The following is a 46,145-nucleotide window of genomic DNA, read 5'->3' as shown; positions in this document are numbered from 1 at the left end:
AGCTGTAACGCACCTCGTTCTTCAGGAAGGCCTGATAATCGCCGGTGGGGGTCTTGCTGTCCATCTGGAAGGGGTTCTGTCCGGCGGCCTTGCGGCGGGGGTCATAGCGGAACAGGTTCCAGTAGCCGCATTCCACAGCCTTCTTCATCTCAGCCTGGCAGTTGGTCATGCCGCCCTTGATGGAGTGCATCTCGCAGGGGGCGTAGCCGATGATCAGGGAAGGACCGTTGTAGGCTTCCGCCTCGGTGATGGCCTTGATGGTCTGAGCGGGGTTGGCGCCCATGGCCACCTGAGCGACGTAAACATAGCCGTAGCTCATGGCGATCTCGGACAGGGACTTCTTCTTGGTCTCCTTACCGGAGGCAGCGAACTGAGCAACCTGGCCGATGTTGGAAGCCTTGGAGGCCTGTCCGCCGGTGTTGGAGTAAACCTCGGTATCGAAGACAAAGACATTCACGTCCTTGTTGGAAGCCAGCACATGGTCAACGCCGCCGAAGCCGATGTCGTAGGCCCAGCCGTCGCCGCCGAAGATCCACACGGACTTCTTGGACAGGTATTCCTTCTTGGACAGGATGTCGGCAACGGTGTCGCAGCAGACCTTGGCTTCCAGGTTGGCAATCAAAGCCTTGGTAGCAGCCTTGTTGGCCTCGCCGTCGTTGTAGGTGTCCAGCCAAGCCTGGCAGGCGGCCTTCCGCTCGTCGCAGGTGGTGTTCTCCATGACGGATCTAACCTTGTTGGCCAGGGACTCACGGATGACCGCCTGAGCGGTGTACATACCCAGGCCGTGCTCGGCGTTGTCCTCGAACAGGGAGTTTGCCCAGGCGGGGCCGTGGCCTTCCTTGTTCATGCAGTAGGGAGAGGTAGCGGCGGGACCGCCCCAGATGGAGGAGCAGCCGGTGGCGTTGGAGATGTACATCCGGTCGCCGAACAGCTGGGTCACCAGACGGGCGTAGGAAGTCTCGGCGCAGCCGGCGCAGGAGCCGGAGAACTCCAGCATGGGCTGCTTGAACTGGCTGCCCTTGACGGTGTTATCCTGCATATCCTTCTTCTCGGAGACCTTGGCCACCATGTAGTTGAACACATCCTGCTCGGCCAGCTCCTGCTCCTGAGGCACCATGGTGATGGCCTGAGTGGGGCACACGCCGACACAGACACCGCAGCCCATGCAGTCCAGAGGAGACACGGCCATGGTGAAGCTGTACTTGCCCTTGCCCTTACCGGCCTTCACAGGCACAGCGCGGGTAGCGGCGGGAGCGGCAGCGGCCTCTTCCTCGGTCAGAGCGAAGGGACGGATGGTGGCGTGGGGGCAGACATAGGCGCAGTTGTTGCACTGGATGCACTTGGTCTGGTCCCAGGTGGGAACGAAGGCGGCCACGCCGCGCTTCTCGTAGGCGGCGGCGCCCAGCTCGAACTGGCCGTCCACGTGCTTGACGAAGGCGGAGACGGGCAGGCTGTCGCCGTCCATCTTGCCCACGGGGTTCAGGATGGTCTTCACCTGCTCCACCAGCTCGGGCTTGCCGGCCAGGGTGGTGGTGTCGGCGGCGTCCTGGGCGTCGGCCCAGTCGGCGGGCACGTCGAACTTCTTGTAGGCGGTGGCGCCCAGGTCGATGGCCTTGTGGTTCATGTCCACAATGTCCTGGCCCTTCTTCAGGTAGGAGTGGGTGGCGGCGTCCTTCATGTAGCCCACGGCCTCAGACTCGGGCATGACCTTGGCCAGAGAGAAGAAGGCGGACTGCAGGATGGTGTTGGTGCGCTTGCCCATGCCGATCTCCTTGGCGAGATCAATGGCGTTGATGGTGTAGACCTGGATGTTGTTCTTGGCGATGTAGCGCTTGGAGGCGGCGTCCAGATGGTGGCCCAGCTCCTCGTCGCTCCACTGGCAGTTGATCAGGAAGGTGCCGCCGGGCTTCACGTCACGGACGATGGGGAAGCCCTTGGTGATGTAGGCGGGCACGTGGCAGGCCACGAAGTCGGCCTTGTTGATGTAGTAAGAGGACTTGATGGGCTTGTCGCCGAAGCGCAGGTGGCTGATGGTGACGCCGCCGGTCTTCTTGGAGTCATACTGGAAGTACGCCTGGATGTACTTGTCGGTGTGGTCGCCGATGATCTTGATGGAGTTCTTGTTGGCGCCCACGGTGCCGTCGCCGCCCAGGCCCCAGAACTTGCACTCGATGGTGCCGGCGGGAGCGACGCCGGGAGCGGGCTCCTCATCCAGGGACAGATTGGTGACATCGTCCACGATGCCGATGGTGAACTGACGCTTCATGGCGTCCTTCTTCAGCTCGTTGAAGACAGCGAACACAGAGGAGGGCGGGGTGTCTTTGCTGCCCAGGCCGTAACGGCCGCCGATGACCTGAACGTCGTTCCGGCCGGCGTTGGCCAGGGCGGTGACCACGTCCATGTACAGGGGCTCGCCCTGGGAGCCGGGCTCCTTGGTGCGGTCCAGCACGGCCACCTTCTTCGCGGTGGCGGGCAGGGCGGCAAGCAGCCGGTCGGCGGCGAAGGGACGGTACAGGTGGACCTTGATCATACCCACCTTCTCGCCCTGGGCGGTCAGGTAGTCGATGACCTCCTCGGCCACGTTGCAGATGGAGCCCATGGCGATGATGACCCGCTCGGCGTCGGGAGCGCCGTAGTAGTTGAACAGCTTGTAGTCGGTGCCCAGCTTGGCGTTGATCTTGTCCATGTACTTCTCCACCACGGCGGGCAGGGCCTCGTAATAGGGGTTGCAGGCCTCGCGGTGCTGGAAGAAGATGTCGCCGTTCTCGTGGGAGCCGCGCATGTTGGGACGCTCGGGGTTCAGGGCGTGCTTGCGGAAGGCGGCCACGGCGTCCATGTCGCACATCTCGGCCAGGTCCTCATAGTCCCACACGGCCACCTTCTGGATCTCGTGGGAGGTCCGGAAGCCGTCGAAGAAGTTGATGAAGGGAACGCGGCCCTCAATGGCGGCCAGATGGGCCACGGGGGACAGATCCATGATCTCCTGAACGTCATTCTCGCACAGCATGGCGAAGCCGGTCTGGCGGCAGGCCATCACGTCGGAGTGGTCGCCGAAGATGTTCAGGGCGTGGGTGGAAACGGTACGGGCGGACACGTGGAACACGCAGGGCAGCAGCTCGCCGGCGATCTTGTACATGTTGGGGATCATCAGCAGCAGGCCCTGGGACGCGGTGTAGGTGGTGGTCATCGCGCCGGTGGCCAAAGAGCCGTGGACGGTGCCGGAAGCGCCGGCCTCGGACTGCATCTCGCACACCTTGACGGTGGTGCCGAAGATGTTCTTACGGCCATTGGCAGACCACTGGTCCACCATGTCGGCCATGGGAGAGGACGGGGTAATGGGATAAATACCCGCCACCTCGGTAAACGCGTAGCTGACGTGCGCAGCCGCGGTATTACCGTCCATGGACTTGAACTTTCTTGCCATAAACTTACCTCCTATTAATCGCTGCCCGGAAAGCAGCATTCTGACAGTCACATGGAACCCGCCGAAGTTGTCAGACAGATTCCAAGCAGAAGTATTATAGCACCTGCCAACCACCATGTAAATGATTAGTTCGTTATTTTTTGCGCAATTTTTGATTTTTTTGCAAAAAGCCCAAACAAGCCCGGATTTTCTGTGATTTTTGCAAATTTCCGGTTCCGTTTTCTCCCATCCTGTGGTACACTGGCAGAGGAAAAAGAGGCGGGAGCCGGGATGCCGGTTTTTGCCAAAGACATCAGACAACTCCGGAAGAGCGGGCCGCCGCGGAACCCCCTCCGGAGGCCGGGAGGGATTTTTATGGTGGTCACCGTCCGTTCGCTGGGCCTGTCGGGCCTGCAGGGCTACGAGGTGTCGGCGGAGTGTTTTCTCTCCGGCGGACTGCCGGCCTTTGACGTGGTGGGATTGCCGGACGCCGCCGTCCGGGAGGCCCGGGAGCGGGTGCGGGCGGCAGTGAAAAACTGCGGCGTCAAGTTCCCCGTCAGCCGCATCACCGTGAATCTGGCCCCGGCGGGCCGGAAAAAGGAGGGCACGGTGTACGACCTGCCCATTTTCGTGGGACTGCTGGCCGCCGCCGGGGAGATCAAGTCCCTGCCGGCGGACGCCGCCTTTCTGGGGGAGCTGTCCCTCACCGGGGCGCTGCGGGGCGTCAACGGCGTGCTGCCCATGGCCCTGGCGGCCAGGGAGGCAGGCATCCGGCAGCTGTTCGTGCCGGCGGAAAACGCCGCAGAGGCCACTCTGGCCGGCGGCCTGACGGTGTACGGCGTGACGGACGCGGCGTCCCTGACGGCCCACCTGCGGGGAGAGCAGCCTCTCTCCCCCGCCCCGGTGTGGACGCCGGAGCCGGAGGACCGGGGCGGGCCGGACTTCCGGGACGTGATGGGCCAGGAGAACGTGAAGCGGGCGCTGGAGGTGGCTGCCGCCGGCGGCCACAACATTCTGCTCATCGGCTCCCCCGGCGCCGGAAAGTCCATGCTGGCCCGGCGGCTGCCCTCCATTCTGCCGGACATGAGCCGGGAGGAGGCACTGTCGGCCTCCGCCGTGTGGTCCGTGGCGGGGCTGCTGGACCGGAAGCACCCCCTGCTGTCCGCCCGGCCCTTCCGCTCCCCCCACCACACCGCCTCCGCCGCGGCGCTGGCCGGCGGCGGGCCGGCCATGCGGCCCGGGGAGATCTCCCTGGCCCATAACGGCGTGCTGTTTCTGGACGAGCTGCCGGAGTTCCGGCGGGACGTGCTGGAGGCGCTGCGCCAGCCCCTGGAGGAGGGGGCCGTCACCGTGGCCCGGGCCGGGGGCACGCTGCACCTGCCCGCCCGGTTCCAGCTGGTGTGCGCCATGAACCCCTGCCGCTGCGGCTGGCGGGGCCATCCTTCCGGCCGCTGCACCTGCTCCGACCGGGAGGCGGCCAAGTACGTGGAGAAGATCTCCGGCCCCCTGCTGGACCGCATCGACCTCCACGTCAGCGTGCCGTCGGTGGAATACGAGGCCATGCGCCGCCGGGAGACGCCGGAGTCCTCCGCCGCCATCCGGGAGCGGGTGGAGGCCGCCCGGGCCATGCAGACCCGGCGCTTCGCCGGCACGGACACCGCCTGCAACGCCCACATGACCCCCGCCCAGCTGGCCCGGTTCTGTGTTCTGGACGGCGCCGGGGACAGGCTGATGGAAAACGCCTTCTCCCGCATGGGCCTCACCGCCCGGTCCCATGACCGCATTCTGCGGGTGGCCCGCACCATCGCGGACCTGGAGGGCAGCGACGCCATCGCCCCGGAGCACCTGGCGGAAGCCATCCAGTACCGGAACACCGACATTCTGAAAGGATAAGCGGCTCCCGCCGCCCGTTTTGAAAAAAGACCGCCGGACGGCGGTCTTTTTTCGGAAATTTTTTCGCCCCGGGGCACATTTTCCCCTCCGGCGGCGTGTTATGGGTGAAAAGCGCTTTTCAAACGAGAGAAAGGAGGCATTGCATGACGGAACAAACCCTTTGCAATGCCATGGAGCAGTACGGCCCCGCCGTGTACCGGCTGGCGCTGTGCCGCCTGCAGAGCGTTCCCGACGCGGAGGACGTATACCAGGACGTGTTTCTGCGGCTGCTGGACCAGGACGCCGGCGGCTGGGACGGGGAGCGGCTGAAGGCCTGGCTGCTGCGGACAACGGTGAACCGCTGCGCCGACCTGCACCGGTTCCGGCTGCGGCGGCCTACGGTGGCCCTGTCGGAGCTGACCGCAGCCCCGGCGCCGACGGAAACAGCGGCGGAGCTGTGGGACGCGGTGGCCCGGCTGCCGGAGAAGCTGCGGACAGCGGTGCACCTCCACTACGCCGAAGGGTACTCCACCGGGGAGATCGGGGCGCTGCTGGGCGTCCCGCCCGCCACGGTGCGCTCCCGGCTCCGCCGGGGCAGGCTGCGGCTGAAAGACCTTTTGGGAGGCAATGACGATGAAGAATGACTATCGTGATCTGATGGAGACCGTCTCCGTTCCGGAGGGGTTGGAAAACCGGGTGCTGGCGGCGGCCCGGCAGAAGCAGGCGGCAGTCCGCCCGGAAAAGCGGCGCCGGACCCATTGGCTGCGGAATGCGGCCTGCGCCGCCTGCGCCCTGGCGCTGCTGCTGGGCACGGTGACCTGGCGGCCCGGGCAGGGGGCGAGCGGCGGCCCCGCCCTGACCTGCTCCTTCGGCCTGACGGCTTACGCCGCCGACACCGGGGCTCCCCTGCTGCCCAACGCCAACGGCGGGCTGGCCTTCGCCTCCAGCAACGGCATGGGAACCGAAGAGCTGGGCCGCTGCACCGGCTGCCTGTTTCAGGTGCGGGGGGAGAACATCCGGACCCTCACCCTCTCCGTGGACCGGGGCGGGCTGTACCGCAGCGAGACCCGGACGGGGCTGACGAAGGAGGAGGTGCGGCAGCTCTTCCGGGCGGAGGAATCAGGCGATTTTGTGTGCAGCGTCTATGGGGAGGACGAGGACGGCCCCATGAGCGCCGAGGTGATGACCGTTCTGGGCGCCGATGTCACGGGGGACTATAACCCCGACTGCAGCTACGGCTTCTGGGTGCCTCCGGAGGACATGGTGACAGACCCGGAGGCAGACCTGCGGCAGGAGGCCTGGGCCAACATCGACACCTTTGACGGGGCGCGGCTGACGGTGGCCGTCACCTTTGCCGACGGCACGCGGCAGGAAAAGACCTATACCCTTTCCACCGGCCGCCTGCGGGCGGAATACGGCGCCGACGGCACCCTCTCCCTGCTGCCCCAGCTGGCGGGGGATGACGAGCCCTTCGTCTACGGCGTGTACGTGGCCGACGAGGCGGACAGCCGCTGGCTGCAGTGGCCGGTGGAGGGCAGCCGCACCGTCAGTCTCAGCAACCCCTACGGCCAGCGGCAGGTGACGGCGGAGCAGCCCACCTCCGAAGACCCGGAGCGGCTGCGGACCACGGTTCACAGCGGCATCGACATCCCCGCGGACCGGGGAACCCCGGTGCTGGCGGCGGCGGACGGCACCGTCACGGACACCGGCTTTGACCCGGTGCTGGGCAATTACCTGGTGCTGGACCACGGGGACGGGCTGGAGACGGTATACGCCTGCTGCCGGAGCGTGGACGTGAAGCAGGGAGACACGGTGAAAGCCGGGGAAATGATCGCCGCCGCAGGCTCCACCGGCCAGTCCACCGGCCCCCACCTCCACTTCGAGGTGCGGCAGGACGGGGAGGCCCAGAACCCGGTGGCCTACTTCGACAGCGCCGTCCGGGACACCCTCCGGGCGGAATAAGGAAACGGCCCGGGAGGCGGAAATACCGCCTCCCGGGCCGTTGTATTCAGTCGGTTTTTTCCACGGAAAGGACCTCTCCGGTGAAAGGGTCCACCACGGACAGCTCCCCGGTGTAGGTCACGTCTACCCGGTCGCCCACTGCGGCGTCGTCCCACCCCTCCGGCTTGTCACCGTTGATGGTGAGGGCGTACTCATCGCCGTTGTCATCGGCCACCACCAGCATGAAGTCCTTCTTCTCCTCCACAGTGCCGGAAAGGACGTGCTCCTCCTTCTCCGTCTGGCTGCCGCTTTTGCCGCCGCAGCCTGCCAAAAGAATCATGACCAGCAGCACCGCCAGCGCCAATGCTCCAAAACGTCTCACTTTTTGCCTCCTATCGCTTTCTCACCGCAGCAGGTCCTGCACCACCGATGCCGGAATGGTGAACTCCGGCATCCCCATGGAGCCGGTGGCCACGGCGTATTCGTCGAACACCAGAACGATGTTCCCTTCCTCGTCGAAATAGAAATTCTGGTCCGGGCCGATGGCGGTCAGCTCCTCCGGGAAGTAAACCGCTTCCTCACTTTGCGCCATCTGCTCCTCCATCTGCCGCAGCACCTCCGCCGTCAGCGGGGCGCTGTAGTCCGCGCCGGGGCGGAACAGCTCCGCCAGGGTCACCACCCGGTCGGTGGTTTTGTCAATGTGGTAGAACCGGCTGAACTCATAGCCGCTGGCCATGGTCTCCGTGGCGTCGATCCGGAGGGTGAACCACTCCTCCGTGTCCGTCACCACCCGGGAGGTCACGTCCAGACCGGCATAGCCCTCCGGCCCCAGCTCCGTCTCACACTTTTCCTGAAACGCCGCCAGCAGCCGCTGGGTGTACTCCCGCGCCTGATCGCTGACGGCCTGGGCCGCCGCGCCGCCGCTCAGCTCCGGCACGGAGGCTTCGGCGCTGTGGAGGCCGTCATCCCAGGTGTAATTCCGGAAGGTGAGGACCTTCACCACCGCCCCCAGCACCGGCACCTCCGTCATGGCCGCCGCCGCGGCGGGGGACACGTTGGGCACCGCAATCAGCAGCGCCAGCGCCGCCGCCACCCAGCGGCCCCAGTGCCGGCTCTGCCGCGTCCGGCGCGCCGGCCGGTCCTCCAGGCCGGCGCAGGTCTGAAACACCCGTCCGGCATAGTCCTCGGGAATGGGAAACGGCTCCCGTGCGGCCCGCTCCCGCAGTTCTTCGTCAAATCGTTCCATATCGCACCTCATTGTTCATTCAGCAGCCGCCGCAGCTTCTCCCGCCCCCGGGACAGCCGGGTCTTGACGGCGCTCTCGCTGATGTTCAGCACCGCCGCGATCTCCCGGACGGACAGCCCTTCGTAGTAAAAGAGGGTCACGGCGGAGCGCAGGTCGTCGCTGATGGACAGCACCGCCTGCCACAGTGCCAGACGCTCCGTGGGGTCCTGATCCCCGGCGGGCAGCCAGTCCGCCACCTGGTCCAGGTCCACCGTGGGCTTTCGCTTCCGGCACAGCTCGTAGCTCTGGTTCACCACGATGCGCAGCATCCAGGGCTTGAACCGGGCGGGGTCCCGCAGCTGCTCCCGGGCGGCGAAGGCGGCGCAGATGGCCTCCTGCACCGCGTCCTCCGCGTCCTGGTCGCTGCGCAGAATGGCCTTGGCGGCCCGGAACAGGGCGTCCTGATGCCGGATGACCTGCGCGCAGAATGTGTCTTTGTCCAGCATCGCTGATGCCATGCTCCCATCCGCTCCTCTCATCGTCTTCTGACCGGTCAATCATATAGATGGTCCGGCGGGGCAAAAGGTCACATCCCCGCGGAAATTTTTTCGGTCCGGCCCCGCATGGGGTATTTTATGACAGGAAAATTTGTGGTACAATACGGTTCGTAAATTTTTCAATCCCATTCTGGAGGTCATCTATGACAAATCACACCAATGACGCCCCGCCCCGGGAGATTCTGCTGCTGAAGCTGGGTGAGGTGGTTCTGAAGGGGCTGAACCGCTCCGTGTTCGAGGATAAGCTGCTGGCCAACGTCAGCCGCCACATCCGTCCCTTCGGCCGGTTCCAGATCTACACCCGCCAGAGCACCATTTACGTGGAGGCCCTGGAGGAGCGCTGCGACGTGGACGGCGCCTGCGCCGCCTGCCAGCAGGTGTTCGGCATCGCCGCGGTGGTGCGGGCGCTGCCCTGCGAGAAAACGGTGGAGGCCATTGTGGAAACCGCCCGCACCTATCTGGCGGAGGAGTTCGCCGCCGCCCGCACCTTCAAGGTGGAGAGCAAGCGGGCGGACAAGCGGTATCCCATGAACTCCATTCAGCTGTCCCAGGCGGTGGGCGGCGAGCTGGCGGACGCCTTCCCCGACGTGGCGGTGGACGTGCACAACCCGGACCTGACGGTGTGCGTGGAGATCCGGGAGAAGGCCGCCTACGTCCACGGCCCCTCCCTGGAGGGCGCCGGCGGACTGCCGGTGGGCACCGGCGGCAAGGCCATCAGCCTGCTCTCCGGCGGCATCGACAGCCCCGTGTCCTCCTGGATGATGGCACGCCGGGGCGTGTGGCTGGAGATGGTCCACTTCGAGTCGCCCCCCTACACCTCCCAGCAGGCCCAGGACAAGGTGCTGGAGCTGGCGAAGCAGCTGGTGCCCTGGTGCGGCCAGCTGGTGGTCCACATTGTGCCCTTCACGGAGATTCAGGAGGAGATCCGCCGCAGCTGCCCGGAGATGTATTTCACCCTGATCATGCGCCGCTTCATGATGCGCCTTTCGGCGGCGGTGGCAAAGCGGGTGAAGGCCGGCGCCCTGGTCACCGGCGAGTCTCTGGGCCAGGTGGCCAGCCAGACCATGCTGTCCCTGGGGGTCACCGAGGCGGTGACGGACCTGCCGGTGCTGCGGCCCCTCATCGGCATGGACAAGGTGGAGATCATCCGCCTGTCCCGGCGCATCGGCACCTATGAGACGTCCATCCTGCCCTACGAGGACTGCTGCACCGTGTTCACCCCCCGCCACCCCTGCACCCGGCCGGTGCTGGCGGAGGTGGAGGCGGCGGAGGCCGCCCTGGACGTGGAGGCTTTGGTGGCCAAGGCCCTCTCCGGCGTCAAGCAGGTGCGCATCAAGGCCGACGGCACCATGACCGTCCGGACTCCCGCCGGAACCAACGAATAACACGGGCCGAGGCCCGCAGCAAGGAGGAATCTTCCATGGCACATACCGCGGAAATCATCGCCGTGGGCACGGAGATCCTGCTGGGCAACATCGCCAACACCGACGCCCAGTTCCTCTCCCAGGCCCTCAACAGCATCGGCGTCAACGTATTTTACCACACGGTGGTGGGCGACAACCCGGAGCGGCTGCGCCAGGCGCTGAACATCGCCCGCCAGCGGGCGGACATCATCCTCACCACCGGCGGGCTGGGCCCCACCTATGACGATCTCACCAAGCAGACCATCTGCGAGGTCTTCGGCCGGCCCCTGGTGCTCCACCCGGAGCTGGAGGAGGCCATCCGGACCTACTACGAGAGCAACCTCCACCGGCGGATGCCGGCCAACAACCTGCAGCAGGCCATGCTGCCGGAGAACTGCACCATCTTCCACAACGCCGTGGGCACCGCCCCCGGCTGCGCCTTTGAGGAGGGGGGCGTCCACGTGCTGATGCTCCCCGGCCCGCCCCACGAGTGCCGCACCATGACGGAGCGGTGCGCCATCCCCTACCTCCGCGCCCTGTCCAGCGAGGTGCTGGTGTCCCATGACATCATGACCTTCGGCATCGGCGAGTCCGCCGTGGAGGAAATGCTCCACGACAAAATGGTGGTGATGACCAACCCCACCCTGGCCACCTACGCCAAACCCGCCGAGGCGCTGGTGCGGGCCACCGCCAAGGCCGCCACGCTGGAGGAGGCGGAGACCATGCTCGCCCCCGTGGTGGAGGAGGTGGTGTCCGCCCTGGGCAGCTTCGTCTACGGCGTGGACGTAGCCAGCCTGCCGGAGCGGTGCTTCCGGCTGCTGAAGGAACAGGGGCTGACCCTGGCCACCGCCGAGTCCTGCACCGGCGGCCAGCTGGGCCAGTGGATCACCGCCATTCCCGGCTCCTCCGCCGTCTACCGGGGCGGCGTGGTGTCCTACTGGACGGAGGTGAAGGCCTCCGTTCTGGGGGTGCCCCAGGAGACGCTGGATACATACGGCGCCGTGTCCGCCGAGACCGCCCGGGCCATGGCGGAGGGCGTCCGGAAGCTCACCGGAGCGGACGTGGCCCTGTCCGTCACCGGCGTGGCAGGCCCGGACAGCGATGACCGGGGCAACCCGGTGGGCACCGTGTTTGTGGGCCTTGCCGCCCCGGACGGCACCTTCTGCCGGTCGCTGCAGCTGGGGAAGCGCCGCCGGGACCTGGTGCGCCACAACGCCTGCAACCACGCCTTCGACGCCCTGCGCCGGTACCTCACCGGCCTGGACCCGGAGACGCTGTCAGCGAAATAATATAAAGGAAAACCGGCGGAACATCCGCCGGTTTTCCTTATCCCAGCGCCACGTCCAGCACCATCATGGCCAGGAAGCCCGCCACGAAGCCGCAGGTGCCGGAGCGGCCGGCGGCCTGGGGCACCAGCTCCTCCACCACCACGTACAGCATGGCTCCCGCCGCGAAGGCCAGCAGCCACGGCATGACGGCGACGAGCCGGGCGGACAGTGCCGCCGCCAGCATTGCCGCCGCAGGCTCCACCGCGCCGGACAGCACCCCTCCGGCAAAGGCGTTCAGCCGGGAGCGGCCCGACTGGCGCAGAGGCAGGGCGATGGCCATCCCCTCCGGGAAGTTCTGGATGCCGATGCCCAGCGACAGCGCCGCGGCCGCCGCCATGCTCCCCTCCTCCGCCGCCAGGGCGAAGGCCAGCCCTACCGCCAGCCCCTCCGGCACGTTATGTAGGGTAATGGCGGCGGAGAGCAGGGCCGTTCCCGCCCGGTCCCCTGCCAGACGCACAAACCAGCCGTCCATGGCGGCCAGAAACACCACGCCCGCCAGCAGCCCCGCCGCCGCGGGCAGCCAGCCCGGCAGGCCCAGGGCCTCGCTGCGCTCGATGGCCGGCAGCAGCAAACTCCACACCGACGCCGCCGTCATCACCCCTGCCGCGAAGCCCAGCGTGGTCTTCTCCGACCGGGCCCGGGGCCGGGCGAAAAACACCATGGCGGCGCCGGCGGAGGTCATACAGAAGGGGAAGGCAATGCCGCCCGCCGCGGCCCATCCAAGGGTCTGCATATTTATCTCTCCTCTCCGGGACGGACTGTTCTCCGCCCCCATCAGCATACGCCGGAGGCGCGCCGGAGGTGACGGTGCGGGGTTTGCGACGAATCTTCTGGCAGGCGTTTGCTCTTGAAATGACGGCAGATTATGGTATGATGGTATCATTATGATACAAAGGATGTGCATGATATGAAGAAGAGAGCGCTGTCTGTACTGCTGGCCCTGATTCTCTGCGCGGGACTGGTTCCCCCTGTTCACGCGGCGGATGCTTACTCCAAAACGCGGTTGGATACACTGATGAACAATTGGAACAGCAGCGCGTACGCCGCGGATATCGGGAAAGGATACGGCGGCGCCGGGCAGTGTGCAGCATTTACCAGATACCTGTTTGATAACCTTTGGGGGCATTATGACAAGGAAAGTAATAAAGAGAATTACCTGATGCCCAGCGGAACGGGCGGCATTCCCTGTACAACCGAAGCGCAGTTGATGAATTATCTGAAAAATTACGCAAAGCCGGGTGATTCCTTCCGCATCAAAAGCTCTACAGGCAATCATATCATGCATCTGTACGATATTGACGCCAAGGGAAATATTTCGATTTATGAATCCAACTTTGAGGGGAATTCAAAGAATAAAGCCCGTTTCGCAGTATTCACACTGGAAAAACTGTTGGGAAGCAACGCAACCGGCATCGCTACCGTCAAAGAAGGCGGCACTCTGAACCGCACGGTTTATCTGACGATTATCCACGCGGTAAACAATACAGATACACAACTGTCCTGTGCCACCCCTCCCTGCTCCCACACCGTCAACGGCAAGAGCGCCTATGTGTTCCAGAACGATAACAGCGTAGTCTGCTCTCAGTGCAAGACTGCCTACGTACTCCCCACCCCCACAGGCGGCGGCAAATATCTGGAGGTTGTGGATGTGAATGCCACCGGCACCGCGCCCTCCCACGCTACCCCCTACGGCGATGCCACCGTCCTCACCAGATATCAAGAGGGCGATACCGTTTATACAACGGGTTCCGTAAAAAACGCTTTCAACAACACCTGGTATCAGCTGAGCAGCGGAGAATGGCTCAGCGCGGGTTATCTCGGCACACACTCCCATTGCTACAATTCCAAGGGGTTCTGCGAGGAATGTCTGGATAGTCTGAACGTGGTCAGCATGAGCAGCACCACCATTTCCCTGAAAAGCGGAAAATCTTCCGCTCCCGTGCATTTCGCCCCCTACGGCGCCTCCCCGGGATGGACTGTCAAGGGAAACAGTGTGACGGTCAACGGCAAGGCGGTCAACTCCTACGGCAATGTGTGGTACCGCACCACCGCGGGAGCATGGATCTTCTCGGATTACCTCGACACGCCCGTGGCCGACGGCGTAGTCAAGGTCAGCGATTCGCTGAATCTGCGCATCAAGGCCAGCTCCTCCGGCACCTCGCTGGCCGAGATTCCCAATAACGCCATGGTTACGGTCTATACCAAAGAGACCAGCGGCAGTTGGTACAGTGTCTATTATAACGGCAAGGTGGGTTACGCCAGCAAGAGCTTCATCACCGTGTACAGCGGCCTGAACGCGTTGGAACCGCCTGTGTTTGAGGAAACCGGTGTGGAAATCACCAAACCCACGTCCCCGACGACACCCACCACGCCCAACACGCCCACGTCTCCGACGACACCCACAACTCCTTCCACACCTACAACTTCTGCCATCAGTGTTTCTCTGCTGACACCCACCGACAAGGAATACACCAGCAAGATCTCCGTCAGCGATCATAACGCCACCGTAGTCACCAAAATCAAAAAGACTGCCGGAGCCAGGGTTACTGCCTGCGGCCTGCGGCTGTATGATGCGGCCGGAAATCTGATCAAAGAGCACCGTGAAACTGTTTCCAACGTAAGCGACAGCACCACCACCTTCCACACCTGGTACGATATCAACAAAGAGCTGGGTGTGACGCTGGACAGCGGCACCACCTATCAGTACCGCTTCTTCACCGTGGTCAACGGCACTACCTATCAAGGCCTGCTGCGTTTCTTCACCACCACGGGAACCGCTCCCGCGGCAGCCACGGAAACCGCCCCCGTGACACCCCCGGAAACCACTCCCGTGACACCCCCGGAAGCTGAAAGCGTGGTTTATCGCCTGACTCTGAATCCCAACGGCGGAATCTGCTCTGCTGCCTATAAGGACGTCCCTTATAATACCGTTGTCGGCACCCTTCCTGTGCCGACACGCACCGGATATACTTTCGTCGGTTGGTATACAGCCGCCGAGGGCGGGGCCCACATTGGTGAAACAACCCTCTACAATGTGGAGTTCGATGTCACCCTCTACGCGCGCTGGACGGCCAATCAGGAGACAACCGCTGTTACGAATCCCTTTGCGGACGTGCCCAGCGGCAGCTATTACTTTGACGCGGTGATCTGGGCCAACCGGAACAATATCACCGGCGGCACCGACGCGTCCCACTTCAGCCCGGACAGAGCCTGCACCCGGGCCCAGGCCGTTACCTTCCTGTGGCGCGCCGCCGGTTCTCCCGCTCCCAAGAGCAGTGTGAACCCCTTCACCGACGTGTCCAAGGGCAGCTACTATTACAGTGCGGTGCTGTGGGCTGTGGAGAACGGCATCACCAACGGCACCACCGCCACCACCTTCAGCCCCAACGCCACCTGCAAACGCGCCCAGATCGTGACGTTCCTGTGGCGCGCCCAGAAGGCCCCCGCCGCCGGCACCGCCAATCCCTTTACCGACGTGGCGGCCGACGCCTACTACGCCAACGCGGTGCTGTGGGCCGCCAAAAACGGCATCACCGGCGGTACCACCGCCACCACCTTCAGCCCCAACGCCACCTGCAAACGCGCCCAGATCGTGACGTTCCTGTACCGCTGTCTGGGCTGACAGCGGCAGGAAGCGCGGCCCGATTGCCATCTCAGCTCACCCAAACCTCCCCGCATGGCGTGAAGCCATGCGGGGAGGTTGCGTCTTTGGGCTGGCCGTGGTATGCTGGTGGCATCAAAGAAAGGCGGCGGAAGCTATGACGCAGATTCTCAAGGGCAACATTGTGGCCGCTCCGGAGCTGGGGCGGCTGGACATTACGGAACACGGCTATCTGACGGCGGAGGACGGCAAAATCACGGGGGTATTCGCCGATCTGCCGGAGCGGTACCGCCAGTGCGACGTTCAGGACTGGGGGGACTGCCTGATTCTCCAGGCCCCGGCGGACATGCACGTCCACGGCCCCCAGTACGCCATGATGGGGCTGGGGCTGGACAAGCCCCTGCTGGAGTGGCTCCAGAGCTACGCCTTCCCCACGGAGCGGCGGTTCACGGACCTGGGCTTCGCCCGGGAGGTCTACCGGCGGCTGGCCCATGACCTCATCGCCAACGGCACCACCCGGGTGGCCATGTTCTCCTCCCTCCACACCGACGCCACGCTGGTGCTGATGGAGGAGCTGGAGAAGGCGGGCATTGTGGGCCTGGTGGGCAAGGTGAACATGGATCAGAACGGCGCGGAGGGCCTGCAGGAGACCACGGAAGGCTCCATGGCCGAGACGCTGCGGTGGCTGGAGGGCTGTGAGCGCTTCACCCGGGTCCGGCCCGTGCTGACGCCCCGGTTTGTGCCCTCCTGCACCGGGGAGCTGCTGGCGTTTCTGGGCAGACTGGCGGCGGAGCGGGACCTGCCCGTGCAGTCCCACCTGTCGGAGAACCATCAGGAGATAGAACTTGTGGCCCGGCTCCACCCGGACTGCCCCAACTACGGCGGTGTGTACGCCAAGTACGGCCTGTGGACGGACCGGACCCTGATGGCCCACTGCGTCCACTCCGACGGGGCGGAGCGGGCGGCCATGAAGGCCGCCGGGGTGACGGTGGTCCACTGTCCCAACTCCAACAACAGCATCTGCTCCGGCATCGCCCCCGTCCGGAAGATGCTGGACGAGGGGCTGAAGGTGGCCCTGGGCACCGACGTGGCCGGCGGGTCCCACCTGAGCATGTTCGGCGCGGTGGAGGACGCCCTGCGCTGCTCCAAGGACCGCCGGATTCTGGACAACTGGGAGACGCCCCACCTGACGGTGGCGGAGGCCTGGTATCTGGCCACCACCGCCGGAGAGCGGTTCTTCGGCGCCAAAGGCGGCTTCGCACCCGGCGATCCCCTCCACGCGGTGGTGCTGGATGACAGCCGGCTGCTGACGCCCTATCCCCTCACGGTGCGGGACCGGTTTGAGCGGTGCGTGTATCAGCGGCAGGACGGCTGGCTCCGGGCGGTGTGGAGCGAAGGGCGGCAGGTGCTGTAAATTCACCGGGGCACCGGTGGGAGTGCGCCCGTCCGGGCGCCGGGAGGTGCCGACCATCGTCGGTGGATGATGCACCGGTTTCGGTGCCGGAAATTGCCGGGCCCCCGGCGGGGATGCACCCGTCCGGGTGCCGGGAGTGCGATGAAGATCGCAGGCTTTGCACCCCCCATTTTCTTTGGGTCTTGCCCAAATAAAACGGGCCGTGCACGGTCCAAAAGAAAAGCGCTTTTTTCGCCTTTGTACACAAAGGCTGACGGGAGTTTTCTCAGACGGTGCTTCCTATGCCCGGATAGTCTCCTGCCGGCTGCGTCTGACCCTGGCAATCCCGGAGAGCTTTTCGCCGCAAAGTTGATGGCTGGGCAGTCATCGGGGTGCAGGGTCGAAAGGCCCCTGCGTGTTGGCCCCGGGCTTTCCGCTTCGCTACGCCCTACTGGGGTGGTTATCGATTATTGCCCAGGTATGCGCGTAACGCGCGGGAATAGAAGGACAGACCTTTCAGTTTTCCACCACGACGGCCTCCGGACTTCCGCGACTTGCGGCAGAAAACTTCCGACACGGGAGCGGTACTCCGCAGCTGGCAGGAGACCTGCAAGTCTCTGCCGCACCGTCTGAGAAGACCCCCGGTCTGACCTTTGCGGAGCAAAGGTCACGCTCAGCGTTTTTCTTTTCCACCGGGCGCGGCGACTTTTCTTTTGACGCGTCAAAAGAAAAGTGGGGGCGCAAAGCCGCAACCTTCGCTGCATCCCCCGCGGGGAACCCGCGATCCCCCGGTGATCACCGATATAAACGAAAAGACCGGCCTGTGGCCGGTCTTTTCGTTTATTCCAGATTCAGCCGCCGCTTCAGGCACACCACCGTGATGACATACGCCACGCTGCCGTAGAGCACCTCCAGGACCCCCGCGGTCACCATGGAGAAGTGCATGGCGACGTTCATATCCCAACCGGCAGTGAGGTTGGAGAGCAGGTAGTCCCAGCCCATGAAGTCGAACAGGTTGCAGATGCCTCCCACGGCCCACCACATGACGAACCACAGCCCGAAGAACATCACCACCGTCCACAGCTTCTTGTGGTTGGCAAAGCCGTGGCCCGCCGCCATGGCGGCGTAGAACTGCAGGCACATGACGCAGCTGCCCAGGAAGCACACCGCCAGCAGCTCCAGGCAGAAGGCCGGCACGTCAAAGGCGTAGGGGCTGCGGCTAAACTCCTCCAGCACCATCCGCAAACCCCGGACAAGCTGATGGATCAGTCCCACGTCATAGGCCATAATCAGGCAGGCCGCGAACACCACGATCAGCGTCAGGGCAAACCACACCGCCGAGACGATCAGCTTTGCCCACACCTGCTTATGGATGGACGCCGGCAGCGTCAGGGTCAGATAGCCCTCGTCTCCCAGCAGGTTCCGCTGAAACCGCTGGATCATCAGCACAAAGGCCACGATGCACACGGCGAACATGGCCACGGCAAAGGCCGTTACCAGCGCACCGCCCAGGAAATCCAGGAACCATATATCGGTTTCCAGCAGGCCCCGGGTGGACAGGTTGGCCCCCACCGCCGTGAGCAGCAGAACCGCGTACATGGGCAGCATCACCCGGCCGGTGGCCCGGAACTCATGCTTGATCAGTTTTCTCAGCATTTGAACACCTCCCGGAACAAATGGTCCACGCTCATGCCCTTTTCCTCCCGGATCTCGTCGGTGGAGGAGCGGAGCACCACCTTCCCCTGCTGCAGGAACACCACCTCGTCCAGCACCCGCTCCACGTCGGCGATCAGGTGGGTGGAGATGATCACCGCCGCCTCCGGGTTGTAATTGCGGATGATGGTGGAGAGGATGTAGTCCCGGGTGGCCGGGTCCACACCGCCGATGGGCTCATCCAGCAGATACAGCTTCGCCGCCCGGCTCATGACCATGATCAGCTGCACCTTCTCCCGGGTGCCCTTGCTCATCTGGCGGATGCGCTGCTTCGGGGAGATGTCCAGATGGGCCAGCATCTCCTCCGCCGCCTCCCGCCGGAAGTCGGCGTAAAAGTCCCCGTAAAAATCCATCAGCTGTTTCGCCGTCATCCACAGGGGAATGGCCGTCCGCTCCGGCAGATAGCTCACCAGGGCGTGGGTCTTTTCGCCGGGCTTCATGCCGCACACCGTCAGTTCCCCGCCGCCGGGGGTCAGCAGGCCGTTGGCCAGCTTGATGAGGGTGGTCTTGCCGCTGCCGTTGGGGCCCAGCAGCCCCACGATGCGGCCCGGCTCAATGGTCAGGTTCACCCCGTCCAGCGCCTTTTTGGAGCCGTAGCTCTTGATCAGGTCCTTACACTCCAGAACTGCCATGGTTCTGTTCCTCCTTTTTTGCCTCCTGACGCAGCAGCGTCAGGGCCTCCTCCCGCGCAAAGCCCAGACGCTCCATGGCGGTCAGGAAGGATTGAATATGCTCCTCCGCCAACGTGCGGCGGGCCTCGTCAATGAGGGTCTGGTCCTCCGTGACGAACCGCCCCGCCGTCCGCTGGGAGTACACCAGTCCGTCCCGCTCCAGCTCCGACAGCGCCCGCTGCATGGTGTTGGGGTTCACCCCCGCCGCCATGGCCAGGTCCCGCACCGAGGGCAGCCGTTCTCCCGGCCGGAACGCGCCGGAGACGATGCCCTGCCGGATCTGCCCGATGAGCTGGGTATAGATGGGAGAACCATCCTGAAAGTGCCAGTTCATCCCTTGCCTCCTTTCTCCGCGTCATTTGTATGATATGATTAATACAATAACACACTTCTGCCGTTTGTCAATAGGTCCGGCGAAAAAAAATTGAGGACCGGCTTTTCCGGTCCTCAATCTTTCAGTATTGCTTATCCAGAATGTCCACCACGTCCCGCAGGGCGCCCTCCCGGGCGTGGGAGACGATGACGGCGCCGCAGTCCCGCACGGCTGGGACGCAGTTGGCGGGGGCGAAGCCCTGATGGGCGGCGGTGAGCATGGAGATGTCGTTGGACTCGTCCCCCACGCAGTAGACATGCTCCCGGCTGATGCCCAGCCGCTCCGCCAGACGCAGCACCATGCCGCCCTTGTTGGCGCCCCTGCCCGTCAGCTCCAGCAGCGTCCTGCCGGAGAAAATCAGCTCGTAGTCATCCGCCCAGCCCCGCTGCCGCAGGAACTCCGCCACCTGCTCCAGCACCGGCCGCTGCTCCTCGAACAGCAGCTTGCCCAGGGGCATGGGCACCTCCGCCATGGAGCCGCACTCCACCGTGGCCACCCGGGTCAGGTGCTCGTGGTTCCGGGTGATCTCGTTGGGGTGGACGGCGTGGATCACGTTTTCGATGTGGTAGGCCTCCACCGCCACGGTGGGGAAGGCGTCCAGCACCGCCTGGGCCCGGGAGAGGACGCTCTCCTCCAGCAGGCTGAACTCCAGATACTCCTGCTGCTGCCAGTCGTAGATGGCGGCGCCGTTGCACACCACGCAGGGGGCGTTGAAGGGCACCAGCGGCGCAATGGGGGCAAAGGCCGCCAGAGCCCGGCCGGTGGCCACGGAGAACCTGCCGCCCCCGGCCATGAAATAGTCCAGCGCCGCCCGGTTTTCCGGTGACAGGGACGGCATGGGCAGCCCCTTGCGCAGACAGTCTTCGGTGTAGATCAGGGTGTTGTCAAAATCGCTGGCCAGCAGCACACCGTCAAATTTTCCCATGGGTGTCTCCTTTCGGAATCTCCCCCGTCTCCCGGGGCACGGAAACGCCCGCCGCCGGGGAGGCGGCGGGCAGACAGGTCCGGTTTATTCGCTCTTCGGCTCGGCTCCGCCGGTTCCGCCGCCCCGGTGGCGACGTCCGCCCCGGTGGTGGGGCCGGCGGCGCTTGGACTCCCCGCCCTCGGCGGCAGGGGCCGCGGGAGCGGCCTGCTGGGGCGCGGGCTTGCGGCTCCGCTCCGCCTGCTGGGGCTGCTCCGTCCGGGGCTTTTTGGGCTGGCGCCGGGACTTGTCTCCCCGGGCCTGCTTGTCCCCGGCGTTCTGGGAACGGCCCTCGCCCTTGTTCTCCTGCTTGGGGGGCTGCTTCTGCTTCTCCTGCCGGGGTGCCTCGGCGGTGACGGCCTCGCCGCTCCGGTGGCCGCGGCCCCGCTTGCGGCGGCGGTACTTCTCCCCGCTTTCCGGGCCGCCGATCTTCTCCCGGACGGGAGCGTCCTCGCCGGCGGCGGCCACGTTCTCCAGATGGTTCATATAGAAGGGGGTGGAGATCACCGGCGCGATCTCCTCCTCCGTCATAGGCTCCACGTACCGCTCCGTGCGCTCCGGAATCTCAATGCCGTCCCGGCTGCCCTTGCCGTTCCGCAGCACCTGAATCTCGCAGCGGCGGTATGTCTTCAGCGGCTCGGAGGGGGCGGCAGAGTCCAGGCTCACCTTCACCTTCTCCCGCAGCAGGTCCACGCTTTTCACGTTGCCGGGGCCGTCGGGGGTCTGGACGAAGGATTCCGCCTTGGGCATCCGCTTGGCGGCGTCCTCATAGGCGTTCTGCTCGTATTTCAGGCAGCACATCAGCCGGCCGCAGGTGCCGGAGATTTTGGTGGGGTTCAGGCTCAGGTTCTGGGTCTTGGCCATTTTGATGGACACGGGCATGAACCCGTCCAGGAACTGGGAGCAGCAGAAGGGACGGCCGCAGATGCCCAGGCCGCCGATCATCTTGGCCTCGTCCCGGACGCCGATCTGCCGCAGCTCGATGCGGGCACGGAACACGCTGGCCAGGTCCCGCACCAGCTCCCGGAAGTCCACCCGGCCGTCGGCGGTGAAGAAGAAGATGATTTTGCTGCCGTCAAAGCTGCAGCTGACGTTCACCAGCTTCATCTCCAGCCCGTGGTCGGCGATCTTCTTCTCGCAGATGTCGAAGGCCTCGCTCTCCCGCTTGCGGTTGTACTCCACGGTGCGGCGGTCACTGTCGGTAGCCATGCGCACCATGGCGCACAGAGGCTTCACCACCAGCTTGTCGTCCACGTCGTGGTTCCCCTCGGTGCAGGTGGCGAATTCCAGACCCTGGGCGGTCTCCACGATCACCTGGTCCCCCATGCGCACCTGATTGCCCTTGGGGTCAAAAAAATAGTTCTTGCACCCGCTGCGAAAGCGGACGCTGATCACTTCAGTCAAAGGATACCCTCCAATTCCACGGTCAAGGCCCCCAGGACCTGACCGGCGCTTACGTTGTACTGGCATTGACGCCGGTAATTCTGCAACATTTCTATTGTGCGCATGATTTGGGCTTTTGTCAAGTTTTTCCCTAAAAACGCGGCCATTTTCCCGGTATTTCCTCCGGTCTTGTGACCGTACTCCGTCAGCAGCGCCGCCGCCAGCACCCCCCGGACCTCCTCCAGCAGCGCCGCCAGGGTCTCCCGGTCGCACTTGGCCCGCTCCAGGGCCACCAGCACCTCCGCCGCGGCCCCCCGCTTTCCGGACCCCAACGCCCGGCACAGCGCCTCGCCGTTTTCCGACAGTTCCGCCGCTGTCTCCCCGGCGGGGCGCAGCTTCAGCTCCACGCAGCGGGACCGGAGGGTGGTCAGCACCGACGCCGGATTTTCCGCGCAGAACAGAAACGCGGCGTAGGGCGGGCCCTCCTCCACAATCTTCAGCAGGATATTCTGATCCGCCTCCGTCAGGATGCCGCAGTCGGGGAACAGATATACCTTCCGCCGCCCCTCGTTGGGCCGGATATAGGCATCGGCCCGGACGGCGCGGATCACGTCCACGGACAGGTTCTTGTGCTCCGGGTCCCGGACCGTCACCACGTCGGGGTGGATGTCCTCCCGCACCTTGCGGCAGCTCTGACACACGCCGCAGGGCCTTCCCGCCTCAGCGGTGCACTCCAGCGCCGCCGCCGCGAACCGGGCCGCCGCCATGCGGTCGCCGCTGCCGGTGAACAGCAGCGCGTGGGACAGGGCGTTCCGCTCCGCCGCCTCCCGCAGCCGCCGCGCCGCCGTTTCGTTGCCCTCCAGGCTCCACGCCGCCATGGCGCTCCCCCCTTCCGTTCTTCCGCTGCCGGAGCTGGTTTTCAGTTTATCATATCACATTTCCGGGAAAATCGGAAGCGGCGATTGCCAAAAATCCGGCCGTTTCCGCTTTCTGTGAGTTTTGCACAATTATTCGCAGGGAACTTCTCCCCGCAACCGATTTTCTTATCGGAATCATGTATTGTTTTTTTTATCACAACCATCTATAATTTATATGCTAATTTCCCGCAGAGTGCGGTTTTTTCCTGCATTTTCCGCAAAATGAATGAAGGAGTATGAACGAATGAGCAAGAAGTATTGTTACCTGTTCACCGAGGGCAACGCCAACATGCGCGAGCTGCTGGGCGGCAAGGGCGCCAACCTGGCCGAGATGACCAACATCGGCCTGCCTGTGCCCCAGGGCTTCACCATCACCACCGAGGCCTGCACCCAGTACTACGAGGACGGCCAGAAGATCAACGACGGCATCATGGCCGAGATCATGGAGTACATCGAGAAGATGGAGGCCATCACCGGCAAGAAGTTCGGCGATCTGGAGAACCCCCTGTTGGTCTCCGTCCGTTCCGGCGCCCGGGCCTCCATGCCCGGCATGATGGACACCATCCTGAACCTGGGCCTCAACGAGGACGTGGTGGAGGTGCTGGCCAAGAAGTCCGGCAACCCCCGCTGGGCCTGGGACTGCTATCGCCGCTTCATCCAGATGTACTCCGACGTGGTCATGGAAGTGGGCAAGAAGTACTTCGAGCAGCTCATTGACAAGATGAAGGAGGAGCGCGGCGTCACCCAGGACGTGGAGCTGACCGCCGAGGACCTCCACGAGCTGGCCAACCAGTTCAAGGCCGAATACAAGGCCAAGATCGGCGTGGACTTCCCCACCGATCCCAAGGAGCAGCTGATGGGCGCCATCAAGGCCGTGTTCCGTTCCTGGGACAACCCCCGCGCCAACGTGTACCGCCGCGACAATGACATCCCCTACTCCTGGGGCACCGCCGTCAACGTGCAGTCCATGGCCTTCGGCAACATGGGCGATGACTGCGGCACCGGCGTCGCCTTCACCCGCAACCCCGCCACCGGCGAGAAGAAGCTGTTCGGCGAGTTCCTGACCAACGCCCAGGGCGAGGACGTGGTGGCCGGCGTCCGGACTCCCATGCCCATCGCTGAGATGGCTGAGAAGTTCCCCGAGGCCTTCGCCCAGTTCGAGACCGTCTGCAAGACCCTGGAGAACCACTACCGCGACATGCAGGACATGGAGTTTACCGTGGAGCACGGCAAGCTGTACATGCTGCAGACCCGCAACGGCAAGCGCACCCCCGCCGCCGCTCTGAAGATTGCCTGCGACCTGGTGGACGAGGGCATGATCGACGAAAAGAAGGCCGTGGCCATGATCGAGCCCCGCTCTCTGGACACCCTGCTGCATCCCCAGTTTGACCCCACCGCCCTGAAGAAGGCCGCCGTCATGGGCAAGGCCCTGGGTGCTTCCCCCGGCGCTGCCTCCGGCAAGGTGGTGTTCACCGCCGAGGATGCCAAGGAGTGGGCCGAGCGGGGTGAGAAGGTGGTTCTGGTCCGCCTGGAGACCTCTCCCGAGGACATTGAGGGCATGAAGGCCGCTCAGGGTATCCTGACCGTCCGCGGCGGCATGACCTCCCACGCGGCCGTGGTGGCCCGCGGCATGGGCAAGTGCTGCGTCTCCGGCTGCGGCGACATCAAGATGGACGAGGAGAACAAGCAGTTCGTCCTGGCCGGCAAGACCTACCGCGAGGGCGACTGGCTGAGCCTGAACGGCTCCACCGGCGACATCTATGACGGCGCCATCCCCACGGTGGACGCCTCCATCGGCGGCGAGTTCGGCCGCGTCATGGGCTGGGCCGACCAGTATCGCCGCCTGCAGGTCCGCACCAACGCCGACACTCCCCACGATGCCGCTCAGGCCCGGAAGTTCGGCGCTCAGGGCATCGGCCTGTGCCGTACCGAGCACATGTTCTTCAACGAGGACCGTATCCCCGCCATCCGCGAGATGATCTGCTCCGACACCGTGGAGCAGCGGGAGAAGGCTCTGGCCAAGCTGGAGCCCATGCAGCAGTCTGACTTCGAGGGCATCTACGAGGCCATGGAGGGCTGCCCCGTCACCATCCGCTTCCTGGATCCCCCCCTGCACGAGTTCGTTCCCACCGAGGAGGCCGATATCGCCGCCCTGGCCGCCAACATGGGCAAGACCGTTTCCGACATCAAGGCCATCATCGCCGGCCTCCACGAGTTCAACCCCATGATGGGTCACCGCGGCTGCCGTCTGGCTGTCACCTATCCTGAGATTGCCGCCATGCAGACCCGCGCCGTCATCAAGGCCGCGCTGAACGTTCAGGCCCGTCATCCCGAGTGGACCATGGTGCCCGAGATCATGATCCCCCTGGTGGGCGAGGTCAAGGAGCTGAAGTATGTCAAGAGCGTGGTGGTGAAGACCGCCGACGAGATCATTGCCTCCGTCAAGTCCGACATGAAGTACAAGGTGGGCACCATGATCGAGATCCCCCGCGCCGCCCTCACCGCCGACGAGATTGCCAAGGAGGCCGATTTCTTCTCCTTCGGCACCAATGACCTGACCCAGATGACCTTCGGCTTCTCCCGCGACGACGCCGGCAAGTTCCTGGGCGCCTACTACGACAAGAAGATCTACGAGAACGATCCCTTCGCCAAGCTGGACCAGACCGGCGTCGGCAAGCTGGTGGAGATGGCTGCCAAGCTGGGCCGCGGCACCAACCCCGACCTGCACCTGGGCATCTGCGGCGAGCACGGCGGCGATCCCTCCTCCGTGGAGTTCTGCCACAAGGTGGGCCTGGACTATGTGTCCTGCTCTCCCTTCCGTGTGCCCATCGCCCGTCTGGCCGCCGCTCAGGCCGCCATCAAGGAAGGCTGAGCGATTTTCCGGTAAACAGGCAATTCCATGCGGACGCACCCCCGATTCTCCCGAATCGGGGGTGCGTTTTGCGCAGAGCCTGACAGACACTTTGCGGCTCCCGCGGCCGGGCAGCGGTGCCGGGGCCTCTCTTCATGAAATTATTCCACGGAAAACTTGCAATTCAGGGTGAGTTGTACTATCATATAAAAGTGCAGAATTGAAAGGAAGGATGGGAGTCTGCAGACCATCCCGAATATCTCAAATTGATTAGGAGGCACATCCATGAATTACAGTGCGCTGATCCAAAACAGAAAGTCCGTCCGCGAGTTTACGGATAAGAAGGTGCCCGCCGCCGCGCTTGCGGAAATCGAGGCCTATTACCAGAAGTCCTGCCAGCGTCTGGTTCCCGAGCTGGAGACGAAGCTGTGCGTTTTCGGCCAGGAGGCCCGGGAGGCTCTGGAGGGAGCCGCCGGTTACGAGAGTTTCCTGATCGGTGCCCCCAACTACCTGGTCCTGCTGTCCGCCAAGGGTGAGCTGGCAGGCGAGAACGCCGGCTACGTGATGGAGGACCTGGTTCTGAAGCTGACCGACATGGATCTGGGCTGCTGCTGGATCACCTTCACCGACAGCGAGAAGGTGAAGGCCGCCCTGAAGATTGACTCCCCGCTGGACGTGGCCGCCATCGTGGCCTTCGGCCAGGGCGTCAAAACCACCAAGCGCCTGCGGGTGAACATCCTGAGCATGTCCAACGTGGACATCAGCGCCAAGCGCCAGTACTTTGCCCCCAAGCGCGGCCTCCATGACATGGTGTTCATGGACACCTGGGGCAATACCCAGGGCGTTGACGAGTACATCGGCTTCTATGACGATATGCTGTGGGAGGCCCTGTACGCCGCTTCCCAGTCCCCCAGCTACCTGAACCGCCAGCCCTACGGCTTCGTCATCCACGACGGTCAGATCACCCTGGTGAAGACGCCGGACAGCTACACCGACGAGATCGACGGCAAGCTGGGCCTTGGCATCGTGCTGCTGCACTTCTCCAGCACCGCCTCCCAGTGGGCCGGCAAGATCAAGTGGAGCTTCGGTGCGGATGCCGCGAAGCTGCAGCTGCCGGAGGGCTACGAGGCGGTTGCGTCCTGCAGGCTGTGACGGGACTCGCTGCGCAATGATCAAAAAGCCCTGGAGAAGACCTTGCTCTCCAGGGCTTTTCCGTCCCCGGTCAGAAAATCCGGGGAGCGGACGCTTCCGCAGACCCCAAATCAAAACAGATAAACAGAAATTCAGAAGGAGCTGCCCATGATTTCTCAGGAGATTCGTTATGTCGGCGTCAACGACCATGCCATTGACCTGTTTGAGAGCCAGTATCACGTTCCCAACGGCATGGCCTACAATTCCTATTTGATCACCGACGAAAAAACCGCCGTCATCGACTCGGTGGATGTCCACTTCACGGAAGCCTGGCTGGACAACATCCGGAGCGTGCTGGGCGGAAAAGCCCCCGACTACATCATTGTTCAGCACATGGAGCCGGACCACTCCGGCAGCCTGCTCCGGTTCCTGGAGACCTATCCCGCCGCGCAGGTGGTGGCCTCCTCCAAGGCCTTTGGCATGATTCAGAACTTCTTCCGCGCGGACCTGGCCGGCCGGCAGGTGACGGTGGGCGAGGGAGACACCCTGTCCCTGGGCAGGCACACCCTGCGCTTCATCACCGCCCCCATGGTCCACTGGCCGGAGGTCATCATGACCTATGACAGCACGGACAAGGTGCTGTTCTCCGCCGACGCCTTCGGAAAGTTCGGTGCGCAGGACGCGGAGGAGGACTGGGACGACGAGGCCCGGCGCTATTACATCGGCATTGTGGGCAAGTACGGCACCCAGGTGCAGGCGGTGCTGAAAAAGGCAGCGGCGCTGGACATTCAGACCATCTGCCCGCTGCACGGGCCGGTGCTCCGGGAAAATCTGGGCCATTACCTGGACCTCTACGGCAAGTGGTCCTCCTACACCCCGGAGGAGGAGGGCATTCTCATCGCCTACACCTCCGTCTACGGCAACACCCGCAAGGCCGCGGAGCAGCTGGCGGAGACGCTGAAGTCCGCCGGGCAGACCGTGGTTGTCCGGGACCTGGCCCGCAGCGACATGGCTCAGGCGGTGGCCGACGCCTTCCGCTACAGCCAGCTGGTTCTGGCCACCACCACCTACAACAACGACATCTTCCCCTATATGCGGGAGTTCATTGAGCACCTGACCGCCCGCGGCTTCTGCAGCCGCACGGTGGGCATTGTGGAAAACGGCAGTTGGGCGCCCGCCGCGGCCCGGGTCATCAGGGGCCTGCTGGAAAAGAGCAAAAACCTGACCCTGCTGGAGCCGGTGGTGACCCTCCGCTCCGCTCTGAGCGAGGAGAGTTCCAGGCAGCTGGAGCTGCTGGCAAAGGCGCTGTGCGGCGAGAGCTGCGCTGCCGAAGGCGAATCCTGCGGCAAGAAAAAGTTTGTCTGCAAAATCTGCGGCTACGTGTACGAGGGCGACGCCCTTCCGGCAGACTTTGTCTGCCCCATCTGCAAGCGCGGCGCCGAAGATTTTCAGGAGGTCCAGTAAGACAACCTCCGCGGCCTTTGGATGAAGCAGGGTTTTATCATTCAGGAAGATCCCATATTTTTATATAAAAGGAGAGTTTTGTGATGAAGTACGTTTGCGAACTGTGCGGTTGGGTTTACGATGAGGCTGTTGGCGATCCCGAGCACGGCATTGCCCCCGGCACCAAGTTTGCCGATCTGCCCGAGGATTTCGAGTGCCCCCTGTGCGGCGCCGGCAAGGACCAGTTCTCCGCCGAGTAAACCGCCGGAAAGCGACAAAACACATCCCATGGCTTTTCAGCCATGGGATGTGTTTTTGTTTCAGCCAGCGCTCCCCGCGGCAGGGGAAAGACCGCCTTCCGGTCAGAGGGGCGCCTTGGGATTTTTGAAGGGGGTATCGTCCCGCAGGTGAGAATCATAGGAGATGGAGTACTTGGCCAGATACCGCAGGAAGCCGATGCCGTACTCGTCCTTGCGCATGCGGGTCAGAATCTCCTCCCGCTTGGCGGCGGCGGTTTCGCCGGTCATGTAGGCGTACTGAATCTCGCTCCACTTGGCCATGCCCTCGTAGACCTGCAGCTCCATGGCCGGGCCGTACTGGCTGCGGATGGCCTTGCGGTCCCAGTTGGTGTACTGCCAGATGTGGGTCATCTCGTGGACCATGGTCATGATGGAGGCCATGCGGGGTGCGCCGTTTTCCATGAGGATGGTGTAATTGCCCCGCCGGTCCTGAATGGCCACGCCCAGAATCCGGCCGTCGGAATTGCCGGTGGGCACAAAGGTCTTGCCCAGCTTCTTATGCAGCTTTTTGGCGTTGACCATCTGAATGTCCACAGGCACCTGAATGCGGATGCCGTAGAAGGTCTCCAGATTGCGCACCACCTCCCGGTGGATGTGCCGGAACTCCTCGGCGGTGCGGACGGCGGTGCGGCTGCAGTTGGTGCAGCGCTCCCGGCCGTCGGCCAGCACGTCATACTCCGTGCCGATCAGCTCCGTGCCGCAGAAGTCGCAGTAGTGGGCGCCGTCCCGGCCGGGGCGGAAGTTCTTCTCGATCTGCTCGGCAATGTTCTTGCCCAGCCGCGCCTGCTTCAGCGTGCCGTTGTCGCAGCCATACCCCTTCAGGAACTCCAGGGTCTCCTGCAGCGCCAGCATCTCCGGCACCTCCGTCTGCCCGTAGAGCAGGTAGAAGCGCTCATGGTAGGGGGCGCGGGTCATGGCGGGCAGCGGCCTGCGGGCCTCCGGCGCCTCGAAGCTGAGAGAGTCCTGGTCGGCGTCGGCCTCCGCGTCCGCCGCGGCCGTCTGCTCGTACAGCGCCATGCTCATGCTGGCCTGGGCATCCTCCTCCGGCGGGGCGCCGGCCCCGTCGCCGGCGGGCGGGTCGGACGGATCGTCGCCCGAAGTGTCCTCCGGGGCGGGGGCCGCCTTCTTTCTGCCGAAGAGCCGGCCGAAGAAGTCCCGGATCCGTTCCCGGATCGTCTTTTTCCTGACGGCAGGCGGCTCCATGGCAGGCACCTCCACCTTCTCCGGCTCCGCCGGGTTCCGGCTCCGGTCCAGGGCGTCAAAGTGCCAGTCCAGATAGTCGCAGGCGATGGAGAGGATGCGCTGCAGGTTGCGTTCCACAGCCACCAGCAGGCCGATGTCCAGCAGGCTGTCCTCAATGATGCAGATGCACCGGCTGTCCAGGGCGGCGCCCTCGCCGCAGCGGAGGGAGTAGGTCAGCGGGGCATCAAAGTCGCCGGGCAGCACGGCCGCGATGTAGTCCTGGTTTTCCGCGAACAGCGTCCGGAAAATCTCGTTCATCAGCACCGTCAGCGTCTGGGCAATCTCCCGGGTGAAGCCATCCACGCCGGAAAAGTCCACGCACAGCACGCTCTTGCGGAAGTAGCTCCGCTGCCGGATGCCGGAGACGCTCACCTTCCGGGCGTTTTTGAAATCGTTGTACCGGTCCATCAGCCAGTAGGCGTCGGTTTCCACGGCGATGTCCGCGAAGCGGCGGGTGAGCCGCAGGCCGCCGATGTCCCGGACGGCCCCCATCTCCGTGGAGTCGGTCATGTGGGTGAGGGTGTAGCGGCGGAGCTGGCGGTACATGGGGCGGCCGGTAATGTGGTCGGCGGCCCGCCGCAGCAGGATCTGGCCGTCGGTGCTCATGCCCATCATCTCATAGTACTTGCCGTGAATGGTGAAGAACTGGCCCGGCAGATACTTCTGGAAGATGTGGCCGCACAGCTCGCTGCCGATGAACTGGCGCTCCCCGTTTTCATCCTCGGCGATATAGCCGGCGTTCCGCAGGTCCCCCAGCAGCAGCCGGCGCAGGTGGCGGTTCTCCACGAAATAGGCGTTCTCCACGATGCCCCTGGCCATGTTGTAGCGGCGGCAGCAGCGGATGGTCTCCCGGGTGAAGGCGTACTCCTGGCCGTCGATGGTGCGGACCAGCATCTCCGCGCCCCGGTCATCCCGGCGCAGCGCGCCGGAGGGCTGGTAGCAGCGGCACAGCTCACCCCACAGCACCGCCGCGGGTTCGTCGGTCTCCTCGCCGATGAGACTCAGCTCGTTGACCAGGTCGCTCTCCATCACCTGACCCACGCACATCCGCAGGAAGCTGCGCAGGGCCACGTTGCGGCGGGTACGGGCGTAGTCCGCCACGATATAGGGGATGGCCTTGGGGTCCGCGTCGAAAATGGAGTTGTTGTCGGACATGTAGTCCCGCAGCAGATACTCCGAAGAGATGACGTTGATGAAGCTCTGCTCCGAGGTACGGGTGGAGAAGTTGCGCTTGGCCTCAAACATATTGAAGGCCTCGTCCTCTACGGTCATGTACCGGCTTTTCACCACCCCTGCCTCATAGAGGTTGGGGGAGACCCGGAAGCAGGTGTTCATCAGGTCCTGGTTGGCCGGCAGGCTGGCGTAGGACAGCAGGTCATAGTAATACTGCCGGGCAATCCACTGCATATCGCTGACGGGGAAGGCGTCGCCGCCGTACCAGTAGGCGGCGGAAATCTGGTTTTTCAGGGCCACGAAGCTCAGCTCCGTGCCCACGCCCAGATAGTGGCTGACGTTGGGCAGCATCCGGTGCTGGAGCATCTCCCGGTCCGTCTCCCAGCACATGTAAGAGCAGGTGCCGGCGTGGCGGTTGGTGGCGGACACCTCGCTGATGTCGGTCATCAGGATGTGGGACAGGGCGTCCACCAGGCCGTCGCAGTTTTTGTCCACGCTGCAGAAGGTGACCTCTCCGGCCCGCAGATGGCGCACCACGGAGTGGAGGCCGATCTGGGCGGTGGGAATCAGGCGGCTGGGCTCAATCAGCACCATGAACCCCACCTGGGACAAAAAGTCCGCCTGGATTTCATGAAGCTCCAGGTCTCCCACGCCGGAAAGGGGCAGAATGCCCACCTCCGGCTCCTCCTCCTGCTTCTCCGGCCGGGCCTTACCGCGGCTCAGAACGCCGATTTTCCACAGGTCGGGCATGTTGGTCACGGCGCCAAAGCCGGCCCGGCACCAGCGGTCGATCTCCTCCTCCATGCCGTGGCGGCCCAGCACGATCAGCACCTTTCTGCGGCGCATCAGCACCCGGTTCATGGCATAGAAGGCGCAGGGGATTAGGTCGTAGTAAAAGGGGTTGTTGAACAGGATGTTCTTCCCCTGCAGCAGCTCCATGCCGGAGGTCAGGTAGTTGGGGTTTACCTCCAGGCCGGCGCTGATGCGGCCCCGCATGAAGGCGGCATAGGCCTCCACCTTGCCGTCGCCGCTGCGCTCCATGGCGTCCAGCAATGACTCCTTGCCGGCCACGGAAAAGGCGCTGGAAACCGTGGTGTTGTCCGCGGCCAGCTTGTCGCCGAACAGGCGGCGCAGCGCCTGGCGCATGGCGGCGCTGTTGCCGGCGCTGATGCTGTCCTCTTCCTCCGCCGCCAGGCCGCCGCTGCGCTGCTCCGCCTCCGTCAGGCCGTTGAGGAAGAAGTACACCTCACCCAGCAGGATGATGGGGAAGCAGGGATAAAAGGGCGTGGCCAGCAGTCCCCCGGCGTAGAGAAAGCGGGAGACGCGGATGAGAACCGCGGAGAGGATCACCGCGGTGATATAAAAGGTTTTGACATAGGTGCGGCCCTGGCCCAGATGGGTTTTCAGGTACCACCCGCCGTTTTCCTGACTCTGCTCGTAAAAGAGTTCGCACGGCCCGCAGCCCTTCCGGAACAGAAGGCTCATCAGCGGCAGCAGCACCATCTTGCACAGCAGGTGGACGGTCAGCAGCACCAGGTTTGTCAGGTACATGACCCAGAAGGACAGGCTGGGGCTTTGCAGCAGCAGGGTAATCCAGCCGGCCACGGCGTTCAGGGGCGTTCCCGCCAGCAGCAGCCCGATGTCCGGCAGAAGCAGCAGCACAAGGCCGTTTATCCGGGGAAGGGTGACGATGGCGGCAATGCTGAACACCAACGCCAGCACCGGCATGGCAAACTGGCGGTAGCGGTTTCTCCGCCGCAGGTTCACACAGCCGACGGCAAATGTCAGGAGCAGAATGGGGGCCGCCATCAACAGCGCGTTGCGGATCTGGATCAGCAGCTCAGTCATAATACTCCTCCAATCTGACACCCACGCGCTTGAGGAAGGTGGCGCCCACCTCCACCAGGTTGCCCCGCTCCAGGAACTCAATCTCGTGGAGCTGCTCACGGTGCAGCGGGATGGGATAGTCATAGTCCCGGGGCACGTCAAAGTCGAAGGCGTAAGGCTCCACGTCGCCGAAGGGGATGTTCAGCTCAGAGGGCAGGTACCGCTCAAACAGCTCCCGCAGCTGCTGGCGCTGGCGCAGAATATCCGCCTGGTGCTTCCGGTAAATCCGGACCTGCTGGGTGTCGGCGGGGTTGTGGCGGGAGAAATAATCCACCGCGTCAAAGCCCCGCATGGCGCCGCCCAGATGGCTCAGGTAGGCGGAATACTGGTTCATGGCCTCGTAAACGCGGCTCTCCACCCCGTTCACCGCCTCGTTGTAATCGCCGATGGTGTTTTTGAGTCCCCGGCGCAGGCACACCAGTGCCGTGAAGCCCACGGCGCCCATCACGGCAAAGGTGCCGATCAGCAGCGTCAGGGCGGTCATGATCTGCCGCTGGCCGCCGGCGCGGATGTTGCCGATGAAAAAGGGCAGGAAGGCAATCATCAGCAGCACGGCAGTGAGAATGCTGAAAAACAGAATCTGCCGGCGGGTCATGCGGGTCTCGATTTTTCCGCTGACCGCCGCGGCCGCCTGTTCCAGCTCCCTGCGGCACTCGTCGGGCCGGAAGGGATTGGTGTTGGCCAGGCGCACCATCTGCATCTCCTGGTTGTGGATGTTCTCCTCGATGTCCTCCGTCTGGAAGCCGGTCAGCTCCACGTCCTCCAGATTGCCCCGGGCCGCCACGGACCGCAGGGAATCCCCGGCCCGCCGGAGGGAGCGGGGCACCTGCTTGATGAGCCTGCGCCGGGCCTTCACGGAGTTTTTGTACTCCCTGGCCCACACGCGGCTCTCCTCCTGGGGCATGTCCGTGGCAAGGCCCAGCTCGTCGGTGGAGGCGAACAGGCCCGTCAGGTCCACGGCCGGGTCCAGAGTCACCGGCACGTTCACATTGCCGCAGAAGTTCATCTCCACCTCGGCGTCGCTGAGGGGACGGGCCTTTTTGCTGAGGACCCGCTTCACCTGGGTCTCCAGGTAGGCGTCGGTGGCACACAGCTTTTCATCGTACTGGCGCAGCAGCCGGCGCAGCGCGTCGTCCTCGCTCTCTCCCTGCAGCAGGTAGACCCGATTGGGGCGCAGACTGTCCGCCGGCATCTCATTGCCGGCCAGCAGCATCAAAACCGTAAGGAATTTCAGATACTCAGAAAGATAGTCCTTATGGCCGCGGGGCAGAATGTCATACACCGCGTAGCGCATTTTGTCGAAATAGAGGTTCCAGTCATAGAAGCGACGGTACTGGTACTCATCGTACGTGGCCCACGCGGTTTCGATGGCATGGGCCTCCTCCTCGTGGGTGCGCTTGGCGAGGCAGAGAATCTCGGCGGGATAAAACACGCTGAGCTTCTCATCGCCGGTGATCTTCTGACGCAGCCGGTTTTTGTAATCGCTCTCGAACTGATACTCCTCAAACTCGGGGTCCGCCTTTGCCAGGTGGTTTTTGCCGGGCACCGCCAGCGGCGGCTCACACAGCCGGGTCACCAGGCGCACCAGGGGCTTGCCGGCCGCCTGGTCATAGGCCCGGGTCTTGATCCGGCGCACCTCCTGCAGGTACGCCTCCAGGTCCTCGGCGTAGCGGGGCCGCTCCGGCAGCTTCACGGGCACCAGGTCAAAGGGGTTGCGGTGGTGGAGGCCCTCCTCGTCGCAGACAATGACGGCCCGCCACTCCCGCTGGCGGGAGACCAGGCGCTCCAGGTCGGGCACGGTCTCCCCCAGGGTAGTCCCCTCCGGAATCCATTCGCAAAAGGCGATGTTGTCTTTCTCGTATGGCTTGAGAAAAATCCTGTAGGTTTGGATACTGCTGATATGCTCTTTTTCCGCAATCACAACAGTAAACAACGCGTTTTCCTCCGTTCTTCAGTCTGTCTGCTCCCGCCCGGGGGCCGGGCGGGAAGAGGGCGTCAGTCGTCCATCAGGCGCTCCATCTCGCCGATGATCTTCTCGAAATCGTCCGGCTCGGGGGTGGTGCACATGACGTCCTTGATCTTGCGGAAGACCGTGGAAACCACCACGTTGTTCCTGGCCCGGGTGTTGGCATTCAGCTCCGGATACTGCTTGAAGTTCTCCATCAGCACCTCGAACTGCTGGCGCAGCACGTTGCACAGGATGAACTTGGCGTCATCCTGCTGCTCCCAGCGGTGCAGCTCGTCGGAGAAGGTCTTCACCACCGCGTCCACCAGGGACATGATCTCGCTGCCGTAGCGGTTGGCGTTGGGCAGGCTGTTGTAATACACCAGGGGGATCTCGAAGAGGCTGGTCTTTCCCTCGTGGACGGTGTCCAGGCAGAAGGTCTCCAGCTCCTTGGCGAAGGTGGTGTTGACGTAGTTGGAGTTCTTCGTCTCGTCTCTGCTGCGCTTCTTGGCCTTGATGACCTCAATGTCCTCCACCACGGCGGAGTTGATGTACAGGGCGTCCAGAATCTCGTAGAACTCGTCGCACAGGGTGCCGTTGGAGACAATCAGCTCCTCGGTGCGCTTTTCGGAGTTCTCATAGCGGTAGATCTTCTTGCCGGAGACGCTGGCGGACATATCCACGTGCTTGATGGCGCCGTGGACCAGGCCGTAGATCAGGGCCTGGTAGATGTGCATGATGCACTCGTTCTGGAAGGTGAAGTCCAGCTCCGGCATGACGGCGATGGAGTCCCAGCGCTTGTCGATGTGGGTGGAGCACATCATGTTCTTGGTGGAGTCGGGGCCGATGTGCTTGCTGTAGTCATGATAGGCCTTGTGGTACAGACCGGCGGGCCGCTTGCGGGTCTCGGTGCGGCGGGGGCAGGCGAACTTGTTCAGCTTGTCCGGCGTCAGGTTGTACAGGGCGTTGAAATAGTGCAGCTCGTAGCGGGAGACGGTGTCCACCGCCACGCCGTTGCTGACCAGGCTCTCGATGCGGTACTCCCGCATATCCTTCAGACCGGCGTTGTAGGCGATGCAGTTGATCTCCCGGGGCTCCACGTTGTTCAGCCGCTGGATGCTGGGGGCGGACAGGCGGGAGCCCATGGCGATGACCTCCCGGATGTGGCGCAGGTTGTCCTCCGGCCGGACATTGTCCACCAGGTTCTTGCTGTCCTTTTCGTCGCTGTTCTCCCGGTTCTTGATGCGGGTCTGCAGGCGGTTCTCCATGGCGATGGCCTGGATGATGTTCATGTCGATCACGTCGCACTCCGAACGGACCTTCCGCTTGAAGTAGCCCAGCAGAATCTCGTCGAAGATGTCCACCCGGTTGTCCTCCAGCACCACCTCGGCGCTCTCCATCTCCCGCTCAAAGGCGGCGTTGGCCCGGACGGTGTCGAAGATCTGGCCGTTCAGGTCGCTCTCCAGCATGGCGCCCTTGGAGCTTTCGCCCTTGGTGGCGGCCAGCAGCTCGTCCAGCATGGGACGGGTGGAGCAGACGTTGAACACGGAGTCGCCCTTCTGGAAGCGCAGGGCCTCCACAATCTCGTCCTTCTTGCGGTCCAGCTTGTCCACCTTATCGCTGAAGGAGCGGTAGAACTTCTCGAAGTTCCGGTTCAGCCGGGAGATGTAGTCATAGCCGAACTTGAAGGCCTCGTACTCGGCGATGGCGTCGCACAGCTCGGAGATGCCGGTGTAGTAGCCCACGAAGTGCTCGTTCAGGGTGTCATACAGCTTCTCGTAGCCGCCGAACTTCTCCAGAATGTTGGGGTTCTGGTCGGGCGCCTTCTCCACGGCGCACAGCTCGTCCAGGTTGTGCTCCTTCTTCTTGCGGCCGTTGAACTTCACGTCGAAGGAGTCGGCGTCATCGGCGTCGGGGGCGTAGATCTCCAGCCGCTCCCGCAGGCTGCTGATCTCGCTGTGGGCCCGCTTCAGCCGCTTTTCCATCTCCTCGGCGATGAGATAGAGCATGTAGCGGATGGCGTTGGGATGGCAGATGTCCCCGAAGGCGTTGCGCAGCGGCCAGGCCAGCAGGTACTTCTCCTTGGCGTTGATGGTCTTGGTCTCGTCGGTGAAGACGGCCTCCGCGGTGCGCTGGCCCGCCTTTTCGGCGTGGGCGTTCACCGCCTCCTCATAGGCCCGCAGCAGGTCCAGGTTCTCCTTGGCGTGGCCCCGCATTTCGCTGTTGCCCTTGTAGTCGATCTCGCCGGCCAGGGCGTTGGCGCCGTTGCGGGCGTCGGCAATGGTCCGCTGCTGGCCCACCTGCTGGTGGACATGCTCCACCAGGGCGTTGATGTAGGTGGTCATGCGGGCGTTGGCGTCGGTGAGGAACTGGCCCCGCAGGTCCTTGGAGAAGTTGTCGCCGGACTTGTTCATCTTGTCCACGTAGAAGCTGCCCCGGGAGTCGATCTCCGAGGAGGCCAGGCCCTTTTTGACGCAGTCCCGCTGATAGACCTCGTAGGCGTTATCGTACTTCATCCACTTGGCGGCCTCGCCGGTGCCGCCGATGGCGCCGATGGCCCAGGAGGCGGCGATATAGTCCGCCACGTCCTCATAGGGATAGCGGACGGCGCCGGCGCCGATGCCGCCGAAGCGGTTGCGGCCGTAGTTGCCGGGGCTGGACATCTCCTTGATGATGTTGTCCTCCATGGAGAAGGCGTCCTTCTGCATGGGGCCGATGTTCTGCTCGTACAGCGCCAGGGCGGCCTGACGCTCATACTGCTTGTTGTTGATGAGGGTGGAGTCCTCCGCGTTCTGGCCGTCCATCAGGAAGCAGAAGTCGAAGGGCAGCACGCTCAGCGCCCGCAGCTCGCCGGTGCCGGGGCTGGCGAAGTCAATGTGCAGGTTGCTGTAGCGCTTGAGCTCCTCGTCAATGTCGAAGAAGCCGGAGCCCTTCATCATGAAGGCGTTGATCTCCTTGATGGTGGCGTAGGCGTTGCGGCGCTGGCTCTCCTTTTCGGCGTTGGAGCGGATGACGCTGTCCAGCGTCTCCGGCAGCAGAATCAGGGAGCGCACCAGCAGGCTGGTGTTGGGGTACTTGCTCTTCACGTAGTCCCGCAGGTACATGGCCAGGGGCAGCAGGATGCCGGAGCCGGTGCCGCCGGAGGCGGTGGAGGCGAAGGCCACCCGCAGGGCCTGCTTCATCTCCTTGCCGGTTTTGCGGAACAGCTCGTCCACCGCGTCATGAAGGGGCTGGATGCGGCCGGTTTTGATGGTGGCGTTCAGGGCCAGGCGGGAGATGGCCCGCACCTGGCCGGCGCCCTCGGACACCGTCTTGTCATACAGCACGGCGTTCTTGGGGAACCAGTTCACCAGGGCGTCCTCGTCATAGTCCAGGTAGCTCCCCACGGTCTGGGTGCTGGAGGTCTGGATCGAAAAGATGTTGATGCCGCTGGCTTTGACGCTGCTCAGGTCATTGACGTTGGTGTCCAGACACACAAAGGAGATATTCTCCCGCTCAGAGGGCTTGCACATCTCTGCCACGCCCTTGATGATACGGCAGCCGGTGCCGCCAACACCGATAAACAGGGTAGGAGCGGTGACCACATTGTCCTTCAGAATTTCTCTTGCCATTCTTTCTTCCTCCACAGTTCATAGATTCAGACACGGTTACATGTGTTTAAGCTGTCCGCTCAGGGAAATGGGTGTGCCGTTGATGGTCTGTCCGGTGATGCTGTAGCGCGCCATGTTGCCCACGCTGAAGGAGACCGGCGCGCCGGGCTTTGCCCCCACCTTCACGTATTTCTTGTCCACGGGGGACCAGCGGAACTGGGCGGCGCCGATGGACACCGACTGGATGTTGCCGTTGCCGGGAGAGGGTTCCACCTTGGTGACCCGCATGCTCCGGCGGCCGGATTTGGTTCTGCGGGGGCTGTTGGCCTCCACGGTCATGACCACGGAGCACTTGGCGGTGTTGGAGCCGGCCACCTTGGGAGAGGTGATGACCACGGAGCCTTTCTTTTTGCCGCCGCCGGAGAAGCGGACGCTGGCGATGCCGTTGACCGGGTTGCCGTTGACAGAGAATCTGGTGTTGACGAAGCTGGCGTTCTTGGGCAGCACCTTGGCGTTCATGAACAGCCAGATCAGCAGCAGAAGAAGCAGGATGGCCAGCACCACCAGCAGCGGCAGGAGCCAGGCGGGATAGGCCGCCACTTCAAACTCCTCCGTGTCCCGGGCGGAGATCTCCTGGTTGGAATGGTTCAGGGCGGCGGCGCCGGCGGTGACGCTGTAGCGGCCCAGCTGCAGTCCGTCGGGGTTTTTCAGCTTGATATACCAGGCGGATTCCTCCTCATGCAGCTCCACCTCGTAGTGGGAGGGGTCCACCTCCCTGCCGCTTTCATCCCGGACGCTGAGGGAAAAGTCGCAGAGGCGGAGGTTCTCGGCGGAGAGAGGCTGGCCGTCCATGGTCAGCCGGGCCACCAGGGGATCGCCGGATTCCAGCTTCCGGAGCTGGAAGTAGTCCTGCCGGGCCACCAGGTCCATCTCCAGGGTTCTGCTGTCGGCGATGATGGTGATGGGCAGGCTGAAGCCGGGCAGCAGGTCCTCATGGGACTTGTGGATGTAGTACCCGCTGAGGTAGCGCACGTCGGCGCTGACCTCCAGGGTGTCACCGGCCTTCAGCTCTCCCTCCAGGGGGAACTGGCCGGCGGAGGTGGAGTGGTAGCTGTACTCCTGGCCGGAGATGACGCAGTTGAAGGTGTAATCCGTGGTGCCCAGCAGCGGCGAATCGGTGGGGTTGCCGTACTTGTCCACCATGTGGTACTCCACGGTGTAGGTGCCCTCATAGGCGGAGCCGGGCTGGATGATCTCCCCCTGGGGGTTGCGCAGCGTCACCGCCATGTCCACATCCGGCTCATAGTACACGCTGACGCTGCTCATGGAGCCGTCATAGCTGAGGGTGTAGTCCCCGGCCTCCACATCCCGGTAGGTGACGATGGAGCCCTGCAGGCTCTTGTCCACCTTGGCCCTGGAGTAGTTGCCGGCGCCCCCCTCGCCGTATTTGGGGGACATGGCGGAAACCACCTGGCCGCCCTCCTTGCCGGAGCCGTCGATGACCTTCACATTGGCGATGTTCTCGCCCTGGACGAACACAATCAGCTTGCTCAGGGGGATGTCGGTGCTGAAGGAGCTGCCGCTCACCGGCAGGATGTCCCGGCCGAAGATGATGTTGCACATCCTGGTCAGCTCTCCCAGCACGTTGGCGGTGTCCCGGGCGGCGGTGACGTAATGCTGCATGGAGCCGTTGATCTCCGGCTCCGTGGCCACGGCGCCCATGCCCAGGTACATGACGTTCACGTCCCGGTTGTAGCTGGTCAGCCGCTCCGTCAGGGCCTGGCGGGTAGGCTCTCCCCGCCCCAGCGGCTCCAGATTCTCGTAGAACTCCTCGCCGTCGGTCAGCACAATCAGCCACTTTTCGTCGCCGGGCGCCCGGCACAGCCCCTCATAGGCGTGGTCGATGACCTCGATGGGGGTGTCCTGGGCCTTGGGCGTGAACATGGTGCGGATCCGGGAGCTGGTGGCGTTGGTCAGCGTCACCGGGTTGGTGTCGCTGTAGCGCTGGCCGTTGACCTCCACCTCGTACATGGGATAGACATACAAGGTGTCGCCGTCATTCATCATGGAGGCGAACACCTCGATGGCGTATGTGGCGCGGCACCAGGCGGCGGCGTTTTCGCCGATGTACATGGAGCCGGAGTTGTCGAAGATAATGGCGATGGCCCGGCTTGGCTCCGAAGCCGCCGCCCGCGCCGGAACCGTGACGCCGGGCACCGCCAGCACCAGTGCCAGCAGCAGCGCCCACAACCGTTTCGCGATTTTCTTTTTCCCAAACCTCATTCGATCACCCACCGTAAAACATTGTTTCGACCCGCGGCATCCCAAAACCGCATAATCCGACACTTTTCACTATATTGTTAATTTTACTACGCCGCTTTCCCGCATGCAAGCTATTCCATGGAAAATGCCGGAAATTCATACAAATATTTGCAGACAGACGCCCCTCCCGGAAGGCCGGAAAGGGGCGTCTGTCCGCGCAATCGATTTCAGTGCTGGGCGATGACCACAAAGGCGTCATCCTCGGCCCAGAGGCGTTTTTCCTGTTTGGGGGGATTGGTGATCACCGTGTACTCCCCGGTGCGGGGATCGCAGGTGCGGTAGCCGATGAGCACCTCCCGCCGGCGCTGGGCGGCGGCGCAGGCGGTGCAGATGTCCACCTCCCGGCCGGTGTCGATGTAGTCCCGGGCGGGACGGATGCAGATTTCGCTGCCCTCCGCCGCCAGCAGCTCCTCGAAGATGCCCCGCAGCTCCCGCAGCTGGCTGATCTGGGTCAGCATCAGGCTGGTGATGTTGCTGCTGACCACGAAGTCGTTGACCTCGGTGATCTGGGCCAGCTCCTGGTTTTCCACCCGCAGCATCTCGCTGGTCACGTTGGCGCGGCAGCCCGTCTTGTCCTTCAGGTACTTCAGCTGCAGCAGCAGAAGGATGGTTTTGGCGTCCTCCTTCTCCGCCTCCGCGATATCCCCGGCGGATTCGCACAGCACCAGCACGGAGTCGGGCCGCTCCTCCAGCAGCTCCGCCAGCACCGCGCGGCTGTAAATGTCGCACACCGTCACCGTCTTCCGGAAGTTCCGCAGCGGCAGCTCCGCCAGGCCCTCCGCGAACTCCCCCTGCTCCCTGGCCAGGGCAATGGTCACATGGGAGCCCTCCGCCACAAAGTGGTCCTCCTCCTGGAGGATGCTCTCGATCTTGTCGCTGTGGCCCAGAATCAGCATGTTTTTCCGGGGCGTCCGCTCAAAGGGCGCCGCCGCCCGGATGGCGCTTTCATCCACCGGCGCCGGGGCAGCGTCGGCCACGCTGACGCAGTCGTCCTCGGCGAAGAGAATCAGCTTGTCTCCCCGGCCCACCCGCCGGTCCGGCTCCGGGTTCAGCAGGGTGGTGCCGTCGGCCAGCTCGATGCCGATGACGGTGGAGATGGGGAAATAGCGGTTCAGCTCTCCCATGGGCACATCCACCATGGCGGGGTGCTCCTCCACGTAAAGCTCGCTGCCGGAGAAGTCCAGAATCTCGGTGTACACCTTGGAAAGGCCGGTGTTGCGGCAGGTGTGAGCAATGATGCGGGACATGATGTCCCGGAAGGAGATGATCTCGGCGTAGCCCTCGCCGGCCACCTGGGCGGCCTCCACGTTCTCCTGGTTCCGGATCACCGCGGCGATGTAGGCGCCGGTGTTGCCGCTCTTTTTCAGCAGGTTCGTGGCGGCCAGAATGCTCTTGATGGTCATGGCGTCATCCTCGGCGTTGATGATGACGCTGCGGCAGGTGCCGAAGGAGCACACCTCCAGCGCCGAGAAGTCCGCGATGCTGCCGCTGCGGCAGATGACACGGGTGGTGCGGGTGTCCGGGAACTTCTGGCGGATTTTCTCGTCCATCACGTCCTTGGGTTCCTTGTCATCCATGATGACCACCACCTCGTCCCGCTGGTTGGCGTTGGCCTCAATCAGCTCGGAGACAATGGTGTACAGGCCTCCCGCGCAGCCCAGGACGATGACGTGGTTTTTCTCCAGCACCATGGACTTGCCCCGCTGGAGGGTGTGGATCTTATTGTCGATGGCGTTGCTGATGACGCCGATCAGGGTACTGGTGACCAGCAGGCCTGCGATGGTCACCACGATCATGGTGGCCACATAGGCCGCGCTGCCCGTGTCCTCCCCCAGCTGGCCGGGGTCGATGATGTGGGTCAGGCTGAGCCAGATTCCGTGGAGCACGTCATGGCCGCTGTCGGCGTCCACAAAGGCAATGATGATGCCCACCACAATCACCAGCACCACGGTAATCAGCGCCAGCATCCGGATCAGGTGAAAAATGCCGCTGGACATCATGTTGTCAAACCAGTAGCTGAGCCGCTTTCTTCTCTCTGTTCTCTTATCCATGCTCTCCCTCTCCAACCCCCGGGGATTCCGCGAAACAGCCGGAAATCCGCCGCGATCTCGTCATCCATCATATGGCATCCGCCTCCGCTTGTCAATCCGGCAGCGGAAAAGCGCCCCGGTTCCCTTCGGAACCGGGGCGCGGAGGGTTTCGCCCTCAGATATCAAACACCGGGACGAAGGTCTGGCTCAGGCCGTCCACCAGCCCCATGTCCGTGACCACGGTGCCCGGCAGCACCGGCAGGGACAGAATGGCGGTCTCCAGCAGCTTCACGGTGCCGTCGCTGATATCGCCGATGGCCGCCTGCACCTGCCCGATCTGCTCCGCCAGCTTCCCGCAGGGCTCCTGGGACATCAGTCCCGCCACCGGCAGCGGCAGGCAGGCCGCCTGCCCATCGTTCACGGCGCACACACCGCCGCCGCACCGGGCCAGGGTCTCCGCCGCCAGGAAGGCGCTGTCCGGGTCCCGGTAGGCCACCGTCAGGTTGTGGCTGTCATGGGAGACGGTGGAGGCCAGCGCCCCCCGCTCCAGGCCGAAGCTCTCGTACACGGCGATGGTCTTTCCGCCGGTGCCGTAGCGGTTGGCCACCGCCACGAACAGCAGCTCCGGATGGCCGCTGAGGTCCACGGCGCCGTCCCGCACCGGCAGCTCCACAGTCTTTGTGGTCCGGAGCACCCGGCCCATGTCCTGGGGCACCAGCACCCGCACGGGGATGGTATCCCCCTGCCAGCCCTCCGGCACCCGCATCCGGAAGTCGTCGGCGGACCGGAGCTGGGGCACGTTCACCGTGTTGGGGAAGTCGAAGGGCCGGTCCAGCCGGTCGCCCCCCAGATAGACGCCGTTTTCCGCCACCAGGCGGCCGGCGGCGAACACCGCCAGGGGGCGGCTGCCGTCCAGGGCCTCCACCAGCTGGATGTCGGCCACGTAGCCCGGCGCCACGGCGCCCAGATCGTCGAAATGGTACTCCCGGGCGGCGTTGAGGGTGGCCATCTTGACCACCGCCCGGCCGTCCAGCCCCGCCTGCACCGCCTTGCGGACCACCCGGTTGATGTGGCCGGTGGTCAGCAGGTCCTTTGCGTGGACATCATCGGTGCAGATGGACACGAAATCCTGCCACGGGTGGTCCCGGAAGCCGTCCACCAGGTCGGTGAGGTTGTCGATGAGGGAGCTGGCCCGCAGGTTCACGTGGATGCCGCAGCGCAGCTTCTCCCGCACCTCGGCGGCGGAGACGCTCTCGTGGTCGCTCTTGGGGCCTCCCAGCCGGTAGGCCGCCAGCTCCTTCCCGCTGACGTAGGGGGCGTGGCCCTGGAGGTACATGTCCCGCTTCTCCCCCTCGTCGATGATGCTGTGCATCCGGGGACTGTCCTGGCAGACGCCCACGAAGTCCATGACCTCGGCGATGCCCACCACGCCCTCCAGGTCCAGCAGCTCGCCGATCTCTTTGGCGGTAAACGCCGCGCCGGTGCTCTCCTTCCCCGGGACGGCAGGCACGCAGGAGGGGGCCAGGGCGTACTGGCGCAGGGCGGAGCGCCCGGCGTTTTCCAGCATGAACTTCACGCCGTCGATGCCCATGACGTTGGCGATCTCGTGGGGGTCCGTGCAGATGGTGGTGGTGCCCCAGGGCAGGATGGCCCGGCTCAGGTTTTCCGGGATCATCATGGTGCTCTCCACGTGCATGTGGGTGTCGATGAAGCCGGGAATCAGGTAGTTTCCGCCGCCGTCGTACCGCTTTTCCGCCGGCACGGGGGCCTGCTCTCCCGCCTCCCGGACCCGGACCACATATCCGTCCAGAATGTCCACCTCAGCGGGGTAGATCTCGCCGGTGAACACGTTGAAATACTGCACGTTTCCAATGGTCAGCTGACAGGGAATCTCCCCCATGGCCGCCTGAATCAGGCGGCTCCGGTCCTTTGCTCTTCTGGTGCGCATGCCGTCTCCTCCTTTTTAAAATAAACCGCATATTGGAGATCAGAGGCGCAGCTTCTTCCCGAAACCGCGCCTCTGCCGCCACAATGGATTCTGCTACTATACTAATATGCAGGTCCGCGGCTTGTCAATATCTCCCCGGCACTTTTCCCGGTGCAAAAGCGGAACGGGCCTCCGCTTTTTCGGCGGAGGCCCGGGGATGGTTTTTTCTTACAGCGGCAGCGACAGCATCAGCGGCACGGTGAGGATGCACAGAAGGCCGGTGAGGAAGCTGATCTCCACCGCCAGGTCCGTGTTCAGGCCGTGCTGCTCTCCCAGGGCGCTGACGATGGCGGCGGTGGGCATCGCCACGGTAATCAGCACCACCGGGGCGATGAGCTCGTTGCCGAAGGGGATGACCTTCAGTGCCAGAAACACCAGCAGCGGCAGCAGCACAAGCTTGGAAAGGCCTGCCGCCAGCACGTCCCGGTCCCGGACCACCTGGGAGGCGGAGCACCGGGTCAGGCCCATGCCGATGATCAGCATGGACATGGGGGTGGCCATGTCCGCCAGATAGCTGATGGGGGTGTAGATGGCGTCCGGCACGGGAATCTGCAGCAGGAACGCCGCCAGCCCCAGCACAGTGGCCACGTTCACCGGCGTCAGCAGAATCTTCCGCAGGGAGACTCCGCCGCCGCTCTCCCCCTCCCGGTCCGACAGCAGCACCCGCACGCCCAGGGTGTAGAGGAAGATGTTGAAGGGCATGCCCATGATGGCCGCCAGGGCCAGGGCGGTGTCCCCCAGCAGGGCCTGGATGATGGGGAAGCCCATGAAGCCGTTGTTGGGGAAGGCCACGCATAGCGCCCACAGCCCCCGGCGGCCGGGCGTCACCCGGAACACTTTGCCCAGCACCAGCGCCGCCCCGATGGACAGCAGATACAGCCCGCAGCCCGCCGCGAAAATCACGGCGCTGTCCCGCAGAAACTCCTGGCTGAAGGGCTGGAGCATGGAGCGGAAGATAATCGCCGGCGTCATCACCGACATCAGCAGATGGGACAGCTGGCCGGTTATGGACAGCGGCACCACCTTCAGCCGCACCGCCAGCGCGCCCACCGCCATCAGCAGGAACAGGCCCACCAGGTTTGAGATCAGCAAAGGCATTGGAACAGACATGGTCAATCCTCCGGACAGTGTCCATCACGCAGGCACCCTGAAGCGGCTTCCCCGCCGGGCGCCCGCCGTGACGCAGATTTTTGCAGATGCAGAATTATTTTATCGGAATCCCTCTGCGGCCGCAATGGACAATGTTCCGATTATTTCCCCCTGCCCGGGCCTTTTTTGCGCTATTTCACTGTTTTACCCTGAAAAACCGGAATAGGAACCCCCCGGCGAAGCCGGGGGTTCTTCATAGACGGGTAAAACCCTTTATTACTAGCTCGCGCGTCACGTCGCGCAAGTACGATCCGCCAGCCGCGAAGGTTTTGCTACTTGCTACCCGTAAACGGGTTCTTTAAAAATTCCCCATCGTCAGTTGTTCTCCGGCCTTGTCTTCGTCCAACTGGTGCCG

The 46,145-nt window shown here is 63.9% G+C and carries 29 protein-coding genes; 11 read left to right on the top strand and 18 right to left on the bottom strand.

The annotated features are described in order from the left end of the window. On the bottom strand, positions 1-3,424 hold a 3,424-nt coding region (gene nifJ / locus SOX55_RS04685; RefSeq protein WP_325286278.1), incomplete at its 3' end, for a pyruvate:ferredoxin (flavodoxin) oxidoreductase. Positions 3,425-3,778: 354 nt separating this feature from the next. Between nifJ and SOX55_RS04680 the strand changes: the two genes are divergently transcribed. The 3 genes from SOX55_RS04680 to SOX55_RS04670 all read left to right on the top strand — a co-directional run bounded on the left by SOX55_RS04680 (position 3,779) and on the right by SOX55_RS04670 (position 7,237). Continuing rightward, on the top strand, positions 3,779-5,296 hold the full coding sequence (locus SOX55_RS04680; RefSeq protein WP_325286277.1) for a YifB family Mg chelatase-like AAA ATPase: 1,518 nt from the start codon (positions 3,779-3,781) through the stop codon (positions 5,294-5,296). Between the two features lie 143 nt (positions 5,297-5,439). Further along, positions 5,440-5,919 carry an RNA polymerase sigma factor gene (locus SOX55_RS04675; protein WP_325286276.1) on the top strand — a complete coding sequence of 160 codons (480 nt, stop codon included), beginning with the start codon at positions 5,440-5,442 and terminating at the stop codon, positions 5,917-5,919. Further along, on the top strand, positions 5,903-7,237 hold the full coding sequence (locus SOX55_RS04670) for a M23 family metallopeptidase (protein ID WP_325286275.1): 1,335 nt from the start codon (positions 5,903-5,905) through the stop codon (positions 7,235-7,237). The genes SOX55_RS04675 and SOX55_RS04670 overlap by 17 nt, the downstream gene beginning before the upstream one ends. A 46-nt stretch (positions 7,238-7,283) precedes the next feature. On the opposite strand, the gene SOX55_RS04665 is transcribed toward SOX55_RS04670, so the two are convergent. The 3 genes from SOX55_RS04665 to SOX55_RS04655 are packed head-to-tail and all read right to left on the bottom strand — an operon-like array spanning position 7,284 to position 8,959. Then, entirely contained in the window at positions 7,284-7,598 is a 315-nt protein-coding gene (locus tag SOX55_RS04665; RefSeq protein ID WP_325286274.1) for a DUF1344 domain-containing protein, read from the bottom strand. A 21-nt stretch (positions 7,599-7,619) separates the two neighbouring features. Then, complete coding sequence (locus SOX55_RS04660; RefSeq protein WP_325286273.1) at positions 7,620-8,462, bottom strand: RsiV family protein; 843 nt, start codon at positions 8,460-8,462, stop codon at positions 7,620-7,622. A gap of 8 nt (positions 8,463-8,470) precedes the next feature. Then, complete coding sequence (locus SOX55_RS04655; RefSeq protein ID WP_325286272.1) at positions 8,471-8,959, bottom strand: RNA polymerase sigma factor; 489 nt, start codon at positions 8,957-8,959, stop codon at positions 8,471-8,473. Between the two features lie 182 nt (positions 8,960-9,141). On the opposite strand from SOX55_RS04655, the gene thiI reads away from it, so the two are divergent. After that, the gene (gene thiI / locus SOX55_RS04650) at positions 9,142-10,383 is read left to right on the top strand and encodes a tRNA uracil 4-sulfurtransferase ThiI (RefSeq protein WP_325286271.1); all 1,242 of its coding nucleotides are present in this window, start codon (positions 9,142-9,144) and stop codon (positions 10,381-10,383) included. Between the two features lie 35 nt (positions 10,384-10,418). Next, positions 10,419-11,690 carry a competence/damage-inducible protein A gene (locus tag SOX55_RS04645; RefSeq protein WP_325286270.1) on the top strand — a complete coding sequence of 424 codons (1,272 nt, stop codon included), beginning with the start codon at positions 10,419-10,421 and terminating at the stop codon, positions 11,688-11,690. Positions 11,691-11,727: 37 nt separating this feature from the next. Here the strand turns inward: SOX55_RS04645 and SOX55_RS04640 are convergent, their stop codons facing one another. Further along, complete coding sequence (locus SOX55_RS04640) at positions 11,728-12,462, bottom strand: ZIP family metal transporter (protein ID WP_325286269.1); 735 nt, start codon at positions 12,460-12,462, stop codon at positions 11,728-11,730. Positions 12,463-13,119: 657 nt separating this feature from the next. Here SOX55_RS04640 and SOX55_RS04635 point away from each other — a divergent pair. After that, complete coding sequence (locus tag SOX55_RS04635) at positions 13,120-15,351, top strand: S-layer homology domain-containing protein (protein WP_325286268.1); 2,232 nt, start codon at positions 13,120-13,122, stop codon at positions 15,349-15,351. Between the two features lie 136 nt (positions 15,352-15,487). Continuing rightward, on the top strand, positions 15,488-16,744 hold the full coding sequence (locus SOX55_RS04630) for an amidohydrolase family protein (protein WP_325286267.1): 1,257 nt from the start codon (positions 15,488-15,490) through the stop codon (positions 16,742-16,744). 819 nt (positions 16,745-17,563) lie between these two features. On the opposite strand, the gene SOX55_RS04625 is transcribed toward SOX55_RS04630, so the two are convergent. The 6 genes from SOX55_RS04625 to SOX55_RS04600 form a co-directional block, all read right to left on the bottom strand. Continuing rightward, positions 17,564-18,379 (bottom strand): hypothetical protein, encoded by an 816-nt coding sequence (locus tag SOX55_RS04625; RefSeq protein ID WP_325286266.1) that lies wholly within the window; start codon positions 18,377-18,379, stop codon positions 17,564-17,566. Then, complete coding sequence (locus SOX55_RS04620) at positions 18,373-19,068, bottom strand: ABC transporter ATP-binding protein (RefSeq protein ID WP_325286265.1); 696 nt, start codon at positions 19,066-19,068, stop codon at positions 18,373-18,375. The genes SOX55_RS04625 and SOX55_RS04620 overlap by 7 nt, the downstream gene beginning before the upstream one ends. Next, positions 19,049-19,441, bottom strand: coding sequence for a GntR family transcriptional regulator (locus tag SOX55_RS04615; protein ID WP_325286264.1), 393 nt, complete (start codon positions 19,439-19,441; stop codon positions 19,049-19,051). Before SOX55_RS04615 ends, SOX55_RS04620 begins: the two co-directional genes overlap by 20 nt. 121 nt (positions 19,442-19,562) lie before the next feature. Further along, complete coding sequence (locus SOX55_RS04610; protein ID WP_325286263.1) at positions 19,563-20,405, bottom strand: HAD family hydrolase; 843 nt, start codon at positions 20,403-20,405, stop codon at positions 19,563-19,565. An 84-nt stretch (positions 20,406-20,489) separates the two neighbouring features. Next, complete coding sequence (locus SOX55_RS04605) at positions 20,490-21,836, bottom strand: PSP1 domain-containing protein (protein WP_325286279.1); 1,347 nt, start codon at positions 21,834-21,836, stop codon at positions 20,490-20,492. Between the two features lie 5 nt (positions 21,837-21,841). Continuing rightward, positions 21,842-22,702, bottom strand: a complete 861-nt coding sequence (locus SOX55_RS04600) for a DNA polymerase III subunit delta' (protein ID WP_325286262.1) — start codon at positions 22,700-22,702, stop codon at positions 21,842-21,844. Between the two features lie 283 nt (positions 22,703-22,985). On the opposite strand from SOX55_RS04600, the gene ppdK reads away from it, so the two are divergent. The 4 genes from ppdK to SOX55_RS04580 all read left to right on the top strand — a co-directional run bounded on the left by ppdK (position 22,986) and on the right by SOX55_RS04580 (position 28,426). Continuing rightward, entirely contained in the window at positions 22,986-25,613 is a 2,628-nt protein-coding gene (gene ppdK / locus SOX55_RS04595; RefSeq protein ID WP_325286261.1) for a pyruvate, phosphate dikinase, read from the top strand. Between the two features lie 264 nt (positions 25,614-25,877). Continuing rightward, entirely contained in the window at positions 25,878-26,744 is an 867-nt protein-coding gene (locus tag SOX55_RS04590; protein ID WP_325286260.1) for a nitroreductase family protein, read from the top strand. A gap of 147 nt (positions 26,745-26,891) precedes the next feature. Further along, positions 26,892-28,187: an MBL fold metallo-hydrolase gene (locus SOX55_RS04585; protein ID WP_325286259.1), complete on the top strand. Its 1,296-nt coding sequence runs from the start codon at positions 26,892-26,894 to the stop codon at positions 28,185-28,187. An 80-nt stretch (positions 28,188-28,267) separates the two neighbouring features. Beyond that, complete coding sequence (locus tag SOX55_RS04580; protein ID WP_442873608.1) at positions 28,268-28,426, top strand: rubredoxin; 159 nt, start codon at positions 28,268-28,270, stop codon at positions 28,424-28,426. Positions 28,427-28,528: 102 nt separating this feature from the next. Here the strand turns inward: SOX55_RS04580 and SOX55_RS04575 are convergent, their stop codons facing one another. The 7 genes from SOX55_RS04575 to SOX55_RS04545 all read right to left on the bottom strand — a co-directional run bounded on the left by SOX55_RS04575 (position 28,529) and on the right by SOX55_RS04545 (position 45,739). Continuing rightward, positions 28,529-32,728, bottom strand: a complete 4,200-nt coding sequence (locus tag SOX55_RS04575) for a hypothetical protein (protein WP_325286257.1) — start codon at positions 32,726-32,728, stop codon at positions 28,529-28,531. Continuing rightward, positions 32,721-34,565, bottom strand: a complete 1,845-nt coding sequence (locus SOX55_RS04570; RefSeq protein WP_325286256.1) for a hypothetical protein — start codon at positions 34,563-34,565, stop codon at positions 32,721-32,723. The genes SOX55_RS04575 and SOX55_RS04570 overlap by 8 nt, the downstream gene beginning before the upstream one ends. 197 nt (positions 34,566-34,762) lie before the next feature. Beyond that, complete coding sequence (locus tag SOX55_RS04565; protein WP_325286255.1) at positions 34,763-38,323, bottom strand: tubulin-like doman-containing protein; 3,561 nt, start codon at positions 38,321-38,323, stop codon at positions 34,763-34,765. A 36-nt stretch (positions 38,324-38,359) separates the two neighbouring features. Next, a complete protein-coding gene (locus SOX55_RS04560) occupies positions 38,360-40,585 on the bottom strand; it encodes a hypothetical protein (RefSeq protein WP_325286254.1) in 2,226 nt (741 codons plus the stop codon). Positions 40,586-40,791: 206 nt separating this feature from the next. Then, the gene (locus tag SOX55_RS04555) at positions 40,792-42,675 is read right to left on the bottom strand and encodes a CASTOR/POLLUX-related putative ion channel (protein WP_325286253.1); all 1,884 of its coding nucleotides are present in this window, start codon (positions 42,673-42,675) and stop codon (positions 40,792-40,794) included. Positions 42,676-42,829: 154 nt separating this feature from the next. Further along, positions 42,830-44,602: an adenine deaminase gene (locus SOX55_RS04550; RefSeq protein ID WP_325286252.1), complete on the bottom strand. Its 1,773-nt coding sequence runs from the start codon at positions 44,600-44,602 to the stop codon at positions 42,830-42,832. A gap of 207 nt (positions 44,603-44,809) precedes the next feature. Next, entirely contained in the window at positions 44,810-45,739 is a 930-nt protein-coding gene (locus SOX55_RS04545) for an AEC family transporter (RefSeq protein WP_325286251.1), read from the bottom strand. Between the last annotated feature and the right edge of the window lie 406 nt (positions 45,740-46,145).

This window comes from Dysosmobacter sp., assembly GCF_034093755.1.
Taxonomy (GTDB): domain Bacteria; phylum Bacillota; class Clostridia; order Oscillospirales; family Oscillospiraceae; genus Oscillibacter.
This window is presented reverse-complemented; position numbering and strand designations above follow the sequence as displayed.

Coding starts and splice junctions, on each gene's coding strand:
- SOX55_RS04575 (WP_325286257.1), bottom strand. CDS start 32,728: ATGACTGAGCTGCTGATCCAGATCCGCAACGCGCTGTTGATGGCGGCC.
- SOX55_RS04655 (WP_325286272.1), bottom strand. CDS start 8,959: ATGGCATCAGCGATGCTGGACAAAGACACATTCTGCGCGCAGGTCATC.
- SOX55_RS04545 (WP_325286251.1), bottom strand. CDS start 45,739: ATGCCTTTGCTGATCTCAAACCTGGTGGGCCTGTTCCTGCTGATGGCG.
- SOX55_RS04630 (WP_325286267.1), top strand. CDS start 15,488: ATGACGCAGATTCTCAAGGGCAACATTGTGGCCGCTCCGGAGCTGGGG.
- SOX55_RS04645 (WP_325286270.1), top strand. CDS start 10,419: ATGGCACATACCGCGGAAATCATCGCCGTGGGCACGGAGATCCTGCTG.
- SOX55_RS04585 (WP_325286259.1), top strand. CDS start 26,892: ATGATTTCTCAGGAGATTCGTTATGTCGGCGTCAACGACCATGCCATT.
- SOX55_RS04680 (WP_325286277.1), top strand. CDS start 3,779: ATGGTGGTCACCGTCCGTTCGCTGGGCCTGTCGGGCCTGCAGGGCTAC.
- SOX55_RS04625 (WP_325286266.1), bottom strand. CDS start 18,379: ATGCTGAGAAAACTGATCAAGCATGAGTTCCGGGCCACCGGCCGGGTG.
- ppdK (WP_325286261.1), top strand. CDS start 22,986: ATGAGCAAGAAGTATTGTTACCTGTTCACCGAGGGCAACGCCAACATG.
- SOX55_RS04555 (WP_325286253.1), bottom strand. CDS start 42,675: ATGGATAAGAGAACAGAGAGAAGAAAGCGGCTCAGCTACTGGTTTGAC.
- SOX55_RS04560 (WP_325286254.1), bottom strand. CDS start 40,585: ATGAGGTTTGGGAAAAAGAAAATCGCGAAACGGTTGTGGGCGCTGCTG.
- SOX55_RS04675 (WP_325286276.1), top strand. CDS start 5,440: ATGACGGAACAAACCCTTTGCAATGCCATGGAGCAGTACGGCCCCGCC.
- SOX55_RS04600 (WP_325286262.1), bottom strand. CDS start 22,702: ATGGCGGCGTGGAGCCTGGAGGGCAACGAAACGGCGGCGCGGCGGCTG.
- SOX55_RS04565 (WP_325286255.1), bottom strand. CDS start 38,323: ATGGCAAGAGAAATTCTGAAGGACAATGTGGTCACCGCTCCTACCCTG.
- SOX55_RS04610 (WP_325286263.1), bottom strand. CDS start 20,405: ATGGGAAAATTTGACGGTGTGCTGCTGGCCAGCGATTTTGACAACACC.
- SOX55_RS04640 (WP_325286269.1), bottom strand. CDS start 12,462: ATGCAGACCCTTGGATGGGCCGCGGCGGGCGGCATTGCCTTCCCCTTC.
- thiI (WP_325286271.1), top strand. CDS start 9,142: ATGACAAATCACACCAATGACGCCCCGCCCCGGGAGATTCTGCTGCTG.
- SOX55_RS04670 (WP_325286275.1), top strand. CDS start 5,903: ATGACGATGAAGAATGACTATCGTGATCTGATGGAGACCGTCTCCGTT.
- SOX55_RS04620 (WP_325286265.1), bottom strand. CDS start 19,068: ATGGCAGTTCTGGAGTGTAAGGACCTGATCAAGAGCTACGGCTCCAAA.
- SOX55_RS04590 (WP_325286260.1), top strand. CDS start 25,878: ATGAATTACAGTGCGCTGATCCAAAACAGAAAGTCCGTCCGCGAGTTT.
- SOX55_RS04615 (WP_325286264.1), bottom strand. CDS start 19,441: ATGAACTGGCACTTTCAGGATGGTTCTCCCATCTATACCCAGCTCATC.
- SOX55_RS04550 (WP_325286252.1), bottom strand. CDS start 44,602: ATGCGCACCAGAAGAGCAAAGGACCGGAGCCGCCTGATTCAGGCGGCC.
- SOX55_RS04660 (WP_325286273.1), bottom strand. CDS start 8,462: ATGGAACGATTTGACGAAGAACTGCGGGAGCGGGCCGCACGGGAGCCG.